Here is a 49,196-nt window from a genome sequence, read left to right as displayed (position 1 = left end):
CCGGAACGTGCCGCCGCACCGCCGCCGCCGCCAGCCCCGCCGCCGGCTCCTCCGGCGCAGTCCAGCGCCGACCAGAATCTCGCCGAGATGGCGCAGCGGCTGGAAGCCGCCCTGCGCCGGCCGGCCGCAGAGACCGTGGCGCCCCCGGTGGCGCCCGAGCCGCCGCAAGGCCGCACCGCACCGCGCAGCGAGCCGATGCCGCCGCCGGCGCCGGTAAAGAGCGGCTTCGAGAATCTCGAAGACGAGATGGCGTCCTTGCTGGGCCGTCCAAAGAACCCTTCGTGAGGCCGGCGGCCTCCCCGCGTAGAGTTGTTTTACTTCTTGCCACACTGATCGCCGCCGGAGCGCTCACAGCTCCGGCGTTCGCGCAGGACATCAGCATCAATCTCGGTGGCGGTGGCGGCGGCGTCACCGAGCGCGCGATCCAGATGATCGCGCTATTGACGATCCTGTCCGTCGCGCCGTCGATCCTGATCATGATGACGTCGTTCACCCGGATCGTGGTGGTGTTGTCATTGCTGCGTACGGCTTTGGGCACCGCGACCGCGCCGCCGAATTCGGTTATCATTGCGCTGGCGATGTTCCTGACCGCGTTCGTGATGGGCCCGGTGCTGCAGAAATCCTATGACGACGGCATCAAGCCCCTGATCGCCAACCAGATCGGCATCGAGGACGCGCTGCAGAGGGCGTCGGTGCCGCTGCGCGGTTTCATGCAGAAGAACGTCCGCGAAAAAGACCTGAAACTGTTCATCGACCTGTCGAAGGAGCCGCCGCCGGCGACGCCCGAGGACCTGTCGCTGCGGATCCTGGTGCCGGCCTTCATGATCTCCGAGCTGAAGCGCGCCTTCGAGATCGGCTTCCTGTTGTTCCTGCCGTTCCTGATCATCGACCTCGTGGTCGCCTCGGTGCTGATGTCGATGGGCATGATGATGCTGCCGCCGGTGGTGGTGTCGCTGCCGTTCAAGCTGATCTTCTTCGTGCTGGTCGACGGCTGGTCGCTGGTGGCGGGCAGCCTGGTGCAAAGCTACGGCGGGTAGACCGAAACGCCAGGGCCTGGACTCAAAACGCCAGAACAACCCCATGCAAAGTGGCGTCACCAGCGCTTTCGGCCGCGTCGTTCCGGCTGTCGCCTCGGCCCACAACCGGCTCGGCGGCAATACACCCAATGTGCTGGTCGGGGTGGCGGATTTGGTGCAAAGTTACGGCGGATAGACTGACGATTGCATCGGCGACGTTAATTGTCGTCCGTTTCCTGAAGTGACGGACAACCGAATGCCCTTTTTTTCTTGCGGGGAGGCATAAAAGGTCATTGTATTCACACTTGTACGGCAACCCCCGGGGGGGCCGTCCAGAAGTAACCGATCATTTCCACGTTGTTTTGAAAAACGCTTGCATCCCGTTTTTTTTCGATGCGGATCGGCTTCTGGCGAGGAATTTTATCGAGGACCTTTTCATGTCGGATTTCATCATCGCCGCAAATGTTGGACGATCCCGCCTCGGCCGGCGGTTGAGGACCTGCTTCAGCGCCCTGGCGGCCACCTGCTGCATCGCAATGATCCCGGACCGTGCGATCGCGCTGTCGATGGAGCAGGCGAAGGCTGGTTGCGTCGAGACCATCGGAAGATCAATGGTTCAGTCATGCATGGCGGGGCAGGGCAAGGGCCCTGACGCCGAGCAAAAACGGGCAGCCTGCCGCGCCAAGGCGACCCCGAGCGTGCGGGCCTGCGTGATGGCGGCGCTGAACAAGGCCAATGGCCGCGCCAATGTTGCGATCGCCGTCGACGACGGCAAGACGAAGAAGGAGGCGGTCGATCTCGGCAACGCGCTGCCCGCCGGGTTCGTCGCACCGCCGCGAACGATTGCCGACATTACCACCGTTCTCGACAACGAGAAGCCCGATCCGGCGACACTCGCCAAACTCAGAGAAGAGGCAGAGGACGAGCCGGAAAAAGGACTCTCGGTGTCCGATCTGGCGGAATTCTACTTTGACCGCGGCAATGCAAAGTCGGTCCTTGGCCGCTATGCGGACGCCATCGCCGACGGGGAGAAGGGTCTCAGCATCGCCGGAAATGGCGGTGATCCGCTGCTGAAGCAGCGTCTTCGCGGGTTTGTTGCGTTGCAGAAGCAGTCCGTGGGCGATTTGAAGACAGCTGTCGAGATGTTTCAGCAAATGATCCGCGAGACGCAGAACGTACGGGGCATGGGGGGGCATATCTTCAGCGCCAGCCGGAACATCATGCAGGCGCTGATCCTGAGCGGCGACATCGTGCAGGCCGAGGGTTATCTGCGGCGGATGCAGGCATACCTGACGGATGTGCGAACCAGCGGCATTCCGCAGAAGCGGGAGGCCTACAATGTCAGGGGCCGAGGTTGGGAAGCTGATTTCGAGAATGGGCGGGCGACGATCTTCGAAGCCCGCGGACTATATCGCGAGGCGGAAGCTTCATACAGGAAGGCTGCGGATTACAGGAAAGCCTGGATCCCCGATCTCAAGAAAATCGATTATGGCCCGAAGGAAACCCAGGTTAGCCAGATTGCGGATAGCGATCTTCTGAATGCCGCGCGCATGAAAGCGAAGCAGGGGCGGCTCGCCGAAGCGGAGGTCGACGCGCGTAGCGCACTGCTGGCGCGGCTGAAAGCCCAGGGCAAATACAATCCGCTGACAACGCGTTATGTGATGGGTCTTGCCGGAGTTCTGGTCGAACAGGGCCGCTATGCAGATGCGGAAATGCTGATCCGCTCGGCGCTCGACATTCAGCGCACCGTCGGCATTGGAGACGGCACCCAGTTCAGCGCGCAGATTCTGTCGCAGCTGGGGGCAGTTCTGAACTTCCAGCGCAAGTCCACCGAAGCCGCCACGGTCTATGCCGAACTGGACAAAGCGATCGCCAAGTGGGAACCGGGGCGCAAGCAGGTGCTCGAACTGAACGGCTCCCGCATTTCCGCATTGTATGCTTCGGGCCAGGTCGAAACCGGCATCGCGGCGGCGCAGGAATTGCTGAAACGCGACGTCGGCCGGGTCGGCGAGAAGCATTTCGACACCGCCGCGGCGCGCGGCACGCTGGCGGTCGGCTATGCCATCGCGGGGAGAGATGCGGACGCCATCCGCGAGTTCAAGGCGGCGATCCCGATCCTGATGGCGGCCTCGCGCGAGAACGCCGACGACGATGACGACACGGTCAGCGCCGCGCGCAGCCAGCGGCTGCAGAACATCGTCGAAGCCTACATTGCGATGCTGGCGAAGAATAACGACAACGCCACCGGCGAGGTCTCGCTGGAAACCTTTGCGCTGGCGGATTCGATTCGCGGCCAGTCGGTGCAAAGGGCGCTGTCGGCGTCGAGCGCGCGCAGCGTGGCGAAGGATCCCGCGCTTGCCGAATTGGTCCGCAAGGAGCAGGATTTCGGCAAGCAGATCAATGCGCAGCTCGGCGCGCTCAACAACGCGCTGTCGTCGAATGCGCGCGACGAAAAGGTCGTGAAGGCCACCAACGCCTCGATCGACAAGCTGCGTTCCGATCGCGACAAGGTGCGCCTGGAGATCAACCGGAAGTTCCCGAGTTACGCCGAATTGATCGACCCCAAACCTCCCACCGTCGAGCAGATCAAGGCGACGCTGACGCCGGGCGAGGCGATGCTGTCGTTCTATTTCGGGCGGCGGGGCAGCTTCGTCTGGGCGGTGCCGAAGGACGGACCAGTGACGTTCGCGGCGGTGAAGGTCCCCGCTGGCGAGATCGAGAGCAAGGTGCGCAAGCTGCGCGAGGCGCTGGAGCCGAATGCGGCGATGATCTCCGACATTCCGGCGTTCGACGTCGCGCTCGGCTACGAGCTCTATTCGCTGTTGCTGAAGCCGGTGGAAGCCGGCTGGAAATCGGCGAAGAGCCTGATCGTCGTGACCAACGGCGCGCTCGGGCTACTGCCGTTGCCGCTGTTGCCGACGATGCCGGCCGAGATCAAGGCCGGTGATGAACCGCTGTTCGCGAGCTATCGCAATGTGCCCTGGCTCGCGCGCACCCATGCGGTGACGATGGTGCCGTCGTCGGCGGCGTTGCGAACCCTGCGGCAACTGCCGCCGGGCAAGCCCGAGCGCAGTGAGTTGATAGCATTCGGCGATCCCTATTTCAGCAAGGAGCAGGCCGCCGAGGCCGATTTGGCTGCCCCGGTGCAGGTAGCGGATGCCTCCGGCATCATGACCCGCGGCGTTCCGCTGAAGCGTCGGAACAGTCCGAAACTGGACGGCGTCGATAGCGCCGAACTAGCGCTGCTGCCGCGGCTGCCGGATACGGCGGAGGAACTGAAATCGATCGCGCTGGCGCTGCAGGCGGATCCCGCGAAGGTGCTCCATCTCGGCAAGGACGCCAACGAGAAGGCGGTGAAGGCGATGGATCTGTCGGGATTCAAGGTGTTGGCTTTCGCGACCCATGGTCTGGTGCCGGGCGAGTTAAACGGACTGACGCAACCGGCCCTCGCATTGTCGGCGCCCGCACTTTCCGGCAGCGACGGCGACGGGTTGCTGACGATGTCGGAGATCCTGTCGATGAGGCTCGATGCCGACTGGGTGGTGCTGTCGGCCTGCAACACCGGCGCCGGTGCCGGCGCCGGTGCGGAAGCGGCGTCGGGTCTCGGCCGCGCCTTCTTCTACGCCGGCACGCGCGCCCTGCTGGTGACGAACTGGTCGGTGCATTCGCAGTCGGCGCGCGAACTGGTGACCGACCTGTTCAAGCGCCAGGCCGACGACAAGAGCTTGACCCGCGGCGAGGCGCTGCGGCAGGCGATGATGGCGATGGTCGACGGCGCCGGTTACACCGACGCCGCGGGCAAGACCGAGTTCGCCTATGCGCATCCGCTGTTCTGGGCGCCCTACACCATCATCGGCGACGGCGGGAAACGTTGAGATGGCAAGCACCTTGCGCAGACGCACGGGCCGCATTTTAGGTCTTGCGTGTGGGTTGCTGATTTCCGGCGCGACCATGATCCCGCCGCAGGCGGCCGCGCATTCCGGCGCGAGCGCCGTGAAGGAATGCCGGATGACGGTCGGCAAACCGATCGTGCAGGCCTGCGTGCGATCGCGCGTGCAGCATCAGGGCGGCAAGCCGCGAAACTATGTTCGATCCTGCCGAACCGATGCGATTCCTGCCGTTCGGGCCTGCGTCCAGCGGACGGTTCCGCACCTTGTGGAGAATTGCCGCAGCACGGTAGGCCGCCCCATGGTTCAGGCGTGCGTTCGAAACCGCGTTCAAAGCGACGGCGGCCCACCGGACCGCTTCGTCGAGCAGTGCCGGTTGTCGATCTCCTGGGCGGTGCGGGCATGCGTATGGCGCTCGGCCGCGGTGACAGCCGCGGCGGGAGGCCGATAGATGGTCCGGACACATTTTTTCCTTTGGCCTGCGTGCTGAAGTAAAGTTACTTTTGGAATGGAGGATTGTGATGCGCTTACTCTCACTCGCCGGGCTGGCGATCTGCATGTCCGCTGGTTTGACCGTCGCCGAGCCGGTGCACGCCGCCAATCTGGTGTTGATAACCTCGGACGAGGCGAAACTGCCGCCACCGAAGGGGGCGATTGCCATGTCGGCGCGCGGCGTCACCCGCGGTCCGAAGGTTGAACTGGTGCCGCAGGCCGGCGCGATCCGCTCGCCGGTCCGACTCCAGCTCAAGTTCCAGACCTATGGCGGATCCAAAGTCGATCTCGATACGGTACAGGCCACCTATCTGCGCACCCCCAATGTCGACCTGACCCCGCGGATCAAGCCGTTCGTCAATACGACGGGAATTGACGTACCCGCTGCCGAACTACCGCCCGGCGATCACATGGTCCGCGTCGACATCAAGGATTCGGAAGGCCGCACGGCCACGGCGAACTTCGTTCTGAAGGTCGAACAGTGAAAGCATGACCACTTCAACGGTGCGCTGTCCGTTCTGTTTCTCGGAGAAGGAGGCGGCCGCGCCGGTCTGTCCGACCTGCAATCGCGAAACCGAAATTCCGGCATCGCTGCGGAAGGAGCTCGAGGATCTCATCCGGATACGCGACCAGTTGCGTGACGAACTGGCCGAGAAGGAAGCGCGGCTATCCATGGGCCGCGGGCGGCCAACGGGAGGCCCCGATGCAGCCGGCGCCTGAGATGGCCGGGCGAGTGCGGCGAGAGACCCCTCTGTCGCCGATCGGCTGCAACGCGCCGCGCCCTGGACGCGACCTCTGATGGAGTGCCCGTTCTGCGCTGAAACCATCAAGGACGAGGCTGTCGTCTGCAAGGACTGCGGGCGCGATCTGCGCCTCGTCAGACCCGTCATTCTCGAAATTCATGACCTCGTCAGCGAACTCGACGGCATGCAGCACCGGCTCGACAGCGTCAACACGCAGCTCGCGCTGCGCGATGCGCCGGCCCGCTTCATTGCGCGCTATGCCGCGTATTATGTGATACCGGCGGCGCTGTTGTTGCTTGTCGCGCACTATTTGATCACGGTTCAGTTCAATCTCTCTCCGCTCTATCTGCGGCTCGCATCGTTCGCCATCCCGTTGCCGTTTGGCATGGCCGCCTACATCGTGAGCAGGGTCGGGGTTCGGAGCGCGTTCGGCCTCGGCGCCCTGGTTGCCTTTTTGAGCGTCAGCGGGATGCTCACGGTGATCGGGATCATCGACAACGTGCCGATCATTCCCCCGACGTTTCTGGAGTGGCGGGAATCGTTCGAGTACGGGCTCAGCATTGCGCTCGCATTTCTCACCGGCAACATCCTCGCCTTGCTAGTGTTTGTCGTGCTGCCCACCACGATTGAATCGGGCGGAAAGCCGAGCGCGGGCGCTTTCCGTATCGCGCGGACGCTCGGCCAACATGTCGGCGAAGAGGGACTGCGCCGCCGCGCGCGTCGCATCCAGGATCTGATGCGAACGGTCGGCCCGCTGGCAGGTGTCGTCGCGACCGCGGCGGGTTCGGCCTATACCGGCCTCAAAGGCATTATCGGGGGCTGATCATGCGGGCGCTTACCGGGAACACCGCTCAAGCCTGGATCGCCCGAATGACTGGATTAGGGCGGCGACTTGCCTATGATGTGTCGAAACGCCTTGGGAACCCGGGTCCATGCAACAAAAATTCGACCGCGCCGCCGAGGATCTCGGCAACTCGATCCATCTCGAACACGTCAATGTGCAGGTGCCCGACCAGCGGCTGGCCACCTTGTTCTATGTCGCCGGGCTCGGGCTGACCCGCGATCCCTATCTGATGGTGTCCGACACCAACATGTGGATCAATGTCGGCCGCAGCCAGTTTCACCTGCCGAGCGGCGCGCCGCAGGTGCTACGTGGCCATACCGGCCTCGTGATTTCCGGTCGCGAGGCCCTGCTCGCCCGGCTCGCCGCCGTCGCCCCCAAGCTGGCCGGCACCGCCTTCGCCTTCAGCGAGCACAACGACTATGTCGAGGCGACATGCCCGTGGGGCAATCGCGTGCGCTGCCATGAGCCGGACGCCGCGCGGTTCGGGCGCATCACGCTCGGTATCCCCTATGTCGAGTTCGATGTGCCGGTCGGGACCGCGAAAGGCATTGCCGCCTTCTATCCTGAGATCATGGGAATACCCGCCGAACTGAAGAACGGCGACGGCTCGGTGGCGCGCGCCAAGATGGGCAAGGACCAATACCTCCAGTTCCGCGAGACCGACCGCGCGCTGCCGGACTACGACGGCCACCATGTGCAGATGTACATCACGAATTTTTCCGGCCCCTACCGCCGGCTGCTGGATCGCGGCCTGGTCTCGCAGGAAGACAACCCGTACCAGTACCGCTTTCGCGACATCGTCGATCTCGCCGACGGCCGGCCCCTGTTCACGGTGGAGCACGAGGTGCGCAGCGCCACCCACCCGATGTACCTGCGGCCGCTGGTCAACCGCAATCCGGCCTCGACCAACCAGACCTATGCGCACGGCCACGACCAGTGGGAGTTTGCGATGGGACCGGACCAGTACGACGGGCGATGAAACAACAATGCTCCCGTCGCAACGCGAACTTTTTGAGATACCGCGCGATATCTGCTACCTGAATTCGGCTTCCTACAGTCCTTTGCCGCTGAAAACCCTGGAAGCCGGCCGCGAAGCGGTCGGCCGCAAGGGCAAACCCTGGACGCTCGACGCCGGTTTCGCCGGCCGCCAGCACGACCGCGCGCGCATCGCCGCCGCCCGGCTCATCAACGCCGATCCCGCCGACGTCGCGCTGATCCCCTCGATCAGTTACGGCGTGGCGACGGCGGCAAAGCTGTTGACGATTCCGCGCGGCGGGCGCGTGCTCGTGCTGGAAAACGATCACTCCTCGCCGGTGCTGGAATGGCAGACGCGCGCGGACGCGCAGGGTTTTGCCGTCGAGACCATCCGCCAGCCCGACGATGGCGACTGGACTTCGGCGGTGCTTGCTTGCATCGAACGGCCGGGCGCGGCGCCGGTTGCGCTCGCCTCGATCTCATCGGTGCACTGGTCCGACGGCGGCCTGATCGACCTCGACAAGGTGGCGACCGCGCTGCGCCGGCAAGGCGCCCTCTTCCTGATCGACGCGACGCAGAGCGCCGGCGTGCTGCCGCTCGACGTCAGGCAACTCGATCCTGATTTCGTGATCTTTCCCACCTACAAATGGCTGCTCGGCCCCTATGGCCGCGCCTTTCTCTACGTCGCAAAGCGTCATCAGGACGGCACGCCGCTGGAGCAGACCCCGGCGGGCCGCCGCGATGTGCGCGCCGAGAACGCGGTTTATTTCTCCGACACCAGCTATGTCGGCGATGCCAGCCGATTTGACATGGGCGAGCGCGATCATTTCATCTCGCTCGAAATGGCATCGATCGGCATGGAGATGATCGCCGAATGGGGCGCCGCGCGCATCGCGCAACGTCTCGCCATGCTGACGGAGCGGATCGCGGAAGGCGTGCGCGATCTCGGCGTCGGCGTCCCGCAGCGTCACTTGCGGGCGCCGCATATTTTGAGCCTCGGCTTCAAGGATGGAACGGCAAAAGCGCTGGTCGAGGGGCTTGCCACCGAGGGCATCTACGTGGCGCCGCGGCTCGGCCGCATGCGCGTCTCGCCCCACGTCTTCAACGACGAGGCCGATGCCGACCGATTTGTTGCGGCGCTGGGCCGAAGGCTGCGGGATTAGCCACCGCCAACGCTACTTCCGTTCCAGATGCCACGCGCCGTCCCAGCCCTCGCCGGGCGGCGCCGCGGCCATCTTCTCGATACGTTTGATGAACGTCATCGACGGCCCGTCGCCGGGCATCGCCACTAGCGCCGCTTCAAACGACCGCCGCGCCTCGTCCCAGCGCTGCGCCCGGTAGGCGGCAAGCCCTTCGGAATAGCTGGCGCGCAATTCCAGCTGCGCTGCCGTCAACTCTCCCTTCGCGCCCATGATCTCGAACACCGCCTGCGGCCGGGTCTGGCCGAGCGTCACGATCCGGTCGATCTCGCGCGCTTCGATCGCGTCGGAGGTAGCAGCGATCGTCGCCTCGGATACCAGGATGCGGCCGCCATATTCCTTGTTGGCGCTCTCCAGCCGCGACGCCAGGTTCACGGTATCGCCCATCACGGTGTAGCTCATCATCAGCTCGGAACCGATGCTGCCGACCAGCACCTCGCCGGTCGCAATGCCTATGCGGATGTCGAACGCGTTGGGCAGCGCGCGGACCCCGAGCAGTTCAGGCAATTCGGCCCGCAGCTGCGGCACGAGCTGCAGCATTTCCAGCGCCGCCAGGCTCGCCAGCCGCGCCTGATCGTCGGCGGCGGCGAAGGGCGGTCCCCAATAGGCCATGATGGCGTCGCCGATATATTTGTCGATCACGCCCTGATGGGCGCGGATCGGCGCCGACATCGTCGAGAAATAGCGGTTCATGACCTTCACCAGCCCTTGCGGGGTCATGGCTTCGCTGGTGCCGGAAAATCCCCTGACGTCGCAGAACAGCACGGTCATGACGCGCCGCTCGCCCTCGGCCGCCAGCGCCGGCCCCGCGATCAACCCTTCGACGACGCGCGGATCGACATATTTGCCAAAGGTCTCGCGCAGCCGCTCCTTGAGCCGCAACTGCTCGACCATCTGGTTGAACGCGGTGGTCAGGTGGCCGATTTCGTCGCGCGAGGTGGCGACGATCGTTCCCTGCAGATTGCCGGCCTCGACGGCTCTTGCGCCCTCCAGCAGCCGCCGCACCGGACGGGTGACGCCGGTGCTCACGAGCGCGGCGAACACCAGACCGAGGATGGCGGCCAGCACCGTCAACAGGATGGAGATCAGCATCACCTGCTGCTGCTTGCCAATCGTCGAATTGGCGTCCCGGCGCAGCAGCGCCAGCATGTCCGACCGAATGCCGTCGAGCTTCCTGTTGAGCTCGTCGCGGAGTTCATCGACGCGCTCCATTTCCCCGGCGAGAGCCTTCCTGTCGCCGCCGTCAAGCGCCACCAGCAGGCGCTTGATCTCGGCGTCGAGACGGCGCCTTGTGTCGTCGTTGATGGCATCGATACGGCTCTCGAACTGGCTGAGCGTCGATACCTCGCCGGGCGCAGGACCCTTCGCGATCAGCCCCTGGATCAAGGCGCGCGCGGCCAGGATTTCCAGTTCGACCTGCCCGCCAAGCGAGTCATAGCTGTTGCGCAGCGCGGTCTGCTGACTGCCGTCGTTCGGCGACTGCAATCTGTCGATGATGATCCGGCGTATCGTGATGCCCTGCTCGAGCGAGCGGATATTGGCCCGCGCCAGATCGCCATAAGCGGGCACGTAGCTGTAAGTGAATTCCTCGATCCGGGTCCCGACCTGCATCACCAGCACCACGGTCCAGATCGCGGTTATCACCATCAACGCGATCAGCGTCACCGCGATCCCCATGATCTTGTTTCGAATCGAAAATTTGATCACGGCGGACGGCCTCTTCTGATGCGCGGGTGACCAAGCATATATCCGAGATGCGGAAGCGGCGATATGCGCGGGTTGGGCGCGGCAGAATCGGACCCACGCTTCGTCATTGCGACGTTGACATAGATCATTCTTGGTCATCGTGGAGGACGTCAGCATGGAGGCTCAACCGAGCCGGAAGGACCGCATGACATTAGCCGTCATCAGAGGGGGTACCGCGCTCGCCGCCCTCGCGCGCGAGAACCGGGGACGGACCCGCAATGGCATCGCAAGTTTGGCGGCGGCTTGCGCCTTGCTCACGCTGGCCGCCATGCCGGCCCCGGCGGCGAGCCGTGTCAGCGCGGAGGAGCTTGCCGCCTGCAAGGCCCTTTCCGACCACGCCGCCGAGCTTATTCGTGCCGGCCAAACCGTCATGAGCACCCGCGCGCAGCTTCGGCGTTGCGTCAGGATACAGCACGCCGAGCGGCGGCGCGCGGGCCAACCAGCAGAGATCGGCAAGAAATGACAGCGACGCCCCGGGGGCCGTGGACAGCCTCCTCACGACAGGACGAACCGTCGAATCCCGCCTCGGACAAGCACAAAGCCGTTGCCGCCGCGGCAACCTTCGCGATAATTTTTAGCTTCGGTAACGCAGTCTTCGCACCTGTCGCTCGATGGCCGTGGCGTCGGTCAAGCCGACGGAATGCGAATGATCCGCTGCTAAGGGGGGCGTCATGAGTCCTTTACTGCGAGAGATCCGTCGCACCCCCCTGCTCTGGTTACTGGCGTTTGTGCCGGTGCTGTTCGTGGCTCACAAGCTCCGGCCGGAGGCGCACACGCTGCACTTCGTGCTGTCCGTCCTGGCTGTCGTCCCGCTGGCCGCGTTGCTCAGTCACGCCACCGAATCCGTGGCGGCCAGGACCGGCGACACGGTCGGAGGCCTACTCAACGCCACACTTGGAAACCTGACCGAACTAGTCATCGCGCTCACCGCGCTGCACGCCGGGCAACATACCCTGGTGAAGGCATCCATCGCCGGGGCGATCGTCACCAACACCCTGTTCATGTTGGGCGCTTCGTTCTTCCTCGGCGGCCTCCGGCACCACGCGCAGGAATACAACCGGGCCAGCGCCCGCCTGCAGGCGGGCCTGCTGTTTCTGGCCGTTATCGCGATCCTGATCCCGTCGGCGGTCTCACAAGCCGATTCCGTGGCGGGGTCGGAATTCATGGGAACCTTGAGCATCTGCCTGTCCGTCCTGCTCATCGTCGTCTATGGCCTCGGCCTGCTGTTCTCGCTCAAGACCCATCGCGAATTCTTCGGTAGCGCGGAACATTCGGAAGCGGGCGAAGCGCCATGGCCGCTAGGTCTGGCCCTGGCCACGCTGGCCGGGGTTACCGTGCTGGTCGCGCTGGTGAGCGAGGTGTTCGTCGAATCGGTGCAGGAGGCGGCGGTGACATTCGGGATGACAGCCGCGTTCGTCGGTTTCATCGTGGTGGCGCTGGTCGGCGGAGCCGCGGAGATGGTTTCGGCGTTTTCCGCCGCGCGGAAGAATCGACTGGACCTGAGCGTGGGCATCGCGCTGGGAAGCGCATCCCAGATCGCACTTTTCGTCGCTCCCGTGCTGGTACTGCTGAGTTATGTCATCGGCCCGGCGCCGATGAACCTGCAGTTCTGGCCAGGCGCGGTGGTGATGATGCTGATCGCTGCCATGACCGCCTCGCTTGTGACCAACAGTGGGCGCTCGGCATGGTTTGTCGGCGTGGTCGTTCTGACGGTGTACCTGATTTTCGCCATGACGCTTTACCTGTTGCCGCCCAGGCAACAGGGTGACGGACCCGGGCCTCGAACTACAACTGAACCCCCTGCTCACCGCGCATCGCAAATGAGCAAGTTCGCGACGCTTGACGCCGCCGCGCCGGGGTTCGGAAGGCCAGGATATTCCGCATAGCCGGAGCGATTCATATGCTGCGCCAGCTTCTTGTGAGTATTGCCATCAGTGTTTGCAATATCGCGATCCATGCAGTCGTGATGGAAGCGGTATTGCGGGCGGCGCGCGCCGCGAGCGGGCGCGCAACGTCGCATCAATCGCTTCAACTGATCGCCGTCATGACCGCGACCGTATCGGTCTTGATGGCCGCGCATATTGCCGAGGTGATCGTCTGGTCGCTGGGTTACGCAATGGTCGACGCCGCGCCTTCCGGCACCGATCTGGTCTATTTCGCCTTTGTAAACTACACGACGCTCGGCTACGGCGACGTCACTCCACTGCAGCGCTGGCACTTGATCGGGCCGATGACCGCGATGAACGGCGTGCTGTTGTTCGGCTGGTCGACCGCCGTCATTTTTTCGATCCTGCAGAAAACCTGGCGGACAGGCCGGACCAACGGGGGATAGCGGGCAGCAGGCTACGGACGCCGGCCGCGTACCCTGCCCGCTTCTATCCCTTCACATCATACTGCTTGCTGAGGTGGTCGCCGATCTGGACCAGCATCATGACGCTTTCGGGATAGCCGGGTTTTGCAATCGTCGCATCGTCGGCTGAGGCGCGGAATTCCCAGCTGTCGCCGTCGCGCAGCACGGAGATTTCGATGCCATCCGGACCGTCGGCATGGACCTTCAACTCGGCTCGCGCCATCGCAATCAGCTCGGCTTCGGTCTTGACGGGCTTGTTCATGGCGACGGCTTGCTCCGGGGCCCTGGTTTGCCGCAGCTTGCCGGTTCGGCGCGCCGCTGTCGAGGGGACCACGGGGGCCGCGACGCTCTACCGCTTTGCTTCCATGCGCTTGAGGCCGACGATCTCCGGCAGCGAGCCGGTGTGGACCGGCTCCCCCTTCATGGTTTCCGGCGGCAGCGGCGCCCTGGCGCTGGCGTCGGGGAAGCGCATCTTCATTTCGCGCAGGAAGCCGTCGAGCGTGTCGACGCTGGCCGCCATTTTCGCGATCATGGCGAATTCGGCGCTGCTGGCGCCGGTCGACTTGCCGGCGGTCTCGAACGCGGCCCGGTCGGCTTCGCCGCTCATCAGCGGCGCATATTTCTCGCGGAAGCGCGCCAGGCCGATGGCGTCCTCGGCCAGCGCGTATCCGACCACCGCGCGGATCACGTCGCCCTTCTCCACCGGGTCGAGCGGTTTGAAGTCGCGCCAGCGGTCGGCGTAATACAGTTCGATCTGCTCGGCGGACTCGCGCCAGCGCCGCGACGCCCAGTAGATGTCGGAACGCAGCCGGATCGCCTCGCGGCCGTTGATGTTCGAGATGATATCGAGCGCGAGGTCATGGCGTCCGACGTCGCTCTGGGCGCGCGATTCCAGCAGCAGCCGCTGCGTGCGCAGTTCGCCGGAAAGATCCGCGATCCGGGTGGTGCGGAGCGCCGATATCGCGCGGTCCGGCTTGCGGCTGGTGAGGTAGACCATGGCCAGACGCGCCGCGACCTGGGCGCGCGCCGCACCCTCCAGCCGTTTGTCGACCTGATACTGCAGGAGTTCGCTGGCCTGATCGAGCAGATCGACCGCGACCAGCCGGTCCGCCAGCCGGCGGATCATCTCGTCGCCGCGCCGTCCGATCGGCGTCAATTCGCTGTATTCGTAAAACATCCCGAGCGCGTCGACCGGGCGAAGATCGTCGCCCTTCGGACTGAGATAGATCTGGGCGAACAGCGCCGCCGACGCATCCTGGCCGGCCCGCGAAATCTCCGAATTCGGCTGCAGCCTGGTGGCGGCCTTCGCCGCCGCCAGCGACTCGCCGTAGCGTCCGATATCGGTATAGATCTTCGCCATCATCTGCAGCGCCCGCACCTCGATCGCGTCGCCGCGCCACAACACCGCAAGCGTCTCCAGTTCGCGCAGGGCGTCGGTCTGGTTGGTCTCGTCGCGCCGCTGGCGCAGGATGATATCGAGCAGCTTGGCCTCGGCGGCCGCGGCGCGGTCCGAAGATTCGATCGCGACCTTGTATTCGCTCTGCGCGTCCTTGTCGTGGCCGAGCGCCTCGGCCAGCCGGCCGAACAGCACCGCCGTCGCCGCTTTCATCTCCCTGGGAACACCGACCACCTGCATGTCGCTGCCGCGCTTGGCGGCGCCGGAAAAATCCCTGACCTCGAGCGAGGCGCGCATCGCTTCCGAAATCACGATGCGCTGCAGCTCGATCGGCAGCGAGGTGATGGCGAATTCGACGTTCTTGAATTTCTCCCGCGCTTCCGCCCACTTGCCCTGGCGCGCATAGGCCAGCGCTTTCCACAGCTGCGAATCGTAATTGGTTCCGATCACGGGATTGGCGAGGTCCTTCAGCGCCTGCTCGGGACGGCCGATCAGGATGTTGGCGACCACACGCACCATCAGGGCGATCGAGTCCTCCGACCCCGGCTTGGCGTCGGCCAGCGCGAGATCGGCGGCGCCCTTGGCTTCCCAATACATCCCGCGCGACATCAGGAAGCGGGCGAGGTTGATCCGGGCCTGGGTGCGCTGAGCCGGCTCCAATGCCCCCGCCGCGGCGATCAGCTCATCCTGGCGCGCGATGAAGTTTTCCGCCTGGTTCTTCCGCCACTCGGTGACGTCGAAAATAGGTCGCACCGCCATTGTCGCGCGCTCGGAGGCGACGTCGGCCGATGACAGCGTCAGGCCGCCGGGACGGCCGATGATGACCCTGTCGGACGCGACCTCGGCGATGACGTCCTCGGAAGTGGGATGCACCGCGACGCCGTGGATCGATTCCAGCAGCGACATCTCGACAAAATCATGCTGCTTGATGAGGCCGCGAACCGGCAGCGGCGCCGTGACCACCAGCAGCGTATCGCCGGCGTCCGGATCGATGAACCGGTGCAGCAGGCCGGGCCTCGACAGCGGTACGGTGACATTGGCGAGCGCGGGATCGGTGATATTGCGGATCACCACCAGCGGCAGCTGCGGCGACTGCATCGTATCGGCGAAGGTGAGCATCCAGTGCGCGCCGCCCTTGTCGTCGCCGGTCAGCGAAGGCATTTGCGGGCGGTTGAGACGGATGCGGACCGCCTGACCGTTGTCCAGCGGCAACCGGCTGACATCCGCGATCAGCGCCCCGCCCCCCCTGCGGATCAGGTCGACATCGATCGGCTGCAGGGAATCGAACACCAGCCACACGGTATCGGCGCGGCGAAACAACGCCGCGGGCGTAGCCGCCGCAAACGCGAACGTCACGCGCAGGGCATCGCTGTCCCGCCTGGCGGTGACCGTTGCGGGGCCTGCGCCGACCGGCATCGCCTGGACGGCGGGCGGCGCCTGCATGGCTGGCGGCAACCCCTGAGGCGCCGGCGGCGCCTGAATCGCCGGCGGCGCATCAACGGCAGGCGGATTGACATTGACGGGCGGCGCGGCAACGGCCGGCGGCGCGACATTGACTGGCGGCGAGATATTGGCTGGCGGCGCCTGGGCCACCTTCGGGGCGCTGGCTTCCGGCGGCGGCGTGGCCGTGACCGGCGTTGATTTCGGCGGGGCTGCGACCACGGCGGCCGGTGCCTGCTTGGACGTTTCCTTGGGCGTTTCCTTGGGCGCCTCCTTTGCCGGCGGCGGTTCGGACGCGGGCGCGACCTTCGCCGCCTGATCGGGCTTGATCTCGATGTTGGCCTGCTGGGCGAAGGTTTCCGAGGTCAGCGGCACAATCCCCCCGAAACGCTGGAATGCTGGAGGCTCCGCAGACTTGGCGGCTGCGGCCGACGCGGCCGATGCCGGGGCCTGCGAGACATCGGCCATTGGCGAGCGCAGCGCCGGCGGCTTTTCCGACTGCTGGAAAGCGACGTCGATAATGTAATTCTTCTCCTCGCGGAAGGAGCGGACATCGACATCGCCGATCAGCACGACCTCCACCAGGGAGGCTTCGCGCTCGATCCTCTGGCCGATGGAAGCGATGTTCGACGGCAGCGCCAGCTTGGCGTCCGCGAGGTCGAAGGAGAGCGCGGCGTTGAACAACAGCGACAGTCGCTGGTCGTTCAGCACGCTGGAGACGCTGATGCCATCGGGCATTTCGAATACGAAGCGCACGAAGGTCGGCTGCACCGAGGCGCGGACCCTGATCGGCGGACGCTTCTGGGCCGCCGCGGCGGCGCGCTGCTGACGCAAGGCGCGCTCGGCGACGCGGGCACGTTCGGACAATTCGCGAACCACTTCGGCGGGAAGTGCTGGCGGCTGACCGCTCCAGCCCTCGGGCAGCAGGTCGACGAATATCCGCTCGCCCGCCGTCATGGTGTTGACCGTCACCTTGCGCGACAGCGACAGCCGGACCGCCGTACCGTCGGGGTCGCGCCGCACCGATCCGACATAATCGGGCACCGCGTCGGAGAGTTTTAGAACCGGAACGTCAACCGGACGCTTGAATTGGATTACAAGGATGTTGCCGGCAGTCGACACTTGGGATTCGACATCCTCGGCGAGCTTGATAACCAGCCGGGCGTAACCGCCCGAAGCCGAAAACGTCGCCTCGCCCCTGACCGGCGGCTCGGTCTGGCTGAAGGCACTGGATGTCAGGCCGATCAGGACCAGCCCGGCCGCAAGCGATGACCAGCCGCCAACGATTCCCGCACGGCAAAGCCGCGCCGTCCGCGCGCAAGCGCGGCCTCGCGACCAGAATCCAGTGGCAGCTATCAACGCCATTCCAACCGGGTCTTTCAGCTCGTTCGATCTGTTCGGTGGCGGGACGTCCTCGCCCCGCGGCTCGAATCCTAGAATCGGCGCATTAAGGGGCTGTTAATTATCCGTGTTAATTGGACTTTTGCGGCAGCACCTTGCCCTCGATTTTGGGGAGATCGGCGACTGCGGCGGATTTGTCTGTGCCGGCGCGGCGGGCCATTTCGACCGTCAGCCGCTCGGCCGATTCCGGCGCCATCAGACCGAGGATGTCGGACATCTTGCGCGGGGCGATCTGCGAGGCGATCTCGAACAGCACGGACATCTCGAGCCGGTCGAACACCTTGGCGGCGTCCTTCGGCTTCATGCCCTCATACATGGTGATGATGCCCTTGAAGCGGGCGGCGTCGATCTCGCTCTTTGCCCCGGTCGCCGTCGAGATCCTGCTTTCGACGGCCTTCATCTCCTCGACCTTGGATTCGATGCGCTTTTCGGCTGACTTCAGCAGGCTTTCGCGGATGTCGATTTCGCGGGCCCGCGCCTCCAGCTCCTGCCGCCGCGATTGCAGCCGTTCCAGGATCGCGCGCTCCGACGCCGACACCGGCGCCGTCTGCTCGGGATAGACCACGACGCCGTCGGGCTTTGGCGGTTCCGTGGCCGGTGCCGCCGGCTTCGGCGCTTCTTCCTTCTTGGCCGCCACCGTGCCCGTGATGTCGGCGGGATCGCCCTTGCCGGCCGACGGGAAGTTGAAGGTGTCCTGCGCCCATGACTTCTTCGCGGGTTTCGACTGATAGTCGAACACATAGCCGCCATCGATCACCAGGCCCGCGACCTTGAGCACGGCAAGGCCGAGGATCGCGATCAGGACGACCGGAATGACGCGAATGTCACGGAAGGATTTCATGCCGCCAGGCCATCAGACCTTCTGCGCTCGGAGAACGCTTGTGCCGCCGCGGCAACCGCCTTGGCCGACGATGCCCTGGGAGCCGCCACCGGCGCGGCCTCCGGTTCGGACAGCGGCCGCGCGGCGATCGCGATCCGGGACAGCCGCCGGATCACATTGTCGCCTTCGGCGAGCTGCTTCTTCAACTGCTGCGACATCTGCGCCGCCGAGGTCAGCTGGTTGCCGAGATTCTCGTTGACGTCGCGCACGGTGTGCTTGAGGCCGCCGATCGCGCGCTCGGCGATTTCGGTCGCCGTGATCAGTTCCCCGATCGTCGCCTTCAGCGAATGCTCGTCCGCCTTCAGCCGCTTCAGCCGCGTGTTGAGCAGCATGCAATAGCCGATGGTGAGCAGCAGCAGGACCGCCACCAGGCTCTCGATCACAATTCCGAATGAATGACTCATTGGGCCTCCATCAACTTGGTTTGCTCATCGGCCTTCTCGAACATCGCGAAGGTGGTATTGGGCTTGCGCAACTGCTTGGTGACGCGGATGGCGACGCGGTCGCCGACCCGCCCCATCCGTCCCTCGGTCAACAGCACGTTGCCGCAGCGCACCGCGACCAGCGCGTCGGCGCGCATGTCGAGCGGCAGGGTGTCGCCGACCTTCAGCATCATGAGCTGCTTCAGCGGGATCTCGGCCTCGTACAGCACGGCATCGACGGAGATTTCCGCCTGCCCCACTTCGGTGGCGAAATGGCCTTCCCAGATCGGATCACGGCCGAACTTTTCGCCCATGAACATCTGCAGCAGCACGGGACGGATCGGCTCGATGGTGGCGTAGGGCAGCAGCAGTTCGATATTGCCGCCGCGGTCTTCCATGTCGATGCGCAGGCGCACCAGGATGGCGGCGTTGGCGGGCCTGGAGATGGCGGCGAAGCGCGGATTGGTTTCCAGCCGGTCGATCGAGAAGGTCACCGGCGACAGCGGCCGGAACGCCTGCTCGGCATCGGACAGCACGACTTCAACCAGCCGCTTGACGAGGTTTGTCTCGATCGAGGTGTAGGGACGGCCTTCGATGCGCAGCGAGGTCTGACCGCGGCGGCCGCCCAAGAGCACGTCGACCATCGAATAGATCAGGCTGGAATCCACCGTGGCGAGGCCGAAGTTTTCCCATTCCTCGGCCTTGAACACGCTGAGCACGGCGGGCAGCGGAATCGAATTCATGTAGTCGCCGAACCGCACCGAGGTGATGCGGTCGAGCGAGACTTCGACGTTGTCGGAGGTGAAATTGCGCAAGCTCGTCGTCATCAGCCGCACCAGGCGGTCGAACACGATTTCGAGCATCGGCAGACGCTCGTAGGACACCATCGCGGAATCGATGATGGCGCGAATGCCGGAATTGTCGTCGAGATTGACTTCGCCGACGGTGAAACCGAGCAGGTTGTCGATTTCCTCCTGCGACAGGACCCGCTCGCCGCCGTTCTTGCCGCCGCCGAAGTCGCGGCTGCCGTCCTCGACCATGGCGGCCCATTGCAGCGCCATGGTGCCGGAAATTTCGTTGGCGGCGGCGGCCGCCGCTGCTTCCGCCGGATCCTCGGAATCCAGCGACGCTTCCCATTGGGCGGCGATGGCGTCCTGGTCGTCTAAGGGATTGCCGGCCATGATCCTAGATCCGTCTCGTCACTGAACGACGATTTCCTTGAACAGCACGGCTGTGACCGCGTTCGGCGCGACCGCCAAATTGACCCGCCGGGTCAATTCTTCCTTGAGGCGAAACAGGCCGGCGGAACCGTTGAGATCGATCGGCCGCAGTTCGCGCAGATAGGTCTGGAACAGATCGGTGACACGCGGCAGCGTCGGCTTGATCGCCTCGACCTGCTTGTCTTCCTTGAGCTCGAGCACGACCTTGACCTTGAGATACTGCACGCGCTCGCCGGGCGCCCCGGTCATGTTGACCAGCATCTCCGGCACATCCATGAAGACCGGCGGTTTCGCCGCCGCCACTTCGGCTTGCTTGACTTCGCTGCTGTGGCCGCCCCGGAAGAACAGGAACCAGGTCGCCGCGCCGCCGCCGAGGATGACGAACACGCCCGCGACCGCGATCATCAGCTTCAGCTTGCCCTTCGGCGCCGCAACTGCTTCGGCGCCATCCGCCGCATCTGCCTGTTCGCTGTCTGCCATCGCCCGCCCGCCACGTTGAGGAGAGACCAACCCGGTGCCGCGAGGCAGGCTTTGAAGCGAACCAAATGCCCCCGGCGCACACGCGCTCTCTTGATGGTGACGCTAAGGTAATAATGGTTAACGGAACCTTTCCGCAGGGCCCCGACTAGGAAAAAACTGCCGGGCCAACATGGTCAACGGACCCTTATTGCCGCCCCGGCGCACCCCCGCCAAACATCTAACCCATTGCGATATCTGGATTTCCCCAACTGGCACAGCTTTCGCTAAGTGGATGGCGAACCGAGGCTTGGGAGAGCTGGTGGTTCGCACGATCCGCAACCGGGCTTGGGAGAGCTTTGATGCGGATCCATTGAGGGGAGACATACGATGGGGAACCACCTTCTCGTCGGACTTTCACGGCAGGTGACGCTGGAACGGCAGATGGATGTCGTCGCCAACAATGTCGCCAACATCAATACCAACGGCTTCAAGGCCGACCGCTCGCTGTTCGAGGAATTCCTCACCTCCGGCGCGCATGAAGACAATTTCGTCGGCCGCGACCGCCGCATCAGCTTCGTGCAGGACCGCGGCACCTTCAAGGATTTCACGCAAGGCGCGTCCGAGCTGACCAAGAATCCGCTCGACGTCGCGATCGACGGCGCAGGCTTCCTGGTGGTGCAGACGCCGGCCGGCGAGCGCTACACCCGCGACGGCGGCCTGAAAATCAACAACCAGGGCCAGCTCGTCAATTCCTCCGGCTATCCGGTGCTCGGCGGCTCCGGCCCGATCGTGCTGCAGCCCACCGACAAGGAACTCACCATCGCCGCCGACGGTAACGTCACCGTGCTCGAAGGCACCAACCGGGTCGACTCGGTGCGCGGCAAGCTGCGGGTCGTCCGTTTCGCCGACGCGCAGAAGCTGGTGAAGGAAGGCTCCAACCTTTACTCCGCCGGCGCCGGCATCGGGCCGCAGCCCGACACCGTCTCGCGGGTGAATCAGGGTTTCATCGAAAAATCGAACGTCAACTCCGTGGCGGAGATGAGCCGCATGATCGAGGTGACGCGCGCCTACACGTCGATCTCGGCGATGCTGCAGCAGCAGGGCGACCTGCGCAAGACAGCCATCGAGAAACTCGCCGACGTTCCGGCATAAGAGAGGATTGATTCCATGCGCGCTATGTACACCGCAGCGACCGGAATGATGGCACAGGAACTCAACGTTCAGGTGATCTCCAACAACATCGCCAACATGCGCACCACCGGCTACAAGAAGCAGCGCGCCGCGTTCCAGGACCTGATCTATGACCACGTCCGCCGGGTCGGCGCGCAGGCTTCCGACCAGGGCACCATTTTGCCCGTCGGCGTCGACATCGGCGGCGGCGTCAAGACCGTCGGCACGCCGCGGCTGATGGGCCAGGGCACGCTGGCGCCGACCGGCAACGAACTCGACGTCGCGGTCCGCGGCGAGGGCTTCTTCAAGATCCAGGTTCCCGACGGCACCTACGCCTACACCCGCGACGGCTCGTTCCAGATGGATGCGCAGGGCCGCATCGTCACCTCGCAGGGCAATCCGGTGCAGCCGACCATCACCGTGCCGCAGAACTCGTCCGGCCTCACCATCAACCCGCAGGGCCAGGTCTCGGTGGTGCTGCCGGGATCGACCACGCCGGTCACGGTCGGCCAGATCGGCCTGACCCGCTTCATCAACAAGGCCGGCCTGAAGCCGATCGGCGACAACCTGTTCACCGACACCCCCGCCTCCGGCACGCCGCAGGACGGCATCGCCAATGCCGACGGCTTTGGCGACATTCAGCAGTCCAACCTCGAACAGGCCAACGTCGAAGTGGTCACCGAAATTTCCGACCTGATCTCGGCACAGCGCGCCTACGAGATGAACGCCAAGGTGGTCAGCGCCGCCGACCAGATGATGCAGTCCACCGCCAACATGTTCCGCTGAGGGAGATGATGATGACCTTTCGCTCGCTCTCACTCGCCTTCGCCCTGCTCGCGGCCACCGCCGCGACCGTATCGGCGCAGACCCGCGACGACATGATCGCGGCGCCGGCGCTGCGCGCCCACGTCACGGTGTCGGGCGATCTGGTGCGGATCGGCGACGTCATCGACAATGCCGGCTCGGCGGCACAGATCGCGATCTATCGCGCGCCGGATCTCGGCACCACCGGCACGATGCCGGTGGACCGGGTGCTGACCGCGTTGCGCGCGCATCAGGTGATCGGCGTCGTGACCCGCAATCTCCAGGAAATTTCGATCACGCGGCTGGCCCGCACGCTTGAGAGCAAGGACATCGAGGCTTCGATCGCCCGCGCGCTGCAGCACAAGAACGGCCTCGGCGATGCCGCCAACCTCAGCCTCACCTTCGACCGCGACGTGCAGGACCTGCGGCTCGAAGCCTCCAACACCGGCGCCATGCAGGCGGTCGCGACCCGGTTCGACCCCCGCAGCAACCGCTATGACGTGACCTTCGAAATCGCCAATGAAAGCACGGCTGCGCCGACAAAACTGCGCTTCACCGGCACCGCGATCGAGACCGTCGAAGCCGCCATCCTGGCGCGCGGTGTCGAGCGCAACGAGGTGATCAAATCCTCCGACGTGGTGGTCGAGCGCCGCCCCAAGGCCGAAGTCGGCAACGACCTCGCCGCCCGCGACCGCGCGGTCGGCATGCAGGCCCGCAGGCAGCTGCGCGTCGGCCAGGCGTTGAAGACCGCCGATCTCGCCAGGCCCGATCTGGTGCAGAAGGACCAGGCCGTCGTCCTGATCTACCAGGCGGCCGGACTCCATCTCACCATTCGCGGCAAGGCGCTGGAGGGCGGCACCGAAGGCGACGTCGTCAGCGTGATGAACCTGCAGTCCAAGCGCACCGTGACCGGCGTCGTCATCGGCCGCGGCCAGGTTTCGATCACGGGACCGGCACAACAGCCGCCACGCGCGCCGGAAGTTTCCGACGCCACTTCATCGATTCAGTCGAGCCAGGCCGCAACGCTGGTTGCGATCGCCAACGCCGCTTCAACCGTGTCTCCAAAAGCCGAGTAATGGTAATGTACGCTTCCCGTATCCCCCGCCTGATCCTGACCGGCGCGTTGCTGATGACCGCAGCGCTTGCCAGCGGCTGTTCCTCGTTCGACCGGCTGTCGCAGATCGGCGAAAAGCCGAAACTGTCGGCGATCGAGAACCCGACGGCACAGCCTGGCTACAAGCCGGTGCAGATGCCGATGCCGAAGCCGGAGACCGCCTCCTACAACGCCAACTCGTTGTGGCGCAACGGCAGCCGCGCCTTTTTCAAGGATCAGCGCGCGGCCCGGATCGGCGACATTCTCACCATCACCGTGAATTTCACCGACAAGGCCAACATGGCCAATGAAAGCCAGCGCAGCCGCACCTCCAAGGAGGATTCCGGCATCACCGATTTCGCCGGCTCCAAGCTGCTGACCGGCGACGCCGCCAAGGTGATGCCCGGCAAGATCCTGGTCACCGAATCCGCCGGCTCCTATGACGGCAAGGGCTCGGTGGTGCGGCAGGAGAATTTGCAGACCAGCGTCGCCGCCGTGGTCACGCAATTGCTGCCGAACGGCAACCTGGTGGTCGAGGGCAAGCAGGAGATCCGCGTCAATTTCGAAATCCGCGAACTGATCGTCGCCGGCATCGTCCGTCCGGAGGACATCCAGAGCGACAACACCATCGATTCAAGCAAGATCGCGCAGGCCCGCATCGCCTATGGCGGCCGCGGCCAGATCACCGACGTCCAGCAGCCGCGCTACGGCCAGCAGGTCACGGACATCCTGCTGCCGTTCTAGTCTTCAAGAGCTCCCACACCTCGTTGCGAACCTAGGCGCGATGATGTGTTCCAACGCGGCCCCTGCCAGCTCCCCTGGCAGGGGCCGTGGTTGTTTGGGGGACCGAGCTACCTCGCAATCGCCACCGCGCTGTAGATCTGCGTCCCCGTGGTCTCCACGATCCGCCCCTTCAGCGCCCTCACGAACTCGCGCGATCCCTCGACCGCGAAGTGGGTGCGCAAGGCGGCTTCATCTGCCCATTGCTCGAAGAAAAAAAGCCGAAGCGGATTCTGGCAGTCGACATGCACCGCATGCGAGATGCAGCCCGGCTCCTTGCGGGAGCGCTCGACATGCTCGAGACAGAGGCGGCGGACATCGGCGAAAGTGTCCTCCCGTGCCAGAATGCTGCCGGTGACCAGAATCATTTCGATACCCCCGATGGTGCGCGCGTCCACTGTGTTGCGCGCGGCAATTTGCCGGGCGTGGCCGCATCGTCAAGGCAAGGGCGCTGTTCGGAGCCGGCGCTGCCGGATTGACCGGCGGGCTGATTGCATGATATATATCATTGGTATCTATCATTAAGGATGCGGATCATGAGCGCAACCGCCAAGCTTTTCATGCACGGCCGCAGCCAGGCCGTGCGCCTGCCCAAGGAATTCCGCTTCGAGGGCACCGAGGTGCGGGTCAGCAAGGTCGGCGACAAGGTGATCCTAGAGCCGGCAGAGAAGAAGCCCTTCGATGCCGCGGCCTGGCGCGCGAAACTCGAAGAATACCGGGATATTCCGTTCATGGAGGACGGTCGCGATCAAGGCACCATCCTCGACGATGATGACGCCGCAGCCCTGGAATGATCTGTATCGACACCAATGTCGCGATCGCAGCACTCAATGGCCGGCCCGCGCAAGTGATCGACCGCCTCGCCGAGGCGCTGACACGCGGCGCCGTTGCCCTGCCCGCGCCGGCGCTGCATGAATTGTGGTACGGCGCGGCGAAAAGCACCCGCATTGCCGAAAACGTTGACCGCATCGAGCGCTTTCTGAACGCGGAGATCGTCGTCCTGCCTTTCGACGCGGAAGATGCGCGCGAGGCCGGGTTCATCCGCGCGCATCTGAAATCGCTCGGCATTCCGATCGGCAATTATGATCTTCTGATCGCCGCACAGGCGCTGCGCAGAGGACTGACGCTTGTCACCGCCAATGTCGGCGAATTCGAGCGTGTGACGGGACTGATCGTGGTGAATTGGACGCCTGGATGAACGTCGGAGCGCAATGCGTGCTCACACGCATTCGTCTCAATACGACCTGCGGCCCGCCGGCACAGCCTTCGCCTTGCGCGGACCGGCGGCTTCGATCTCCCGCAACACCTTGCGCAGGCCGCGCGCCGAGGTCAAAGCGCGCTTGATATTTTTGTCGAGGGAGGTTTCCTCGAAGAACAACACCACCTCGCAACAGGGACACTGCCTGGAATAGCCGGCCTGGACCCGGCGCGCCCGGTCCCTGAACACATTCCTGCATCGGGTGCAGCAGACCTGAACTGAATCGTCCATTGATGGGGATCATCCGGGAAAATCGATATCGCGACGCGCGCAAACGCCGCGTCGCAGTTAAGGCCGATAGTCCTGAAATTTATCGAAACAATGCGCGCCGGATGCCGTCGCGATGGGTTCCCGGTTAAGAAACCGTTGCGGGCGCACGCTGCCGTTCTACCGCCGCCGGGCCACGGCCACACCGAGCAGGAACGCCACCAGCAGCGAGCCGAGCGGCGCTTCGCGGGCGATGTTGGCGAGGATGCTGAGCGGCATTCCGGGTTTGCGGCCGGACTCGATGGCGTCGGAGACCCGGTGGGCCGCGCCCTTCACCGCGTCGGAAACTTCCGCGATGGTGGATTTCGGCTCCGGCACGGGGTCCAGGCCATCATAGACGTAGGGCGGCTGTGAGGTCTGGTCATTCATGGCTTGATATCTCCGTCTTACCCGCAGGCAATCGATCAGACGGAAATTGGTTCCGCGCGCCGGCTTGCGCCGCAACGCTTTCAGCCCGGCTGAACACTTTCAGCCCGGCTTGATCCCGGCCGCCTTCATGATCGGCAGCAGCCGCGCCTCTTCGCTGGCACGAAAGGCCTTCATCTCGGCCGGCGAGGTCGGCATCGGCGACGCCCCGAGGTCGGCGTAGCGCGCTTTCAACCCGGGGTCGGCCAGCGCCTTGTTGGTCAGCGCATTGATCTGCGCCACCAGCTCGGGCTTCATGTCGGGCGGTCCGACCATGGCGGTCCATGAGGTCATCTCATATCCCGGCAGCACTTCGGCCATCGCCGGCACATCCGGCAGATCGGCGATGCGCGCCCGCGAGGTGACGGCGACCGGCCTGATCTGTCCGCCGCGCACGCTCGGCAGCGAGCCCGGCAGATTGTCGAACAACAGATCGACTCGGCCACCCAGGAGATCGGTCAGCGCCGGTCCTGCCCCCTTGTAGGGAATGTGGTTCACCTGCACCCCGGCCATGCTGTTCATCATCTCGCCGGACAGATGCAGCGTGGTGCCGAAGCCCGCCGAGGCGTAGGTGTATTTGCCAGGCTCCTTCCTGAAGGTCGCCAGCAAATCCTTCAGGTCCGTGAATGCCAGATCCTTCCTGGCGCAGAGGATATTCGGCAGCTGCCACATGCCGCCGATAAACGTAAAACCGTCGCGCGGGTCATAGGGCAATTTGGCGTAGGTCCCGATCGCCAGCACGTTGGTGGCGATGCCGCCAAGGCCGAGCGTGTAGCCGTCCGGCGGCGATTTCGCCACCGCATCGCCGCCCAGCACGCCGCCGGCCCCTCCCCGGTTCTCGACCACGAAGGACTGTCCGGAAAGCTCGCTCATCTTCTGGCAGAGAATGCGCGACAGCGTATCGGTGGCGCCGCCGGCCGGAAAGCCGTTGACGTAGCGCACCGTCCTTGTCGGCCAGGCCTCCTGCGCGAACGCGATGTCGGGCAATAGCGGCGCGGCGATCGATCCGCCGAGCAAGGCCAGCAATTGGCGGCGGTTCACAGGCGTGGGCGACGGCATCACCTTCCCTCCATGATCAGCGTTTTTGCTTGATTGGCCGGCAACCCCCATTGTTGCGACAGGCCAAGCGTAGTCCGCCGTTCACCGGCAGGAAAGAGGCGAGTTGCAGGATGGATGGAATCGTGTCCCGGACGCAGTGCAGCGTGAAACGCTGCTCCGCAGAGCCGGGACCCACGATCTATTGCGACACCGATGGACCCCGGATCAGCAGCGCACCACGCGCAAGAGGCGCGTGCTGCGCAGCATCCGGGGAACGCATCTTCAAGCGGGCGTAGCCCGGATGGAGGCAACGGTCGGCGCAACGCGCCGCCCGTTGGCACAATCCGGGGCAGTGCGTCGGCGGCCGGCGGTTTCCCGGATTACGCCTCCGGCCCGCGCATCCGCGCGATCTGCTGGCTCCATCCGGGCTACGGAACTGTTACCAATGATACCGCGCGACGCGCCTTCAAAAAATTTTTCGCGATCCCCTTGAAACCAAATCGCGCTTTGCTAATTTTTTTGTCGCCACCGTGAGGTGGCGTCCGGGCGCCCTTCGGGCCCGGATTGAGACGGGCACCGGAAACGTGTCCGGTGCCGCTCGTAACCAACTTGCTCATTGGAGGATTTGGCTATGCGCACCTACGACTTTTCGCCCCTCTGGCGTTCGACCATCGGCTTCGACCGCCTGTTCGACCTCGCCGAGGCCGCCCAGCGGGCCGGCGAAGACAATTATCCGCCCTACAACATCGAGCGGCTTGCCGACGACCGCTACCAGATTTCGCTCGCGGTTGCGGGCTTCTCGCCCGACGAGATCTCGGTCACGGCGGAGCAGAACGTGGTCACCATCGAAGGGCACAAGCCCGAGAAGGTCGAACGCGAGTTTCTGTACCGGGGTATTTCGACCCGGAGCTTCAAGCGCCAGTACAGTCTTGCCGACCACGTCGTGGTCAAGGGCGCGACATTCGACAATGGCCTGCTGAGAATCGAACTGGTTCGGGAGATTCCCGAAGCCATGAAGCCGCGGCGCATCGCCATCAGCGGTGCCCCCGCCGGCAACGTCCAGCAGCTCGAAGCCAGAGCGGCCTGAAACGGCCGGACAAATCCCTTGACGATGCCGCGCGCAATACAGCGCGCGGCATTCCACCCTCGTCTATGAAATGGAGGAGACCATGCGGCCGACGACCGCTTTCGATGACAATGTGTTCGACATCCACGCGCTGCTTCACCCCGGCACGCTGTTCGATCATCCCAGGGACGTCGTGTCCCATCCCTCGCTGAGCCTGACCGAGAAGCGAGCCATCCTCGCATCCTGGGCATCCGATGCCAGCGCGATCGCCTCATGCCCCGCGCTGCGCGCGCCGGCGGGTCTGAAGACGCCGGTGACGATCGATGAAATTCTGGAGGCCCTTTGCGAGCTCGATGGCGGGCCTCGCCCGCCCGGCGGCAAACCCTATCGGCTGCATTCGGCAGAACGGTGCCTGGCGGCGTAACCAGGCGGCGGCGGTACGCGGCGGATCAGTCCCGTAGCCCGGATGGAGCCCTTGCGAAATCCGGGGAGCAACACGCGACGCCGGCCCCGGATTGCGCCAACGCTCGACGCTTCGCGCCGAGCCGTTGGCTCGATCCGGGCTACGAACCTGCCAGGGGACCGGATCGCTTCATGCGAAGGTCACGCTCACGTTCCCCAGCCCCGACAACTCCATCGTCACTTTATCGCCCGCGTTGAGCCACACCGTCTTGACCAGGCTCCCCGTCAGCACGATCTGCCCGGCGTGCAGACCTTTTCCTTCTGACGCGAGATGGTTGGCGAGCCAGGCCAGCGCATTGTGGGGATGGCCGAGCACATCGGCGCCGGTGCCCTGCCCGGCTTCCTTGCCGTTGATGATGGCGCGGCCGGTCACGGCTCGCAGATCGGGCGCCTTGGTGCGCGACACCGGCTCGCCGAGCACGCAGCCGGCGGCGAAGAAATCATCCGCCACCAAAGTCGGCGCGCCCATCGTCTCCCAGTTGACGTAGCGGTCGTCGACGATCTCGATCGCGGGAAAATAGGCCTCGATCGCCTCGGCCACCCACTCGGCCGTGAACGGCGCCTCCGACGGCGGCATGTCGCGCGCGAGTTTGACGGCGATCTCGCATTCGACGCCGACCCGGACGAAATCGGCCGCAGCTAGTTGCGCGCCGCTGTCATGAACGCCTTTGGCAAAGACGCCGCCGCCGCAGGGATGGGGAATGCCGAGATATTGCTGCATCACCGCGCTGGTGCAGCCGATCTTGTAGCCGACCATGGCGCCGAATTGCGGCAGCAGCAGATCGTGCACCGCGCGCTGAATTTGGTAGCCTTCGGCCTCGTCATGCGGCGCGACGGCGGCGTCAAGCGAATTCAGCGGCACGCGGCCGCGGCGGGCGGCAGCGATGATCTGGGCGGCCGCGAGAATGTTGTCCATCGGCGGCGGCTTTCAGTTCGACTCAACAAAATGACCGCACGCGGCGGCCACATTCTACTCGTCGCGATAGACTTTCTCGCGTTTCTCGTGACGCTCCTGGGCTTCCACCGACAGCGTCGCGATCGGGCGGGCTTCGAGCCGCTTCAGCGAGATCGGCTCGCCGGTCTCCTCGCAATAGCCGTAGGTGTTGTCTTCGATGCGCTGCAGCGCGGCGTCGATCTTGGAGATCAGCTTGCGCTGGCGGTCGCGGGCGCGCAGCTCGATGGCGCGGTCGGTTTCCGACGAGGCCCGATCGGCGAGGTCGGGGTGGTTGACGTTCTCTTCCTGCAGCGTCTGCAGCGTAATGCGGGATTCGCGCAGGATTTCGTCCTTCCATGCCAGCAGCTTGCCGCGAAAATATTCGCGCTGGCGGTCGTTCATGAAAGGCTCTTTTTCGGTCGGTCGATAGTTCTTCAACTTTTCCAAGGCCAGCCCATTTCACGTGCAAGGCGGGCGGAAACGGTCCGTCCGCGCGCGCCTTATATAGCGGCGTGTTGTGACAGACAATATCGCTCGAAACGGGAAAGCCTGCCGGCGCAAGGGTTTCACAAGGGTTTCTCAGGGAATTCACCAGGGTTTCGCGCAGGAACCTGTGAAAAACCGCTCGCCCGGTCAGAACTGCCCGGCTTTGGCCAGTTCGACTTCGACCCGCAGTTCGATCTCGGACAGAACCGCGTCGAGCCCGGGGTCGCCGGAGGAGGATTTCAGGTTGGCGGCGGCGGCGCGCAGCCGGTTGACGGTGGAAGCGTCGAAATTGCCCGACAACAGCCCGAGTTTGAGGTCATCCAGCACGTCGAGCGCGCCTCTACCGCGCTGCACCGAACGTTTGCGGCGCTCGGTGGGATCCTCGACACCCTGCAGCGCCAGCAGCGCATCGATGTTGCCGGCCGCTTTCGGCGGGGCGGCGGAGCGGGTCTCGGCCGCCGTGGCCGCCTCCGGCAGCGAAAAACCGGTCGACGAGCTTCGCTTGGCGTTGCCGGCAGAACTCCCGAGAGTGGTGCCGTTCGGTCCATAGATGCGCATGATTTGGTCTCGCGGTGTAAGCGGCAGCATCGCCCCCCTGTGGTTAACGAAACGTGAATCGCCCGGCAGAATTTGCCGGGAAGCGGCAGTTTCGCCGCCGCCGCGTCCCCCGGCGGCGCGGCGAGTTCCATAAATTATCCCGTTGAATCAATGCGATATTCAAAAAATGGGCGTGGCACAGGGCTCGCATAGGTATTGCCGGATCGCCGTCATGGGAGTGATGCGCGGATCCGGATCAGAGACCTCGCGGGGAGCAGAGGATGCCAGGCGTTCATTCGGCAAGCGTTTTTCAGATGGCATGCGCCGCGCTATTGGCGCTGGTGCTGTCGTCCATGTCCGCCGGCGCGACCTCCCGGATCAAGGATCTCGCCAATATCGAGGGCGTGCGGCAGAACCAGCTGATCGGCTACGGCCTCGTCGTCGGCCTCAACGGCACCGGCGACACCCTGAACAACATCCCCTTCACCAAGCAGTCGCTGCAGGCGATGCTCGAGCGCATGGGCGTCAACATCCGCGGCGCCACCATCCGCACCGGCAACGTCGCCGCCGTGATGGTGACCGGCAACCTGCCGGCGTTCGGCACCCAGGGCACAAGGATGGACGTCACCGTCTCGGCGCTTGGCGATTCCAAGAATTTGCAAGGCGGCACCCTGCTCGTCACCCCCCTGCTCGGCGCCGACGGCAACGTCTATGCGGTGGCGCAGGGCTCGGTCGCGGTCGCCGGTTTTGCCGCCGAAGGTGCTGCCGCCAGTGTGGTCCGCGGCGTGCCGACCGTCGGCCGCATCGCCAACGGCGCCATCATCGAGCGCGAGATCGAATTCGCGCTCAACCGCCTGCCCAATGTGCGCCTCGCGCTGCGCAACGCCGACTTCACCACCGCCAAGCGCATTGCCGCCGCGGTCAACGACTTCCTCGGCGCCAAGACCGCCGAGCCGATCGATCCCTCCACCGTGCAGATGAGCATCCCGGCCGAATTCAAGGGCAACGTCGTCGCCTTCCTGACCGAGATCGAGCAGCTGCAGGTCGAACCGGATCTCGCCGCCAAGATCGTGATCGACGAACGCTCTGGCATCATCGTGATGGGCCGCGACGTCCGCGTGGCCACCGTCGCGGTGGCGCAGGGCAACCTCACCGTTTCGATTTCCGAAAGCCCGCAGGTCAGCCAGCCCAATCCGCTGTCGCGCGGACGAACCGTGGTGACGCCGAACTCCAGCGTCAAGGTCACCGAGGACGGCAAGAAATTCGCGCTGGTCAAGGATGGCGTCTCGCTGCAACAGCTGGTCGACGGCCTCAACGGCCTCGGCATCGGCCCGCGCGACCTGATCAGCATCCTGCAGGCGATCAAGGCCGCCGGCGCGATCCAGGCCGACATCGAGGTGATGTGATGGCGAACAGCCTGATCAACCCGACCGCCAGCAGCAACCCGGCCAAGGCCGCGATGCCGATGCGCTACGGCCGCCCCGACTTTCAGCTCGCCGACGCCCTGACCAAGGTGTCGCCGGAGAAGCAAGCCAAGGCCAAAGCCTCGTCGCAGGACTTCGAGGCGATGTTCCTGAATTCGATGTTCTCGCAGATGACCAGTGGCATCAAGGGCGAAGGCCCGTTCGGCGACACAAAGAGCACCGGAGTGTGGCGCTCGATGCTGACGGACCAGTATTCGAAAAACTTCGCCAAGGCCGGCGGCATCGGCATTTCAACCGACGTCTATCGCACGCTGATTCTGCAGCAAGCCAACCGCGCCGGCTAATCAGGGGATTTTGACATGAACCAGCAACCTTCACGGCCGCAGGCGCCCGCCCCGATCCCGGCCGCATCGACGCCGCTCGAGGCCCGCAAGCTCGCCGAGTACCTGCTGGAATCGATGAACACGCTGCTTGGCGTCATCGAGCGTGAAACCGAACTGGTGCGCGCCGGCAAGGTGCGCGAGGCGATGATGCTGGAGACGCATAAATCGGAGCTGTCACGCCGCTACGTCGGCGCGGTCGCGCATCTGAAAGCCAGCCAGAAATATCTGACGCAGAACGCGCCCGAACTGCTGACCTCGCTGCATCGCCATCACGACACCTTTCGCGCCATGCTGCAGGTCAACCTCACGGTACTGGCTACCGCACATGCGGTGTCGGAAGGCATCGTGCGCGGCGTCAACACCGAGATCCAGCGCCGCAATATTCCCAACACCTACAGCGCGGCCGGGCAGCGCGTGCAGCCGGGGCGCGCCAACATCACCCCGCTGGCGGTCAGCCGCTCGCTCTGAGCGAGCCGAACTGCAGACAATTTTCATCAAACTGCCGCGCCGGTTTCAGCGCGGGATTCATCGCGTTTTCTAACTCAGTGTTGAGAGGTCTCCGGCATAGTTGCGTCCGACGAGGGGTTGGGATTTGACTCGAAGCAAGCCAGGAGGCTGCCATGAGTATGGATTTCAACATCAAACCGGTGGGGGCACCGGTTGCCACACCGGTCGCTCCGCCCGTGAGCGAAGCGGCCAACCATGCGGTCGCGACCGAACTGCCGTCGCCGCAGAGCGTCACGGTCGTGGACGCCAGCGTACGCGCGCGCGTCGATTCCGGCGTCGGGACCCCTTCGGTATCGCATCAGGTGGTGATTGATCGGGCTGCGGCGTCGATCGTCTACCAGGTGGTCGACGAGAAAACGAGCCTCGTGGTACGGCAATTTCCCGAAGAGGCGATACTGCGCCGCCGCGCCTATTTCCACAGCCTGGACCAGAGCAAGGGCACGCCGACCCGGATGCTCGCCACTGACCGCAAGATTTGAGCTGGAAAGGCCCGAGAAGGACCTGAACCAAGGCGGCCTGCCCTAGCGGGTCGACGACTGTTTGGCGTAAGCCGTATCGAGCAGGGTTGCGCCTGTCGAGGGATCGGTGATGACGTTCTTGATTTCCGCCGTCCCGATCTTGGTCAGCTTGAACTTCGTATCGCCGATCCGGAACGCATTGTCCTTGATCAGGACGTCCGCATATTTGTTGGTGCCGGCGCTCTGGTACTGCACCTTGGCGCGAAAGCCGGTGACGTTCGAGACCGAGATCTTGAACGCCTTGTTGTCGGCATATTTCCCGGTCCAGTCGCCCTTGAAGAGCGAGGCATCGACCGGGACATACGGCGTCTTCGACGGAACGGTCGCTCCTACGGTCTTGTAGTTGGCCGACAGGATGGCGAAAACGTCAGCCATTTACCGCTCCGTTCCCATCAGCCGCGGCCTGACAGGCCTGCCGCGAGATTGCAATTGATGTCGATCAGGGATTTCAGCTTGGCCGGATCCGGGTTCAGCTGCATTTCCACGGTCTGGTTCATCACGAACACGCCGATATTGGCGATCTTCTGCCTGACATCCGCGGGCTGCGGGTTCTCCTGGTTGGTCGCCGCGCTCATGAAAATCGACCACAGCCGGCGATTGAACAGCAGCGCTTCGTGCAAACTCTTGTCGGGACCGGTCCAGTTGTCCTGTACGTCCCGAAGTTGCCGTGCGGCCTTCAGCAGCGCCTGCGCCTCGATTTCGCGGGGAGATGACGTGGTCTGGGAGGTACGCGCATACGCCTGGGCTGCATTGGACATTCATGACCTCGAAGGAAGCGGTTCGGAACCGCGGGGGCTTTGTGACTGCCTAACTTTGATACAGACCACGCCTTTAAATATGGTTATCGCGCGTTACCAAATGCGTTGGGAACCTGGCAAAAGACCGCCAGTATTCGGCCAAAGAAAAAAGCGGCGGGGTTACCCCCGCCGCCTTGATTTTCGTGCTCGGCGCCGGACTTAGCGCAGCAGCTGCAGCACGCTCTGCTGCGACTGGTTGGCCAGTGCCAGCGCGGACACCGCGATCGACTGGCGGGTCGACAGCGCCTGGCTGTTCGCCGCTTCCTCGTTGGTGTCGGCCAGCGTCAGGTTGGACGAGCCGGTCTGCAGCACGTTGATCAGGTTCTTGGAGAAGTCCTGACGGATCTGCACGATCGACAGGTTCGAACCGAAGGCCGAAGCCTGCGAGCGGAGCGTGCCGCTCGCGGCATTCAGACCGCCAACGACCGTGGCGACCGATTCGTTGTCCTTGAAGTCGCCGGCAGCAAGGCTCGCAAGGCCGAGGCCTGCGGCGTTGAAGTTGACGCCGGAGATGCTGAGCGTCGACTTGCCGGTTTCGTTGAAGGTCAGCTTCAGCGTGTCACCCGAAAGCAGGTTGACGCCGTTGAAGGAGGCATCCTGCGACGTGGTGTCGATCTGGTTGAGGATGTTGTTGTACTGGTTCACCAGATTGTTGCGGGTCGCGGTCGCGCTTGCGTCGGCGACCGGCGCACTCACGGTCAGGCCGTTGAACAGCTGGCCACCCGCCGCGGCGGTTCCGGTGATGGCACCGATCGTCGAGGAGGCCGCGTCGTTCGAGGTCGTGATGGTCAGCGTGCCGTTCGCCGCCAGCGTCGCCTGCAGGTTGTTCGACGCCAGCTGGCTGTTCAGGTCATTGAGCGATTTGACCTGGCCGACGCCGCTGCCGAAGGTGAAGTTGGTCGCGGTGCCGCCGCCGGTCGAGGCGATGGCGAGCGACAAACCGTTGAGCGGCGAGGCTCCGGTGCCGCGGGCTTGCGCTACCGGGCCGGCGAAGCCGAGCCCAGCCAGTGCCGCCGCGTTGGAGCTCGAGATGCTCAGATCGCTGGTGGTGCCGGTATGCAGGGTGACAACACCGCCGACCACCGCCGACAAGGGCGCAGACCCCGACAGCGCGTCGATCTTGCCCAGCAGCTGGTTGACGTTGTCGGTGATGTTGACCTGGTTGTTGCCGGAAGCGCCCGAAGCCAGGAACGTGATGTTCTGGCCGTTGACCGTGATGGTATCGCCGGCCGCGAACGCGGTGGTCAGCGAGTTGGAGCTGGTGGATGCAGCACCCGAAAGCAGGGTCGTGCCGGTGAGCGCGACCGGACCACCCGCGGTGTTACGGTTGATCGGACCGGTGAGGCCGAGCTTGGCCAGCGTGCCGGCCGACGAACCGGTGAAGCTGATGTCGGCAGCCGTGCTGGTGGTCAGGTTGATACTGCCGGCCGAGGTGCTCGAGCCGCCGGTCGCCAGATCGATCGCGGCGGTAATGGTCGCAACCGTACCTGTCGTGATATCGATCGACAGGTCGTTGGTCGCGATCGAACCGGTGTTGCCGCCACCCGAGTGGAAGGTGATGGTCTTGTTGTTGACGACGAGATAGTCGCCAGCGGTAATGCCGGACACCAGCGCATCGGCGCCGCCGGGAATAGCACTGCCGGACAGCAGGGTGGCGCCAGTGATGCCGGGCGTGCTGGTGACGCCGCCGGTGCGGGTCGCGGCCCTGGTGCCAGCGGCACTGAGTCCGAGAGCGGTCAGAACGCCTGCGCCGCTGGCGGTCACGTTCAGATCAGCGGTGAGGCCGGTGTTGAGCTGGATGATACCGCCCGCAACCCCCGAGGGGTTGGTGGTGTTGCCCTGCAGCGTGTCGAGCGCGGCAGCGAAGTCGGTCAAGCTGGTATCGACGCCCAGCGTGTAGGCAGTACCGCCACCGGCCAGTGCACCGTTACCGGCGGCAAAGGTGATGGTCCTGCCGTTGATGGTGACCGTGTTGCCGGCGGCAATCGCCTGCGCGGCGCCACCGACGTCGGTGAGGGCCGACAGCAGGGTCGCGCCGGTCGCGTTGGTGGCGGCAGCGGAATACAGCTGAGAACCGGCCGTCGCGGTGGTGTTGACGTAGGCGGTCTGGTGGTTCGCGGTGACCGCGGCGCCCGCCCCCGTATTGGCGGTGTAGGTATAGAGCTGATTGGTCAAAGCTGCCGAACCAGCGACCGTCGCGTCGATCGGGGCGCCGGTGCCGAGCAGGTTGTCGGAGGTCGCGCCGTTGATGGTGACGGAGACGGTGGACTTGCTGGAGTAGCCGACCGTGCTCTGCAGCGCCTGGTTGGCAACCGACTTGGCGCTGTCAACCAGCTTCTGCAGCGAGGAGATGCCAGTGTTGGCTGCCTGCAGGACCTGCACGCCGTTGCCGATACCATCCAGCAGATTGCTGATGTCGCCGGCCCGCGCGTCGAGCGACGACGCGGTGAAGAAGTTGGTCGGGTTGTCGAGGGCGGTATTGACCTTCTTGCCGGTGGCAAGGCGATTTTGCGTGGTGGCGAGCAAATCGGCGGTCGACTGCAGGGAGAGGAGGTTCTGGCGAACCGAGGACGAAAGAACAATGCCGGACATGTTCATACCTTTCTGGTGTGAAACTGGACTGCGAACGCGCTCCAATCTTTTTTGATCGGGCGACGGCTCACCTTGGAACCAAGCTTCTAAGAAAAAATGAATCGTTACCGGCAAAAAACGAGGTAACAGCAGTACGAAACGGCTAGGTCGGCGACGACTTACTCCGCAATAGTACTGATACGACGGCACATCCTGCATGTCGGCCAAAAACGCGGAAATTTCCGTTTACCAATGGTTAACCATAATCGGAAAGGATTGCAGCCGGAGCGGCCAAAACACCACCGACGCGCCTCTGGCGCTAATCAAGGCCGACACTCATTTGAAATTCGCGGTAACGAAAGCCTGCGCGAGAGGCGGCAACGGAGAACGTGAATGGCTTTAAAAGTTGAGCTCAAGCCGAACGAGCGGATCATCATCGGCGCCTGCGTGGTCACCAATACCGATCAGCGCGCCCGGCTGCTGATCGACGGCGACAGGATTCCGATCCTGCGCGAGAAAGACATCCTGACACCCGACACGGCGGACACGCCGGCCAAGCTGGTCTACCTCGCCATACAACTGATGTATCTGTCGCCGGATCCGATGGCGCACCATCCGACTTATTTCAGCCTGGTGCGCGACATTCTGAGCGCCATGCCGAGCGCCTGGCCCTTCATAGAAGGGATCAACAACCACATCCTGAACGGCGATCTCTATCACGCGCTGAAGGAATCGAAAAAGCTGATCGGCCATGAAGAACAGCTGATTCAGAATGCGAGAGACCTGCAGGCCGCCGATACCGCGGCCGAGACCGAGCGAAAATCGGCGTAACGCAGCGAAATTCCGGCATGCAACGCAAAAAAGGCCTCCGACAAGGAGGCCTTCCGCGTTTCCGCAGCAATGATGTCGATCAGAGATACTTCAGCAGGCTGGTCTGGTAGAGCGTCGCGGTGGTCTGATACGAAGCCTGCAAGGAGGTCTGCAGCGCCAGAATCTTGGTGGCCACTTCTTCGGTCGATATGCCCTCGATCGAATCGAGCATGGCCTGCGCCATTCCCTTGAGCTGGGTCTGCCGGTCCGTCGTCGACTTCACCGCGTGCTGCGCGCCGGCGAATTCCGCCTGGATATCCTGAAGCGACTGGTAGCCGGTCTGCGGCGCGAGATTGGCTCCGATGCGCTGGCTGAGCGCGGTGCTCTGGCCGCTGGCGTTCGGATTGGCGGCATCGGTCGTGACCGCCGCGTACGCAGCGACGTTCTTCAGCAGATGCCGGAAAGCCTGCTCGTCGGCGCGTGCGCCATACTGAACGGTGATCGACTGGTCGACACGCGCGACCGCGGTGCCTCGCGCTGAATCAGAGCCGGCTTCGCCGGTGTACCAGATCACGGTGTTGGCGGGCGTTCCGGCCACCAGAGTCGTCGCCGTATTGTACGGCGGGCCGCCGACCCGCAGCGGTGCCGGGCTTGCGGTCACCGTGGCGCCGAAGCCGAGCGCCGCGAACGCAGCGGTGTTCGAACTCGTGACCGTCAGATCGCTGGCGTTGCCGCCATGCAGCGTGATCACTCCGCCGTTGATCGTCGAGGGACTGGTGGTGCCCGTGATCGAATCGATCTTCTGCATCAACGTCTGAACGCTGTCGGTGACGTTGAGCTGGCTTCCGGTGGCGCCGGAGGCAACGAACGTGATCGGCGTGCCATTGACGGTGATGGTGTCGCCGGCGGCGAAGTCGGTCGCCAGCGAATCCGTTGCCGCGGCGCCGGACAGCAGCGTTGCGCCGGTGATCGGCGCCGGGACCGCATCCTTGTTATTGACCGCGCCGCCTGAAATCGTTGCGGACGCATTGAAGAAGTTATCCGCCGCCTGGATCGCGGACGCCGCGACCAGCGCGGTGTCCGCCAGCTTCTGTATCGACGCGGTCAGCGTGGCCTGCAAATTCACCGTGGTGGCAGCGGTATCGACGCCGATCTGGAAGGTACCGGCCGCGGGCGGCGTGGTCGTGGTCGTCAGGGCCGTCAGCTCGATCGACTCCATGGTGCCGTCGGGAAGCTCGAAATTGAATTTGATCTTCTCGCCATTGTTCGGATTGACGGCGCCGAGATCGACCGTCGTCGCCGGCGGTGCGCCGGCCGGCTGTGCGATGGTCGCGCCGGTCAGCGACGAAGTCACCGAGGAGAGCTTGAAGCCGAACGCCGAACCGTCTTCGGCGACGCTGGTGACGGTTGTCGTCAGCGGCGGCGCCGTGACGGCGAGACGCCCCATGGGGGCAGCACCAGGTCCCTGATCGGCCTGCCTGCGTTCGTTGATCATCTGCGTCAGACCGGCCTGGGTCCCGATGCCGTAGAGCATATCGCTGGCAGGCACCGTGGCGGGCCTGTCGGTGGCACGTCCCGAAAACAGATAGCGGTCGCCGGACTGGGTGTTGAGCATGGAGATGGCATTGGCGAACGCGGCCTGCGCCGTGATCTGGGCGGAGGTCTGACCGTTGTTGTTGAGCACGATGGTCGAGGAAGCCGATGCAGCCTTGACCGAACTGCCGACATTCGCCAGCCCATCCAGCGACAGGTTCGCAACGTTGATCCGGGTCTGGACGTTGTTGGCGCTGTCCGCATAGGCGTTGATGTTGGCGATCTGCGCGCGCAGGCCGAGCGCAAACGCCCGGTCGGGGCCCTGCCCCGCATAGGTCGTGGAAACCTTGCCGGTGGAGAGCTGCGTCTGCAAATCGTCAAGCTGACCTCTGAGATTGAGGATCTGCGCGCCGATATAGGATGTCTTGCCGCTTACGCCGACGATTGACATGAAAGCCTCACATTGCCGCGATCAGCACATCGTACATGTCCTTGACCGTGGCCATGACGCGTGCGTTTGCCGAATAGGAGTTCTGCAGCGCCAACAAATGCGCCATTTCGTCGTCGATGTTGACGCCCGAGGTTGCGTTCATCTTGTTCTGCAGGGTGTTGAGCACGACTTCCTGGCCGTCCGCCAGCAGCGCCGCGGAGCTCGCGGCTTCGCCTTGCATGCTGATCACCTGTCGGGCGAAATTCAGCAGCGTGCCGGTGAACGGCGTGCCGGTGGTGCCGATGCCGCTCTCCGGCGAATACCGGTAGGTGCCGGTCATCAGCTGGCCGAGGATGAAATCGGAACGCTTGGTATCGCCCGCCGCGGTGAGCGGATTGGTCGAGTAGACGATGGTACGGGAGGGATCTCCGACCAGCGCGCCGTTGACACTGATGCGGCCGGCGAGACCCGTCTGCTGCGCGCCGGTGGCGCTTAGTGCGCCGGTATAAGCCACGCCACCATCGGTGAACAGCGGAAGCTGGACACTGCCGCTGGTGAGCGACGTCACCGTCTTGGTGACGGAGGCCGCGGTGACATCCGCCCGGTTCGTGGCGCCGTCATCGAGCACGCGCAGCGTCGATCCCGACGGATTGGAGAATTGCAGGCTGGCGCTGGCGCCGAGCGCCGCGTTGAGCTGGGTGACGACGGAAGCCATGCCGCCGGAGAAATCGATGCCGAGCACTTCGTCCTTCGGATCGAGCGTCGCGTTGTTGCTCAGCGGCAGTACGCTGGGATCGTCGACCCGCACGATCGAAAGATTGTGCGTGATGCCGGTAATGTTGTCCTTGTAGGTGACATGCGCGACATTGCCGGTCTGCAAACCCGCCAGATCGAGATCGAAGCCGGCCTGCGGCAATGCACTGGCAGGGGCGGCGACGCCGGCCGTGGTCTGGTCTGACAGTGCGCTCGACATCGACGCCGCGAACTGATCGATCTGCGCTTGCGCCTTTACCAGCGAGTTGTCGCGCAGCTCGAGATAGGCGGCGAGCTTGCCCGAGCGGATCGCATTGGTCGAAACCAGATCGTAGCTGCCGCCATGCGGAAAATCGATGGTGATGGTGCCGACATTGCTTTTCAACGGATTCGGATCGTACAGCGTGTTCGGCGTCATCGTGCCCTGCGGATTGAAGGACAATAACGCCGGCTCGGTTCCCACCAGCTGCACGCCGGAATTGGTAAACAACGTCACCTGATTGAGGTTGTTGGTGACGACGCGTATGTCCATCAGCTGCGACATCTGATCGATGTACTGGTCGCGCTGATCGAGCAGCGACGCTGTCGCTGCATCGGTCCGGCCGTTGTTCTGCAACTGGTTGTTGATGAGCGCGATCTGCTTCATCGCGTTGTTCGCGATATTGATGGAATCGTTGATTCCGGTTTCAGCATTGGCGCGCAGGTTCTGGATGCCTTGCGTCGTGGCGTTGAGCTGCTGCGCCAGCGCCTGCGCGGCATTGACGACGCCAATTCGCGCCGACGCCGAGTCCGGGCTGGTCGACAGTCCCTGCACCGCCGTCGTCAGCTTGTTGAATGCGTCCTCGATGGTGCCGGCCGAATCCGGGTTGCCGTATACCGACTGCAGATTGGCGAGATAAGTGGAACGGACGTCGGCATACGACGCGCCGGAGGTTTCGGTGCGGATCTGGGTCTGCAGATACTGATCGAGCTCGCGGTTGACGCCGTTGATGCGAACGCTCGAGCCGAAGTCGCCGGTGACGCCGGTGATCTGATTGAGGGTCTTGCGGACATAGCCCGGCGATTCCGCGTTGGCGACGTTCGACGAAACCAGCGCAAGCGATGCCTGCGTTACGCGCAGGCCCGACATCGCAGTGGCAAGGGCTTGACCCAGACTCATGACATACTACCCATCTTGGATCGATCGCGGACCGCGACTATCGCAGCACGTTCAGGAGATCCTGCACCATCGTGTTGGAGGTGGTGATGACCTTGGTGTTCGCCGAATAGGCCTGCTGCGTGACGATCAGCTTGGTGAATTCGTCAGCGATGTCGGTGTTGGATCCCTCGAGCGACGAACCGACGATGCTGCCACCCTTGCCGTACAGCGCCTGTCCGGATCCGTCGGTCGCCTCGAAGGCGCCGCCGTCGGCGCGCTTGAGGAAGTTGGTGCCGTTGAAACTGGCCAGCGTGATTTCGGCAAGATCGAGATTTCGGCCGTTCGAGTAATTGCCGACGATGCGGCCGTTGGTGGAGACGCCGACCGACTGCAGTTGGCCGGCCGGAAAGCCGTCCTGCTGGATCTGGTTGACCTGCACGTTGCCATTCGCGTCGGCGAACTGCGTTATGCCACCGCTGCCGAACACCACCACCGGGCTTCCGATCGACAGGCCGTTGACCGTGGCGTTGGTCAGGGTGATGGACGCGATCTGCGGGGTCATCTGGCCGCTTGGCGAAAACGTGAAGTTGGTATTGATGTTCTGCCAGGCGACGTTGGTGCCGGTTGCGTTAGGGTTGACCTGATAGAACATGTTCCAGGTGTCGGTGTGACCAACTCCGAGAGAGACGGAGTCGACCTTGCCCCAGCGAAACTGCAGATTCACCGGCGCGCCGGACACGTCGTACGTGGTCACCGCGCCGCCGGCGATCGTCTGATTGAGGAACGTCGAGTTGTCCTGGCCTATCACCTGGCCGGTTCCGACGGTGCCGCCGCCAGTACGCAGCGCCGTCGCGGTGCCGGTGAAGCCGAGTGCTGCAAATGCGCTGGAGTTCGAACTGGTGACCGAGAGATCGGAGAGCGTGCCTGAATGCAGCGTGATGGCGCCGCCGGAGATCGAGGATGGGATGGCGGTGCCGGTGATCGAGTCGATTTTCGTCAACAGCGTCGAGATACTGTCGGTGATGTTGAGCTGGTTACCGACGGCGCCCGCCGCCACGAAGGTGACGACGGTGCCGTTGATCGTGACGGTGTCGCCGACGGCGAAATTGGCGGCGAGCGAATCGCTGGGTGCCGCGCCGGACAGCAAGGTCGCGCCGGTGTTGGCCACTGCCGGCGCGTCCTTGTTGACCTGGACGGTGCCGCCCGTGGTCGCATCGACATAGGGGGCGGCGGGCGTTCCCACCACCAGGGGATTATATCCGGCGCTGAACGAGGCCGGAGCCAGCAATTCCGATCCCTGGACCGACTTGTCGTGAGCGGTCGTCAGCGGATAGCTGGCGAGGTTGGCGCGATACTCGATCTTGGTGGTTTCCTGCGCCGGCAGGAAGTCGTTCTGGAATTTCAGGACCTGCGGCGAACTGCCGGTCAGGTTGCCGGTGGTCGGATCGACCGGAACGCCTTGCAGGAAGTAGCCGGCGCCGTTGACCAGATAGCCGCTCTTGTCGATCTGAAAATCGCCGCGGCGGGTGTAGCGGTCGACGCCATCGAACACCGGCGCGCCGTCGGTGAAGGTTCCGGGCTTTTGCACCGAGAAGAAGCCCGAGCCGTTGATGGCCATGTAGGTGGCGACCGAGGCGGACTGCACGTCGCCCTGCACCGTGTTGGTGCTGCGCGAACTGGTGGTGACGCTTCCGGAGAGCTGGTTGGTCAGCCCGGTCGACGGAATGAGATCGAGAAAACTGGTGTCGATGCGCTTGAACGCCGTGGTCTGCGAGTTGGCGATATTGCCCGAGATGTTTTCCAGTGCGTACGACTCCGCGCGCAAGCCGCCCACGGCCGTCGTAAGAGCGCCGAAGATACCCATGACATTTTCTCCAAATTCGATCCGGGCGGCCCGCCGGTGCCTGGAAAACCATGGCCGCTATCGAAGGAGAGTGTCGCAAGCACCGTGCCAAACAATAAATATGAGCGAAATCAGATGCTTAAATAAAAAGCCCCGGTCTATGGACCGGGGCACAATTGCCGGGGCGGGCAACAATTGCCGGGCCCACGGGGCCAAACAAGGGGCCGGATCAGCTCGCCGAGGCCGCCGCCGGATGAAACACCATGCCAAAGCCGTCGATGCAGTAGCGCAGGCCGGTCGGCTTCGGTCCGTCGTCGAAAACATGGCCGAGATGCCCGCCGCAGCGACGGCAATGCACTTCGATCCGCAGCATCCCGAGCGTGCGGTCTTCGGTCTTGCCGAGGGCGTTTTCCAGCGGCTGATAAAAACTCGGCCAGCCGGTGCCGCTCTCGTATTTGGTTTCCGACGAGAACAGCGGCAGGTCGCAGCCGGCGCAGGCAAAGATGCCCTTGCGCTTTTCCTTCAGGAGCGGGCTGGATCCCGGGCGCTCGGTGCCGTGCTTGCGCAGGATCTCGTATTGCTGCGGCGTCAGCTGCGCGCGCCATTCCGCATCGGTCTTCTCGACCTCGAATTTCTCCGCGGCATGGGCCGGGATGGATCGCAGCCAGCGGAAGGCGGCGAGGCCGAACAGACCGGCGACGGACGCGAGCAGGATACGGCGGTCAAACATGATTGGTCTCCGTGGAGCGAAACAGGACGTGTTCGCTGTGAGATACGGGAGGCTGCAACCAAAGTTACACGGAACCGGAGCGAAATTTCTCACTTTGTTGCGAGAAGGGCTCCCTTCCCTACGGCTGGGATGGCGGCCCTTCGGCGTCGGCAGCATTTGCGGCCGGTGCCGCGGGGCGCTCCGAACGCGGGCGGCCAGGCTGCGGCCGGCGCGGCTGAGGTCCCCGCGTTCCGGCCTGCCGGTTGGCCTCGGCCAGCCGCGCCTCGCGGATGCGCTCCTGAACCCGGGCTTTTTGCCGGTAGCGCGCCAGCGCGCCGGCGGCGGCGGAACTTCCCCGCCCCCACAATCCGATGACATGTCCGGCGACCCGGCCGGTCGTGCCGCCCGCCCAGACCAGTTCGAACGGCGAAAACAGCCGCCAGCGTTCATCGCCCCACAAAATGCTGCGCGCGATCAGCATTCCCGCCATCGCGGTCGTGTTCAGGCCGTGACGGCCGAAGCCGCTGGTGACCCACAGGCCTTTGCGCAGTTGGCCGATCTGCGGCATGCCGTGCACGGTCTCGCCGACCACGCCGCCCCATGTCTCTGATATCCCGACCTTGCCGAGTTGCGGGAAGATGGTGCGGATCCGGCGGGCAATGACCGGCGCAAAACGCTCGGGCCGTGCCGACCAGGTGGTTTCGGGACTGGCCCACATCAACCGGTCGCCCTCGACGATGCGAAAGTGGTCGATGCCGTCGCTGTCGCTCACCGATCCCTGAAACGTCATGGCCTCGGCCAGCCGTTCGCCGAGCGGCTCGGTCACCGCGGCGTAACGCCAGACCGGCAGCAGCGTTTCCGACAGCCGTCGCAGCGGCGCGCCGAGATGGACGTTGCCGGCGAGCACGATGTGCGATGCGCGCAGCCGCGCCGACGGCGTGACGATGCGCTTGCGGATGCCGGAGGGATCGATGCTGACGACCGGCGTGTCCTCGAAAATCCGCGCCCCCGCCCGCCGCGCCAGCGCGGCGAGGCCATGAAGATATTTGCGGCCGTCGACTTGAAAAGCTTTCGGATAATACACGCCGTGGAAATAGTGATTGGTGTTGAGCTCGGCGCGCACGCGGTCGACCTGCCAGCCCTCGACTTCGGTATCGAAATCCTCGCCGAGCATCTGCAGCCGGCTGATCAGGGCATCGCCGGCCTCGACGTTGGAGACTTCCAGCGCCCCCTCGCTCAGCGCAATCCCCGGCATCTGCGCTTCGGTCGCGTTGGCCCGGACATATTCCGCGCCTTCCTTCGACAGCGACCAGAGTTCGCGGGCGTCCTCGAGTCCGATGCGCGCGATCAGCTCGCCGAGGGCAAGTCCGTAGCCCGGCATGACAGTGCCGAGTTGATGGCCCGACGCGTTCCAGCCGACATGGCGGCCCTCGAGCACCGCGACACTGGCGCCGAGCCGTGCCGCCTCCAGCGCCACCGTGAGGCCGGCAAGTCCCGCCCCGACCACGCAGATATCGACATCCAGATCGAACGACAGCCGCGAGCGCGCCGGCGTCTCGGCGGCATCCGCTCCGTTGGTCGCGCTTGTGAAAGTCCCGTCCATATCGTTTTCTTAGGGACCGATCGGGCCCTTGTCACCTTGTCTTGTCACCTTGTTCTGGGCATGAGCTTGTAGATTAGTCCGAAAGGCCCGAAACGAATCGAGATTGCGCCATGCGCCGTTTGTTGCTGTTGCGTCACGCCAAGACCGAGAACGACGCACCGTCGGGCCGCGATCAGGACCGCCGGCTGGACAACCGCGGCCGGGCTGACGCCGCCGAGATCGGCGGCTGGATCGGGCGGCATCCGCCTTTTCCCGAGTCCGTGCTGGTTTCATCCGCGGTCCGGGCCAACCAGACCTGGGAAATCGCCTGGGAGGCGATGCAGGATCTGGTGCCGCCGCCCCGGATCGAATTTCTGCCCGAACTCTATGGCGCCGATCCGGCGGAGCTGCTGGAAGCCGTCCACGCCGCGGCGGTGGCCGATCCCAAGACCCTGATGCTGGTCGGGCACAATCCCGGCATGCATGAACTGGCGCTGATGCTGGCCGGCAGCGGCGACGCCGCCGGGCGCAAGGAGCTCGGCGACAATCTGCCGACCTCGGGTCTGGCGATATTCGACTTCGCGATCGACGACTGGAGCGACGTGGCATTCCGCCGCGGACGGCTGGTCAAATTCGTCAGCCCGAGGTTGCTGAAGCAGACGTCAGGCGACTGAGGCGGATAGCGGTTTTTGTGTTAGGCTGATCGCGAACACGGAGGCGCAGATGTTCAAATCCATTCTCGTGCCGATCGATCTTGCCGATACCGATCTGGCGAAGGGAGCGATTGCGACGGCGGCGACGCTGGCGCAGACCTGGAACGGCATGGTGCGGTTGCTCAACGTCCTGCCGATGACGCCGGTGATGCTGGCGGAATATGTGCCGGCCGATTTCGATGCCCAGCAGCGCGAGACTTCCGCGGAGGCGCTCCAGATCGTGGCGCAGGAATCAGGCGTCGAGCCGTCCCGCGTCTCGAGCGTGGTGCGGCAGGGCGGCATCTATCACGAGATCCTCGAGGAAGCCGCGGCGATGAAGGCCGACCTGATCGTGATGACGTCGCACCGGCCGGCGATGCGCACCTATTTTCTCGGCTCCAATGCCGGCCATGTGGTGCGCTACGCCAAGTGTTCGGTGCTGGTGGTGCGGCACTGAGTACCCGGCCTCGACACGAAGCGCGAAAACAACCCCCTGCACAGATACGAATAGCTGCAACTACAAGGGCTTGCGCATCCGTCCCATATCCGGATTGAAGGTGCCGCCGACCGCCGCCTCGATCTGGCTGCGCACGAGGCCGATATCGCGCAATTCGCGGTCATCCCGCTCCAGCAGCGCGCGGATCGCCGCCCGCCGCTCCCAATAGGCGGCCACGGCGAGCGCGCCGGCACCGATCCAGCGCACCAGGCCGCCCGACAGGCTGGGGATCGAAGCTTGCGCGGGGCTTTGCGATAGCGTGGTCATCTTTCTTCTCCAATGCTTCGGCTCGGCATAGCGATACCGTTGACGCACCGCTGCGAGACAGCGGCTGCGCCTTCAGCGACCTCGGATTGCTCTCGCTCTCCTCGGTACAATGTGAGGACTTGATGACGCTTAAATGATCCTGTAATTGTATCGGTGCAAGTAAAACATTGCTCTCGGTGCAATAATGTCGAAATTCGAATACGCCAAGCTGGCCGATGCCGTCGCCGCCGAGATCGCCAGCGGCGTCCTCAAGCCCGGCGACCGCCTGCCGCCACAGCGAACTTTTGCCTATGAGCGCAAGATCGCGACCTCGACGGCGAGCCGGGTCTACACCGAGCTGTTGCGCCGCGGCCTCGTGGTCGGCGAGGTCGGACGCGGCACGTTCATCTCGGGCGAGGCGCGCCGCGGCGCCGCCGCGACCACCGAGCCGCGCGGCGCAAAGATCGATCTGGAATTCAACTATCCGATGCTGCCGGCGCAATCGGCGCTGATCAGCAAGAGCCTGGAGGGACTGCACCGGCCGGAGGCGCTCGAACTCGCGTTGCGGCAGGCGACCAGCACCGGAACGCAGACACTGAGAAAAGTCGCCGTCGAGTATCTCACCCGGCAAAACCGCGATTGGTCGCCGAAGCCGGAGCAGATGGTGTTCACCGCCAACGGCCGGCAATGCATCGCGGCCGCGCTTGCCGCCGTGGTGCCGGCCGGCGGCCGCTGCGGGGTCGAGGCCCTGACCTATCCGTTCATCAAGGGCATCGCCGCCCGGCTCGGCGTCACGCTGGTGCCGCTGGCGATGGATGAACACGGCGTGCGTCCCGATGCCGTGCAAAAGGCCCACCGCGAAGCGCATCTGTCGGCGATCTACGTTCAGCCCGTCATTCACAATCCGCTTGGCATCACCATGCCCGCCGCGCGCCGCGCCGATCTGTTGCGCGTGGTCGAGAAACTCGATCTCGTTGTCATCGAGGACGCCGTCTATTCCTTTCTCGACGACGAGCCGCCGCTGGCGGCGCTGGCGCCGGACCGTTGCGTGGTGCTGGACAGCCTGTCCAAGAAAGTCGCGCCCGGACTGTCGCTCGGTTTTGTCGTTGCGCCGCTGCGATTGCGCGAAAACGTCATGGCGGCGGTGCGCTCGGGCGGCTGGACCGCGGCGGGATTTGCCTTCGCCGCGGCACAACAGCTGATGGCCGACGGCACCGCGGCCGAGCTGGCGCGGCTGAAACGGAGCGATGCGCAAGCGCGCCAGAAGATCGCGGTGGCCTGCCTTGCCGGCCTCGAGATCCAGACCAACCCCAAATCCTACCATCTGTGGCTGACCTTGCCGCCGCACTGGCGCTCGCAGACCTTCGTCGCCGCAGCGGCCCGGCGCGATATCGCGCTGACGCCGTCGACCACGTTCGCCGCCAGCCCCGGCCATGCGCCGAATGCGGTGCGGCTGGCGCTGGCGGCCCCACCGATCGACCAGCTCGAAGGCGCGCTGCGCACGCTGGCGGGAATGCTGGGTTCGACGGAAGAGGATTTTGATTTGACGGAATGACGGCTTGTGCTGACCTGCCCTGCTCCGCCCTTCCCTGCCCCGCTCCGCTCCCTCATGGGGAGAGGATGTGAAGACAGCGGCTGCAAAACATCTTTTTATACCAATGACTTAAGCTAGTCGCATGTCCGAGCCTCCACGCTAGGCTGCATATAGGTAGCTCTACGGAGGGTAACTTTGTTGCCACTCGACATTGAGCCCTTCCTCGGACGGGAGCTCTGTTACGACCATTGGTAAATCTGCCGCATGGCCGTGAATCGAAGTTATTCGTCGCAGCCAGTCAAGTCCGCTCTTGTGCGCTTAAACGTGCTGAGCTTCGCCGGGCATTTGATCGAATTGGATTTCTGGGAAATCAAACAACGGAAGATCAAGCTGGCGAGGGCAACGCGCTGTTAGCAGATCGTGATACAGCACTTGGCGAGACGCACTTCATTGCGCCGGA

53 protein-coding genes and 1 pseudogene are annotated in these 49,196 nt (G+C 64.4%); 30 read left to right on the top strand and 24 right to left on the bottom strand.

What is annotated here, in order from left to right:
• From Q7T45_RS15695 to Q7T45_RS15685, 3 genes and pseudogenes are all read left to right on the top strand, one after another.
• Window positions 1-285, top strand: a pseudogene (locus Q7T45_RS15695) (flagellar biosynthesis protein FliO); the annotation flags it as partial.
• Window positions 282-1,037 carry a flagellar type III secretion system pore protein FliP gene (gene fliP / locus Q7T45_RS15690; RefSeq protein WP_304871855.1) on the top strand — a complete coding sequence of 252 codons (756 nt, stop codon included), beginning with the start codon at window positions 282-284 and terminating at the stop codon, window positions 1,035-1,037. The pseudogene Q7T45_RS15695 and the gene fliP, both read left to right, overlap by 4 nt.
• A gap of 43 nt (window positions 1,038-1,080) precedes the next feature.
• Entirely contained in the window at window positions 1,081-1,212 is a 132-nt protein-coding gene (locus tag Q7T45_RS15685) for a hypothetical protein (protein WP_304871854.1), read from the top strand.
• Window positions 1,213-1,362: 150 nt separating this feature from the next.
• Here Q7T45_RS15685 and Q7T45_RS15680 read toward each other — a convergent pair whose 3' ends face one another.
• Window positions 1,363-1,617 (bottom strand): hypothetical protein, encoded by a 255-nt coding sequence (locus tag Q7T45_RS15680; RefSeq protein WP_304871853.1) that lies wholly within the window; start codon window positions 1,615-1,617, stop codon window positions 1,363-1,365.
• Window positions 1,618-1,627: 10 nt separating this feature from the next.
• Here Q7T45_RS15680 and Q7T45_RS15675 point away from each other — a divergent pair, with 10 nt between their 5' ends.
• The 7 genes from Q7T45_RS15675 to Q7T45_RS15645 all read left to right on the top strand — a co-directional run bounded on the left by Q7T45_RS15675 (window position 1,628) and on the right by Q7T45_RS15645 (window position 9,120).
• Entirely contained in the window at window positions 1,628-4,891 is a 3,264-nt protein-coding gene (locus Q7T45_RS15675; RefSeq protein ID WP_304871852.1) for a CHAT domain-containing tetratricopeptide repeat protein, read from the top strand.
• A 1-nt stretch (window position 4,892) separates the two neighbouring features.
• The gene (locus tag Q7T45_RS15670; RefSeq protein ID WP_304871851.1) at window positions 4,893-5,354 is read left to right on the top strand and encodes a hypothetical protein; all 462 of its coding nucleotides are present in this window, start codon (window positions 4,893-4,895) and stop codon (window positions 5,352-5,354) included.
• A gap of 70 nt (window positions 5,355-5,424) precedes the next feature.
• Window positions 5,425-5,880: a hypothetical protein gene (locus Q7T45_RS15665; protein WP_370691286.1), complete on the top strand. Its 456-nt coding sequence runs from the start codon at window positions 5,425-5,427 to the stop codon at window positions 5,878-5,880.
• A gap of 4 nt (window positions 5,881-5,884) precedes the next feature.
• Window positions 5,885-6,115, top strand: a complete 231-nt coding sequence (locus tag Q7T45_RS15660) for a hypothetical protein (protein ID WP_304871850.1) — start codon at window positions 5,885-5,887, stop codon at window positions 6,113-6,115.
• Between the two features lie 207 nt (window positions 6,116-6,322).
• The gene (locus Q7T45_RS15655) at window positions 6,323-6,961 is read left to right on the top strand and encodes a hypothetical protein (RefSeq protein WP_304871849.1); all 639 of its coding nucleotides are present in this window, start codon (window positions 6,323-6,325) and stop codon (window positions 6,959-6,961) included.
• 109 nt (window positions 6,962-7,070) lie between these two features.
• Window positions 7,071-7,961 carry a hypothetical protein gene (locus tag Q7T45_RS15650; protein WP_304871848.1) on the top strand — a complete coding sequence of 297 codons (891 nt, stop codon included), beginning with the start codon at window positions 7,071-7,073 and terminating at the stop codon, window positions 7,959-7,961.
• 7 nt (window positions 7,962-7,968) lie between these two features.
• The gene (locus Q7T45_RS15645; RefSeq protein ID WP_304871847.1) at window positions 7,969-9,120 is read left to right on the top strand and encodes an aminotransferase class V-fold PLP-dependent enzyme; all 1,152 of its coding nucleotides are present in this window, start codon (window positions 7,969-7,971) and stop codon (window positions 9,118-9,120) included.
• 12 nt (window positions 9,121-9,132) lie between these two features.
• On the opposite strand, the gene Q7T45_RS15640 is transcribed toward Q7T45_RS15645, so the two are convergent.
• Window positions 9,133-10,863 carry an adenylate/guanylate cyclase domain-containing protein gene (locus Q7T45_RS15640; RefSeq protein ID WP_304871846.1) on the bottom strand — a complete coding sequence of 577 codons (1,731 nt, stop codon included), beginning with the start codon at window positions 10,861-10,863 and terminating at the stop codon, window positions 9,133-9,135.
• Between the two features lie 184 nt (window positions 10,864-11,047).
• On the opposite strand from Q7T45_RS15640, the gene Q7T45_RS15635 reads away from it, so the two are divergent.
• The 3 genes from Q7T45_RS15635 to Q7T45_RS15625 all read left to right on the top strand — a co-directional run bounded on the left by Q7T45_RS15635 (window position 11,048) and on the right by Q7T45_RS15625 (window position 13,234).
• Window positions 11,048-11,365, top strand: coding sequence for a hypothetical protein (locus Q7T45_RS15635; RefSeq protein WP_304871845.1), 318 nt, complete (start codon window positions 11,048-11,050; stop codon window positions 11,363-11,365).
• A gap of 208 nt (window positions 11,366-11,573) precedes the next feature.
• Complete coding sequence (gene cax / locus Q7T45_RS15630; protein WP_304871844.1) at window positions 11,574-12,788, top strand: calcium/proton exchanger; 1,215 nt, start codon at window positions 11,574-11,576, stop codon at window positions 12,786-12,788.
• Window positions 12,789-12,802: 14 nt separating this feature from the next.
• Window positions 12,803-13,234 (top strand): potassium channel family protein, encoded by a 432-nt coding sequence (locus Q7T45_RS15625; protein ID WP_304871843.1) that lies wholly within the window; start codon window positions 12,803-12,805, stop codon window positions 13,232-13,234.
• Window positions 13,235-13,277: 43 nt separating this feature from the next.
• Here the strand turns inward: Q7T45_RS15625 and Q7T45_RS15620 are convergent, their stop codons facing one another.
• The 6 genes from Q7T45_RS15620 to fliL all read right to left on the bottom strand — a co-directional run bounded on the left by Q7T45_RS15620 (window position 13,278) and on the right by fliL (window position 20,491).
• On the bottom strand, window positions 13,278-13,514 hold the full coding sequence (locus Q7T45_RS15620; RefSeq protein WP_304871842.1) for a hypothetical protein: 237 nt from the start codon (window positions 13,512-13,514) through the stop codon (window positions 13,278-13,280).
• Window positions 13,515-13,601: 87 nt separating this feature from the next.
• Window positions 13,602-17,453, bottom strand: a complete 3,852-nt coding sequence (locus Q7T45_RS15615; RefSeq protein ID WP_304871841.1) for a tetratricopeptide repeat protein — start codon at window positions 17,451-17,453, stop codon at window positions 13,602-13,604.
• Window positions 17,454-17,559: 106 nt separating this feature from the next.
• The gene (locus tag Q7T45_RS15610) at window positions 17,560-18,330 is read right to left on the bottom strand and encodes a MotE family protein (RefSeq protein WP_304871840.1); all 771 of its coding nucleotides are present in this window, start codon (window positions 18,328-18,330) and stop codon (window positions 17,560-17,562) included.
• Complete coding sequence (locus Q7T45_RS15605) at window positions 18,327-18,773, bottom strand: DUF6468 domain-containing protein (protein ID WP_304871839.1); 447 nt, start codon at window positions 18,771-18,773, stop codon at window positions 18,327-18,329. The genes Q7T45_RS15610 and Q7T45_RS15605 overlap by 4 nt, the downstream gene beginning before the upstream one ends.
• Complete coding sequence (gene fliM / locus Q7T45_RS15600; protein WP_304871838.1) at window positions 18,770-19,972, bottom strand: flagellar motor switch protein FliM; 1,203 nt, start codon at window positions 19,970-19,972, stop codon at window positions 18,770-18,772. Before fliM ends, Q7T45_RS15605 begins: the two co-directional genes overlap by 4 nt.
• A gap of 18 nt (window positions 19,973-19,990) precedes the next feature.
• Window positions 19,991-20,491, bottom strand: a complete 501-nt coding sequence (gene fliL / locus Q7T45_RS15595; protein WP_304871837.1) for a flagellar basal body-associated protein FliL — start codon at window positions 20,489-20,491, stop codon at window positions 19,991-19,993.
• A gap of 366 nt (window positions 20,492-20,857) precedes the next feature.
• On the opposite strand from fliL, the gene flgF reads away from it, so the two are divergent.
• Genes flgF through flgH form a run of 4 tightly spaced genes read left to right on the top strand, consistent with a single transcriptional unit; the run spans window position 20,858 to window position 24,281 of the window.
• Window positions 20,858-21,622, top strand: coding sequence for a flagellar basal-body rod protein FlgF (gene flgF, locus Q7T45_RS15590; protein WP_304871836.1), 765 nt, complete (start codon window positions 20,858-20,860; stop codon window positions 21,620-21,622).
• Window positions 21,623-21,637: 15 nt separating this feature from the next.
• On the top strand, window positions 21,638-22,426 hold the full coding sequence (gene flgG / locus Q7T45_RS15585) for a flagellar basal-body rod protein FlgG (RefSeq protein WP_304871835.1): 789 nt from the start codon (window positions 21,638-21,640) through the stop codon (window positions 22,424-22,426).
• Between the two features lie 11 nt (window positions 22,427-22,437).
• Window positions 22,438-23,520 (top strand): flagellar basal body P-ring formation chaperone FlgA, encoded by a 1,083-nt coding sequence (flgA, locus tag Q7T45_RS15580; RefSeq protein WP_304871834.1) that lies wholly within the window; start codon window positions 22,438-22,440, stop codon window positions 23,518-23,520.
• A gap of 5 nt (window positions 23,521-23,525) precedes the next feature.
• Window positions 23,526-24,281, top strand: a complete 756-nt coding sequence (flgH, locus tag Q7T45_RS15575; RefSeq protein ID WP_304871833.1) for a flagellar basal body L-ring protein FlgH — start codon at window positions 23,526-23,528, stop codon at window positions 24,279-24,281.
• A gap of 107 nt (window positions 24,282-24,388) precedes the next feature.
• On the opposite strand, the gene Q7T45_RS15570 is transcribed toward flgH, so the two are convergent.
• Window positions 24,389-24,685 (bottom strand): putative quinol monooxygenase, encoded by a 297-nt coding sequence (locus Q7T45_RS15570; protein ID WP_304871832.1) that lies wholly within the window; start codon window positions 24,683-24,685, stop codon window positions 24,389-24,391.
• Between the two features lie 168 nt (window positions 24,686-24,853).
• Between Q7T45_RS15570 and Q7T45_RS15565 the strand changes: the two genes are divergently transcribed.
• Both Q7T45_RS15565 and Q7T45_RS15560 read left to right on the top strand, forming a co-directional pair.
• Complete coding sequence (locus tag Q7T45_RS15565) at window positions 24,854-25,111, top strand: antitoxin (RefSeq protein WP_304871831.1); 258 nt, start codon at window positions 24,854-24,856, stop codon at window positions 25,109-25,111.
• Entirely contained in the window at window positions 25,108-25,515 is a 408-nt protein-coding gene (locus Q7T45_RS15560) for a type II toxin-antitoxin system VapC family toxin (protein ID WP_304871830.1), read from the top strand. The genes Q7T45_RS15565 and Q7T45_RS15560 overlap by 4 nt, the downstream gene beginning before the upstream one ends.
• A 36-nt stretch (window positions 25,516-25,551) precedes the next feature.
• Here Q7T45_RS15560 and Q7T45_RS15555 read toward each other — a convergent pair whose 3' ends face one another.
• The 3 genes from Q7T45_RS15555 to Q7T45_RS15545 all read right to left on the bottom strand — a co-directional run bounded on the left by Q7T45_RS15555 (window position 25,552) and on the right by Q7T45_RS15545 (window position 27,306).
• On the bottom strand, window positions 25,552-25,806 hold the full coding sequence (locus tag Q7T45_RS15555; RefSeq protein ID WP_304871829.1) for a hypothetical protein: 255 nt from the start codon (window positions 25,804-25,806) through the stop codon (window positions 25,552-25,554).
• Between the two features lie 156 nt (window positions 25,807-25,962).
• Window positions 25,963-26,211, bottom strand: a complete 249-nt coding sequence (locus tag Q7T45_RS15550; protein ID WP_304871828.1) for a hypothetical protein — start codon at window positions 26,209-26,211, stop codon at window positions 25,963-25,965.
• A gap of 99 nt (window positions 26,212-26,310) precedes the next feature.
• Window positions 26,311-27,306: a tripartite tricarboxylate transporter substrate binding protein gene (locus Q7T45_RS15545; RefSeq protein WP_304871827.1), complete on the bottom strand. Its 996-nt coding sequence runs from the start codon at window positions 27,304-27,306 to the stop codon at window positions 26,311-26,313.
• A gap of 610 nt (window positions 27,307-27,916) precedes the next feature.
• On the opposite strand from Q7T45_RS15545, the gene Q7T45_RS15540 reads away from it, so the two are divergent.
• Together Q7T45_RS15540 and Q7T45_RS15535 are read left to right on the top strand one after the other, a co-directional pair.
• Window positions 27,917-28,372, top strand: a complete 456-nt coding sequence (locus Q7T45_RS15540) for an Hsp20 family protein (protein WP_304871826.1) — start codon at window positions 27,917-27,919, stop codon at window positions 28,370-28,372.
• A gap of 82 nt (window positions 28,373-28,454) precedes the next feature.
• A complete protein-coding gene (locus tag Q7T45_RS15535; protein ID WP_304871825.1) occupies window positions 28,455-28,775 on the top strand; it encodes a hypothetical protein in 321 nt (106 codons plus the stop codon).
• Window positions 28,776-28,943: 168 nt separating this feature from the next.
• On the opposite strand, the gene Q7T45_RS15530 is transcribed toward Q7T45_RS15535, so the two are convergent.
• The 3 genes from Q7T45_RS15530 to Q7T45_RS15520 form a co-directional block, all read right to left on the bottom strand.
• Window positions 28,944-29,729 carry a 2-keto-4-pentenoate hydratase gene (locus tag Q7T45_RS15530; protein WP_304871824.1) on the bottom strand — a complete coding sequence of 262 codons (786 nt, stop codon included), beginning with the start codon at window positions 29,727-29,729 and terminating at the stop codon, window positions 28,944-28,946.
• Between the two features lie 54 nt (window positions 29,730-29,783).
• Window positions 29,784-30,149, bottom strand: a complete 366-nt coding sequence (dksA, locus tag Q7T45_RS15525) for an RNA polymerase-binding protein DksA (protein WP_304741958.1) — start codon at window positions 30,147-30,149, stop codon at window positions 29,784-29,786.
• Between the two features lie 231 nt (window positions 30,150-30,380).
• Window positions 30,381-30,791, bottom strand: a complete 411-nt coding sequence (locus tag Q7T45_RS15520) for a flagellar assembly protein FliX (RefSeq protein WP_304871823.1) — start codon at window positions 30,789-30,791, stop codon at window positions 30,381-30,383.
• Between the two features lie 260 nt (window positions 30,792-31,051).
• Here Q7T45_RS15520 and Q7T45_RS15515 point away from each other — a divergent pair, with 260 nt between their 5' ends.
• The 4 genes from Q7T45_RS15515 (at window position 31,052) to Q7T45_RS15500 (ending at window position 33,563) form a co-directional block, all read left to right on the top strand.
• The gene (locus Q7T45_RS15515) at window positions 31,052-32,176 is read left to right on the top strand and encodes a flagellar basal body P-ring protein FlgI (protein WP_304871822.1); all 1,125 of its coding nucleotides are present in this window, start codon (window positions 31,052-31,054) and stop codon (window positions 32,174-32,176) included.
• A 53-nt stretch (window positions 32,177-32,229) separates the two neighbouring features.
• A complete protein-coding gene (flgJ, locus tag Q7T45_RS15510; RefSeq protein ID WP_370691287.1) occupies window positions 32,230-32,538 on the top strand; it encodes a flagellar assembly peptidoglycan hydrolase FlgJ in 309 nt (102 codons plus the stop codon).
• A gap of 15 nt (window positions 32,539-32,553) precedes the next feature.
• Window positions 32,554-33,045 carry a hypothetical protein gene (locus tag Q7T45_RS15505; protein ID WP_304871820.1) on the top strand — a complete coding sequence of 164 codons (492 nt, stop codon included), beginning with the start codon at window positions 32,554-32,556 and terminating at the stop codon, window positions 33,043-33,045.
• A gap of 152 nt (window positions 33,046-33,197) precedes the next feature.
• Window positions 33,198-33,563 carry a hypothetical protein gene (locus Q7T45_RS15500; RefSeq protein ID WP_304738155.1) on the top strand — a complete coding sequence of 122 codons (366 nt, stop codon included), beginning with the start codon at window positions 33,198-33,200 and terminating at the stop codon, window positions 33,561-33,563.
• Between the two features lie 42 nt (window positions 33,564-33,605).
• Here the strand turns inward: Q7T45_RS15500 and Q7T45_RS15495 are convergent, their stop codons facing one another.
• The 3 genes from Q7T45_RS15495 to Q7T45_RS15485 form a co-directional block, all read right to left on the bottom strand.
• A complete protein-coding gene (locus tag Q7T45_RS15495; RefSeq protein WP_304871819.1) occupies window positions 33,606-33,977 on the bottom strand; it encodes a hypothetical protein in 372 nt (123 codons plus the stop codon).
• Window positions 33,978-33,994: 17 nt separating this feature from the next.
• Window positions 33,995-34,360: a flagellar biosynthesis regulator FlaF gene (flaF, locus tag Q7T45_RS15490; protein WP_304871818.1), complete on the bottom strand. Its 366-nt coding sequence runs from the start codon at window positions 34,358-34,360 to the stop codon at window positions 33,995-33,997.
• 198 nt (window positions 34,361-34,558) lie between these two features.
• Window positions 34,559-36,991, bottom strand: a complete 2,433-nt coding sequence (locus Q7T45_RS15485) for a flagellin (protein ID WP_304871817.1) — start codon at window positions 36,989-36,991, stop codon at window positions 34,559-34,561.
• Window positions 36,992-37,363: 372 nt separating this feature from the next.
• Between Q7T45_RS15485 and flbT the strand changes: the two genes are divergently transcribed.
• On the top strand, window positions 37,364-37,801 hold the full coding sequence (gene flbT, locus Q7T45_RS15480; RefSeq protein WP_304871816.1) for a flagellar biosynthesis repressor FlbT: 438 nt from the start codon (window positions 37,364-37,366) through the stop codon (window positions 37,799-37,801).
• A gap of 79 nt (window positions 37,802-37,880) precedes the next feature.
• On the opposite strand, the gene Q7T45_RS15475 is transcribed toward flbT, so the two are convergent.
• The 5 genes from Q7T45_RS15475 to Q7T45_RS15455 all read right to left on the bottom strand — a co-directional run bounded on the left by Q7T45_RS15475 (window position 37,881) and on the right by Q7T45_RS15455 (window position 45,789).
• The gene (locus Q7T45_RS15475; RefSeq protein WP_304871815.1) at window positions 37,881-39,764 is read right to left on the bottom strand and encodes a flagellar protein; all 1,884 of its coding nucleotides are present in this window, start codon (window positions 39,762-39,764) and stop codon (window positions 37,881-37,883) included.
• 7 nt (window positions 39,765-39,771) lie between these two features.
• Window positions 39,772-41,655, bottom strand: coding sequence for a flagellar hook-associated protein FlgK (gene flgK, locus Q7T45_RS15470; RefSeq protein WP_304871814.1), 1,884 nt, complete (start codon window positions 41,653-41,655; stop codon window positions 39,772-39,774).
• A 37-nt stretch (window positions 41,656-41,692) separates the two neighbouring features.
• Entirely contained in the window at window positions 41,693-43,498 is a 1,806-nt protein-coding gene (locus tag Q7T45_RS15465) for a flagellar hook-basal body complex protein (RefSeq protein WP_304871813.1), read from the bottom strand.
• Between the two features lie 208 nt (window positions 43,499-43,706).
• Window positions 43,707-44,207, bottom strand: a complete 501-nt coding sequence (gene msrB, locus Q7T45_RS15460) for a peptide-methionine (R)-S-oxide reductase MsrB (protein WP_304871812.1) — start codon at window positions 44,205-44,207, stop codon at window positions 43,707-43,709.
• A gap of 118 nt (window positions 44,208-44,325) precedes the next feature.
• Window positions 44,326-45,789, bottom strand: a complete 1,464-nt coding sequence (locus Q7T45_RS15455; RefSeq protein WP_304871811.1) for an FAD-binding oxidoreductase — start codon at window positions 45,787-45,789, stop codon at window positions 44,326-44,328.
• A 110-nt stretch (window positions 45,790-45,899) separates the two neighbouring features.
• On the opposite strand from Q7T45_RS15455, the gene Q7T45_RS15450 reads away from it, so the two are divergent.
• Window positions 45,900-46,442 carry a histidine phosphatase family protein gene (locus Q7T45_RS15450; RefSeq protein WP_304871810.1) on the top strand — a complete coding sequence of 181 codons (543 nt, stop codon included), beginning with the start codon at window positions 45,900-45,902 and terminating at the stop codon, window positions 46,440-46,442.
• A gap of 49 nt (window positions 46,443-46,491) precedes the next feature.
• A complete protein-coding gene (locus Q7T45_RS15445; protein ID WP_304871809.1) occupies window positions 46,492-46,917 on the top strand; it encodes a universal stress protein in 426 nt (141 codons plus the stop codon).
• A gap of 60 nt (window positions 46,918-46,977) precedes the next feature.
• Here the strand turns inward: Q7T45_RS15445 and Q7T45_RS15440 are convergent, their stop codons facing one another.
• Window positions 46,978-47,223 carry a DUF1127 domain-containing protein gene (locus Q7T45_RS15440; RefSeq protein WP_304871808.1) on the bottom strand — a complete coding sequence of 82 codons (246 nt, stop codon included), beginning with the start codon at window positions 47,221-47,223 and terminating at the stop codon, window positions 46,978-46,980.
• Between the two features lie 184 nt (window positions 47,224-47,407).
• On the opposite strand from Q7T45_RS15440, the gene Q7T45_RS15435 reads away from it, so the two are divergent.
• A complete protein-coding gene (locus tag Q7T45_RS15435; protein ID WP_304871807.1) occupies window positions 47,408-48,757 on the top strand; it encodes a PLP-dependent aminotransferase family protein in 1,350 nt (449 codons plus the stop codon).
• Between the two features lie 227 nt (window positions 48,758-48,984).
• Window positions 48,985-49,196: hypothetical protein (locus Q7T45_RS15430; RefSeq protein WP_304871806.1), on the top strand; the 212-nt coding region annotated here is incomplete at its 3' end.

The organism is Bradyrhizobium sp. (genome assembly GCF_030646015.1).
Classification (GTDB): Bacteria; Pseudomonadota; Alphaproteobacteria; order Rhizobiales; family Xanthobacteraceae; genus Bradyrhizobium.
This window is presented reverse-complemented; position numbering and strand designations above follow the sequence as displayed.

What these genes read in the sequence shown, in the direction of transcription:
- Q7T45_RS15685 (WP_304871854.1), top strand. Translation starts at nt 1,081, where the DNA reads ATGCAAAGTGGCGTCACCAGCGCTTTCGGCCGCGTCGTTCCGGCTGTC.
- Q7T45_RS15540 (WP_304871826.1), top strand. Translation starts at nt 27,917, where the DNA reads ATGCGCACCTACGACTTTTCGCCCCTCTGGCGTTCGACCATCGGCTTC.
- Q7T45_RS15620 (WP_304871842.1), bottom strand. Translation starts at nt 13,514, where the DNA reads ATGAACAAGCCCGTCAAGACCGAAGCCGAGCTGATTGCGATGGCGCGA.
- Q7T45_RS15515 (WP_304871822.1), top strand. Translation starts at nt 31,052, where the DNA reads ATGCCAGGCGTTCATTCGGCAAGCGTTTTTCAGATGGCATGCGCCGCG.
- dksA (WP_304741958.1), bottom strand. Translation starts at nt 30,149, where the DNA reads ATGAACGACCGCCAGCGCGAATATTTTCGCGGCAAGCTGCTGGCATGG.
- Q7T45_RS15565 (WP_304871831.1), top strand. Translation starts at nt 24,854, where the DNA reads ATGAGCGCAACCGCCAAGCTTTTCATGCACGGCCGCAGCCAGGCCGTG.
- Q7T45_RS15545 (WP_304871827.1), bottom strand. Translation starts at nt 27,306, where the DNA reads ATGCCGTCGCCCACGCCTGTGAACCGCCGCCAATTGCTGGCCTTGCTC.
- Q7T45_RS15550 (WP_304871828.1), bottom strand. Translation starts at nt 26,211, where the DNA reads ATGAATGACCAGACCTCACAGCCGCCCTACGTCTATGATGGCCTGGAC.
- fliL (WP_304871837.1), bottom strand. Translation starts at nt 20,491, where the DNA reads ATGGCAGACAGCGAACAGGCAGATGCGGCGGATGGCGCCGAAGCAGTT.
- Q7T45_RS15625 (WP_304871843.1), top strand. Translation starts at nt 12,803, where the DNA reads ATGCTGCGCCAGCTTCTTGTGAGTATTGCCATCAGTGTTTGCAATATC.
- Q7T45_RS15670 (WP_304871851.1), top strand. Translation starts at nt 4,893, where the DNA reads ATGGCAAGCACCTTGCGCAGACGCACGGGCCGCATTTTAGGTCTTGCG.
- Q7T45_RS15530 (WP_304871824.1), bottom strand. Translation starts at nt 29,729, where the DNA reads ATGGACAACATTCTCGCGGCCGCCCAGATCATCGCTGCCGCCCGCCGC.
- Q7T45_RS15455 (WP_304871811.1), bottom strand. Translation starts at nt 45,789, where the DNA reads ATGGACGGGACTTTCACAAGCGCGACCAACGGAGCGGATGCCGCCGAG.
- Q7T45_RS15520 (WP_304871823.1), bottom strand. Translation starts at nt 30,791, where the DNA reads ATGCGCATCTATGGACCGAACGGCACCACTCTCGGGAGTTCTGCCGGC.
- flbT (WP_304871816.1), top strand. Translation starts at nt 37,364, where the DNA reads ATGGCTTTAAAAGTTGAGCTCAAGCCGAACGAGCGGATCATCATCGGC.
- Q7T45_RS15435 (WP_304871807.1), top strand. Translation starts at nt 47,408, where the DNA reads ATGTCGAAATTCGAATACGCCAAGCTGGCCGATGCCGTCGCCGCCGAG.
- flgK (WP_304871814.1), bottom strand. Translation starts at nt 41,655, where the DNA reads ATGAGTCTGGGTCAAGCCCTTGCCACTGCGATGTCGGGCCTGCGCGTA.
- Q7T45_RS15645 (WP_304871847.1), top strand. Translation starts at nt 7,969, where the DNA reads ATGCTCCCGTCGCAACGCGAACTTTTTGAGATACCGCGCGATATCTGC.
- Q7T45_RS15445 (WP_304871809.1), top strand. Translation starts at nt 46,492, where the DNA reads ATGTTCAAATCCATTCTCGTGCCGATCGATCTTGCCGATACCGATCTG.
- flgJ (WP_370691287.1), top strand. Translation starts at nt 32,230, where the DNA reads ATGCCGATGCGCTACGGCCGCCCCGACTTTCAGCTCGCCGACGCCCTG.
- Q7T45_RS15615 (WP_304871841.1), bottom strand. Translation starts at nt 17,453, where the DNA reads ATGGCGTTGATAGCTGCCACTGGATTCTGGTCGCGAGGCCGCGCTTGC.
- fliM (WP_304871838.1), bottom strand. Translation starts at nt 19,972, where the DNA reads ATGGCCGGCAATCCCTTAGACGACCAGGACGCCATCGCCGCCCAATGG.
- Q7T45_RS15495 (WP_304871819.1), bottom strand. Translation starts at nt 33,977, where the DNA reads ATGGCTGACGTTTTCGCCATCCTGTCGGCCAACTACAAGACCGTAGGA.
- flgF (WP_304871836.1), top strand. Translation starts at nt 20,858, where the DNA reads ATGGGGAACCACCTTCTCGTCGGACTTTCACGGCAGGTGACGCTGGAA.
- Q7T45_RS15675 (WP_304871852.1), top strand. Translation starts at nt 1,628, where the DNA reads ATGGTTCAGTCATGCATGGCGGGGCAGGGCAAGGGCCCTGACGCCGAG.
- Q7T45_RS15475 (WP_304871815.1), bottom strand. Translation starts at nt 39,764, where the DNA reads ATGTCAATCGTCGGCGTAAGCGGCAAGACATCCTATATCGGCGCGCAG.
- Q7T45_RS15450 (WP_304871810.1), top strand. Translation starts at nt 45,900, where the DNA reads ATGCGCCGTTTGTTGCTGTTGCGTCACGCCAAGACCGAGAACGACGCA.
- cax (WP_304871844.1), top strand. Translation starts at nt 11,574, where the DNA reads ATGAGTCCTTTACTGCGAGAGATCCGTCGCACCCCCCTGCTCTGGTTA.
- Q7T45_RS15440 (WP_304871808.1), bottom strand. Translation starts at nt 47,223, where the DNA reads ATGACCACGCTATCGCAAAGCCCCGCGCAAGCTTCGATCCCCAGCCTG.
- Q7T45_RS15655 (WP_304871849.1), top strand. Translation starts at nt 6,323, where the DNA reads ATGCAGCACCGGCTCGACAGCGTCAACACGCAGCTCGCGCTGCGCGAT.
- Q7T45_RS15680 (WP_304871853.1), bottom strand. Translation starts at nt 1,617, where the DNA reads ATGGTCTCGACGCAACCAGCCTTCGCCTGCTCCATCGACAGCGCGATC.
- Q7T45_RS15560 (WP_304871830.1), top strand. Translation starts at nt 25,108, where the DNA reads ATGATCTGTATCGACACCAATGTCGCGATCGCAGCACTCAATGGCCGG.
- flgA (WP_304871834.1), top strand. Translation starts at nt 22,438, where the DNA reads ATGACCTTTCGCTCGCTCTCACTCGCCTTCGCCCTGCTCGCGGCCACC.
- flgG (WP_304871835.1), top strand. Translation starts at nt 21,638, where the DNA reads ATGCGCGCTATGTACACCGCAGCGACCGGAATGATGGCACAGGAACTC.
- Q7T45_RS15650 (WP_304871848.1), top strand. Translation starts at nt 7,071, where the DNA reads ATGCAACAAAAATTCGACCGCGCCGCCGAGGATCTCGGCAACTCGATC.
- Q7T45_RS15570 (WP_304871832.1), bottom strand. Translation starts at nt 24,685, where the DNA reads ATGATTCTGGTCACCGGCAGCATTCTGGCACGGGAGGACACTTTCGCC.
- flgH (WP_304871833.1), top strand. Translation starts at nt 23,526, where the DNA reads ATGTACGCTTCCCGTATCCCCCGCCTGATCCTGACCGGCGCGTTGCTG.
- Q7T45_RS15485 (WP_304871817.1), bottom strand. Translation starts at nt 36,991, where the DNA reads ATGTCCGGCATTGTTCTTTCGTCCTCGGTTCGCCAGAACCTCCTCTCC.
- Q7T45_RS15555 (WP_304871829.1), bottom strand. Translation starts at nt 25,806, where the DNA reads ATGGACGATTCAGTTCAGGTCTGCTGCACCCGATGCAGGAATGTGTTC.
- Q7T45_RS15500 (WP_304738155.1), top strand. Translation starts at nt 33,198, where the DNA reads ATGAGTATGGATTTCAACATCAAACCGGTGGGGGCACCGGTTGCCACA.
- Q7T45_RS15465 (WP_304871813.1), bottom strand. Translation starts at nt 43,498, where the DNA reads ATGGGTATCTTCGGCGCTCTTACGACGGCCGTGGGCGGCTTGCGCGCG.
- Q7T45_RS15610 (WP_304871840.1), bottom strand. Translation starts at nt 18,330, where the DNA reads ATGAAATCCTTCCGTGACATTCGCGTCATTCCGGTCGTCCTGATCGCG.
- Q7T45_RS15665 (WP_370691286.1), top strand. Translation starts at nt 5,425, where the DNA reads ATGCGCTTACTCTCACTCGCCGGGCTGGCGATCTGCATGTCCGCTGGT.
- Q7T45_RS15605 (WP_304871839.1), bottom strand. Translation starts at nt 18,773, where the DNA reads ATGAGTCATTCATTCGGAATTGTGATCGAGAGCCTGGTGGCGGTCCTG.
- Q7T45_RS15535 (WP_304871825.1), top strand. Translation starts at nt 28,455, where the DNA reads ATGCGGCCGACGACCGCTTTCGATGACAATGTGTTCGACATCCACGCG.
- flaF (WP_304871818.1), bottom strand. Translation starts at nt 34,360, where the DNA reads ATGTCCAATGCAGCCCAGGCGTATGCGCGTACCTCCCAGACCACGTCA.
- msrB (WP_304871812.1), bottom strand. Translation starts at nt 44,207, where the DNA reads ATGTTTGACCGCCGTATCCTGCTCGCGTCCGTCGCCGGTCTGTTCGGC.
- Q7T45_RS15505 (WP_304871820.1), top strand. Translation starts at nt 32,554, where the DNA reads ATGAACCAGCAACCTTCACGGCCGCAGGCGCCCGCCCCGATCCCGGCC.
- Q7T45_RS15660 (WP_304871850.1), top strand. Translation starts at nt 5,885, where the DNA reads ATGACCACTTCAACGGTGCGCTGTCCGTTCTGTTTCTCGGAGAAGGAG.
- Q7T45_RS15635 (WP_304871845.1), top strand. Translation starts at nt 11,048, where the DNA reads ATGACATTAGCCGTCATCAGAGGGGGTACCGCGCTCGCCGCCCTCGCG.